Below are 57,671 nucleotides of genomic sequence, written 5' to 3' on the forward strand. Positions count from 1 at the left end.
TCTGAATTTTCTCATTCAAAGCCATCAAACAATGGCTTGTTTTATTAGAATTTTCAGGGTTTTACATACTGTTCAATCTTCTGTTTTCAAAGTGCGTTTGCTGTCGATCTGTGTCAGCAGCAACTTTTATATCTTATCACAGTGGTTTGTTTTTGTCAACCACTTTTTTCATTTTCTTCAAAACTTTCTCAGCGGTTCAGCTGGAAGATTTTTGGAAAAGTTTGCCGCCGTTTTCAGCGGCGAGGTATATCATATCAAAGCAGCCGACAAAAGTCAACATGTTTTTTGAATTTTTTTGATATTTTTTATTATACCCTCAATTTTATGTTTTAATACACAATATATGGTATTTATTTCTCAGTGACACACAATACAATCATCTTAATCGCAGCAAAGGCCCGGGCAAAGCAGTAAATCTGCTGCTTTGCCCGGGCCCCTGTTTGTTATTCTCTATCGGCGTACTGATGCCACCACCATTTTAATCTCTCCGTCTTCCGGAACAATCCGGTAGCACTTTGCGGCAGCCGGCACAATGGCAGTCTCCGCATAATGAATCTCAAATGGCTCAAAACTGCCGTCCATGCTTTCAATGCGGGCGCATCTGCCGTCTACCAGATTCATCACATGAACGGAATCGTCCGTCTCAACTGACGCAGCCTCGGTCAGCGTATAACGGCAGGTATCGATGAATTCCCGGTTGTGAAGTCCGGTGCGCTCCACCATTTTCCCCGGTTCATCGGACAGTACGGTTTCCTGGTGTACAATGTTATCGTATATCCAGTCCATGTCACGGTCCCACTGAATATTTTTTAGACCGTGCTCCACGTGAATCGGACGCGGAATGCCGTCAAGTCCCACCCGGCCCCAGTCCCACAGCTTAAAGGTAAAGATATAGGGGGTGGCGCTGATCTCCAGCACCATGGTATTTTTGCCGGAGCAGTGGATGGTTCCCGCCGGGATCAGAATATGATCGTGTTTCTTTACCGGTACCCGGTTCACATACTCTTCCGCCGGAAATGGAATTTCCCCCTTTTCCGCCCGTTTCAGATCACGGGCCATGGCGTCGCGGTCTACCCCATTTTTCACGCCTAAATAGACGTAAGTCTCTTCGTCTTCCGCCGCATCAAGAAGGTAATAGCTCTCGTCCTGTGTGTAGTGCATTCCAAAGGAATCCTGAATATACTCCGTCAGCGGATGGACCTGAAGTGACAGATTGCCGCCTCCCATGGTATCCAGCAGGTCAAAGCGAATGGGGAACTCCGCGCCAAAACGGCCGTGAACCCGTTCTCCCAAAAGCTCATGAGGGCGATACAATACCAGATCGATGGCTGGTATTTTTACGGTTACGCCACCATATGTAAGATTCAGGCAGTTTTCCTCAGGTACTCCGTCGAAACTCCACGCGAAATTCTCCTTCTCCGGATCCAGTCCGAAATTCTCCTGCATCCAGTGACCGCCCCATACGCCTGGATCGAAATACGGTTCCATTCTAAACGGCTCTGCGCTGACTTTTTTTAAGCCGCCGCGAAAAGCCTGGCCTGTTATCAGCTTGGGATTACCGGTTTCTTCGCTCTCCAGCACATAATCAAACTGATCATACCGCTCCTTCTTGTAACGGTCCGCCAGCCTCCACTCGATAAAAAAGGCCCGCTTATATTTTGTTAAAATAGGAGCGTCACTGTTGGTGCAGTGCCAGTTGGGCATTCCCTTCCGGTAGCGCAGCTGGATTTCCCATCTCGTTATGCCACAGTAAACGTAAATATCGCCTCTGCTTATGAGACCGGCTCCTACGCCGGCGATCACCACCAGCCCTTCCTTCTGCGCTTCCAGCTCTGCTACCGCCGCTTCCAGCTTGGCCGCGTCAAAGAAATCGGCCAGCTTCTTGTGGCAGATCACTCCGAATACGCGGTCTTCCGTGATGAAGTCATGAAACTCGCGGTTCAGTACTTCCTCTGATTTCGCATAGTCTTCCATATCCATGATTTTTGCGGGATTTAAGGAGAGCGCCAGCTCCATCAGTTCCTCTTTGGCGACACCGGGATAGAAATCCAGACAGAGAACCGCTCTTTTTTTCCTGCTCAGGATGTCCTCTGCCTTGCGGGTCAGCTCCGCCTTGACAGCTGGGACGCCTTCCCACGCCTGATCCTCGAATCCTGGAATCACCTTTTTCGGATGCGGATCGTAATTGTTATATTTACCTGCGATATTCATGATATTGCCTCCCTGTTATTCATGGAGTACTCTCTGAAACTCCTTGTGCTCAGATTTGTGAGATGATTTTTCGTCAGATGGGCGCAAGGGAGTTTCCGAGAGTGCTCTCATGGTAATTTCGTAACGATTCAGCCGTGCGGCAGCAAGATGATGCACGGCTGAATCGTTACTATAGATCGACTGTATATTTGTAACGGTTTCCCGGATAGTAGCAGACGGAGTATTCGAAGACCAGCCCATCCTTTCCGCCGTTATGCAGCTCGGGAAAGTCTTCTCCCGGCAGAAATGTCTGACGGATCCGCTTAAATACCGGCATCTGAGCCTCTATTTCCAGGAATTTCTGAACCTCCGGAGAGGGCAGCGCCGCTTCCAGTGTGTCCCTTCCTTTTACAATTCTTATTTCATGGACTTCACTTAAATATTTGTACAGAGACTCCATATAATACTGGCTGTCCATAGGAAGCTCCACGATATCTCTCAGATATGTAATGGTATACACTAACGGTTTCCCCTGGACACTGCGAACTCTGGTCAGGCAGTAGCACATCTCCGTTTTGGGAATCTGAAGCGCCGATGCCACGGTTGTACCCGGCATGATTTTCTCCATGCGGCAATAGGTGGTTTCCATAGTGATATTGTGCTGTTTCATCTCATCCGTAAAGCTGATGACGCTCTTCATATGTTCATCGATTTTCTCATAGATCACCTCTGTGCCGATTCCTCTGGAGCATTTGATATATCCGGCCTGTGACAGGGCCGCCATGGCCTGTCTGACCGTCACTCTTGAGACCTCATACTGATCCATCAGCATCTTTTCCGTCGGCAGAAAATCCCCCCGGTTATACTCTCCCCGCTCGATCTGCATCTTGATTATGGATTCCAGCTGCGAATAAAGCGGCGGCGCTCCCTTTTCATGATTTAACATATTCTGTCCCTCCTCATCTTCCGTTATCCTAATGGCTCATGGCAACAAACAGTCCCTGCATGGCTCTGGCCGAGGTCTCCGGTTCCAGGCAGACCCTCGTGTTCCGTTTTTCACATTCTTTTTTAAAGACTTCCCCGAAATAGGGAAAGCTTTTTGAGATCTGCCCTCCGAGCACGACACAGTCCGGATGGAACGCATCCAGAAATGGACACATGCAGCGGTTTAATTCCTCACCAAATCTGTGATATACCAGGAGCGCTTTCTCCTCCTGTTCCAGACACCGCTCATACAGCTCTTTTCCATTCAGCTCGGTTCCCGTAATCTCCCTGCTGATTTTTAAAAGTCCCCGGACAGAGAGATAATCATCAATGATGGAATCCCGGTAGGGCAGGTTATAGATCCAGCCGTGATCAGGCACCCCCTCCGTCTTCTCTTTTATCACCTTTTTATTCTCTATAAATGCGGACCCGGTGCCCGTTCCAATGCAGAGGCACAGAAGCCGCCCCGCCTCCCTGCCTTCTCCGAACCAGCTTTCCCCCAGCGCAAACGCCTCCACATCGTGGAGAAAACAAAAAATTGTATCCTGAAGAAAGTCTGTCCGCTTTTTCATCTCTTCTTCTATAGAAATACCATAAATAGAATCATATTTATCCAGCCCCTGCATCAGGCTGATTCCCCGTTCATAATCGAACGGACCCGGAAACGCCATGCCGATCCCATCGATGGAGGCACCTTTCCATCGGCCCGCCATCTCCTTTATGATCATGGAAAAATGATCCAGGACCGCCTCTTGATCCGCCTTCGCATTGGAAGAAAAATGGCGGATTCCGCCCTGAATGGAGCCGTGTTCATCGAGTACGCCGGCCTTAATCTCTGTCCCGCCAACATCTAACATCAAATACATTTTTCCTGCTGCCGCCTTTCTAAAAGTCATAACATTATAATATTATAATTCAAGCGCAAAAACAAGTCTTTTCCCGGCGTCTCTGTATTTTTGTTAATACTGATCAAAAGGTATTGTGCACATGTTACAAGAACGAAGTCAGACTACTCGTATCAGTGCGAAGTGCGCATCCCCGATAAAGGCGGCTGTCCTGCAATCATTTTCCCGTTTGCAGGACAGCCGCCTTTACGGTGCGTCCAATATGAAGTTAAATTCCTAATGTATTATTACGTTCCCATCAGTTCTCTGAGCTGCTGAATCAGAGTTCCGCTGCCTGCCACGGATATATTTCCAACCTGGGTACAGATTCTCTCCAGGCATTCCAATTCCTTTAACTTGTAAAGCGTCTTGTTCTCATCCATCAGCTTCGCGGTGTTTAACAGCGACCGTGTGGAGGCAACCTCCTCGCGTCGCGTGATGACATTGGCCTGCGCCCTCTTTTCCGCGATCAGTACCGTGTTCATGATGTCCCGAATCTCCCCTGGAAGGATGATATCCTTGATTCCGATGGTCTGAACCTCCACGCAGTACTGCTCCTGCTCTTCCCTCATCCGCTGAGCCAGAAAACCGGAGATGGCCTCCTTCTGTTCCAGTATCTCATCCAGGCGGTAACGGCCCACATACTCCCGTACAATCAGTTGGATACGGGTATAAAGCTGATTTTCCACACCCTTGATGGTCTCCACCAGCCGCTTCGGATCTGCGATCCTGTATGTAGCAGTTAAATTCAGCCGGATTCCCACACGGTCAGCCGTCAGGATCTCCTGGCCGCTGATCTCCAGTTCCTTCATCTTTAAATCCACAATACGGCATAAGACATCCCGGGCGTACAGCCAGTAATAATACGTTCCGGGTCCCAGCTCATCCGTCAGAATATTATCCTGGTACAACAGTCCCATCTCTCCAGGAAGAATCTCAATCTTCTTATAATACTGCTGGGCGATCAGACGCAGAAGGTTCTTTTCCACGTTCCGGTCCATGACCGGCTCCCTCATGTCGATGAAACGCAGCTCACACGGTTCCCATACATTCCAGTAAGCGGCCTCGCGGTCTGTTACAACAGCGCTCGCCGCATGGTTGATATACAGGATTCCCAGCTGCCCCTCCGGTACCTCCACCATCGTGACACGGCTCATAAACGCGGCATCTTCTTTTAAAACCTTTAAGGGGACTTCCTTAAATCCCACTCTCCCACGCATCTCTTCTATAGTCACCTTATATCCCATGCAGGCCGGATAGTGGTACGTTCCGGCAAATATCATTTTCTCATAACAGCCATTTTTCATAACGAAACCGCACTGGGTCTGATTTACATTAATACGCATATACCTTCCCTCTTTTCTATTATTTTCAATCCACTTTACGCTGGTGAACCTTTTCATTTCGCGCTGGCGGACTTTTTTCACATGGGTTGAAACACCGGACCACCGCACAAAAAAGCGGGATGGGCTTTGGCAGATTCTTCATTCGCCGTGACCGGGCCGGCAGCGGATTGCGGCATATGACTCACCACTTCCGCCTGTTCGGCCGATCAGGGCATAACTTGAAACCTGCGGTAGCCGCCTCATCGCATGGCTCTTTTCATGCTGGCCACAGAACCAAAATACGATCCGCAGTCTGGCAGTCCGGCCTTCTCCCCATCTTTTAGGGGACACTAAAAAGGTGTCTAATGATTGCTATACCAACTTAGCTACTGCCTGAGTCAGGCAGACGGGATTCGAACCCGCGACACATCATCCTCCGATGGCAGTTGCCTGCCGTTTCGGCGCTATCATATATAATTCCCCGCCCTTACGGCCGATGGAATTCACTGCGGCATACCGTACTGCAGAGCAGCCGGCACCATCTGGCTTTTACGCCATGATTTCTGCAGCTATGATTAATTTCTTTCCGGCGTGAGGAAGGGTTACCCTTTCACCACGCCGACCGTCTTCAGCTTTTTGACCGGGACGACCAGATCTTTCTGCTGATCCATCACATGGTCAATGTCTTTGTAGGCGAAGCGGCTTTCCTCCGCCACATCGGATTTCTTCATTTTCCCCAGGACGACGCCCTGGGCCTTTAAATCATTTATGACTTCCTCGCAGGAGAATTTCTCCATTGCGGCCTTTCTGGAATAGGCCCTCCCTGCTCCGTGGGACGAGCTCTCGAAGCTCTCCGGATTCCCTTTTCCCATGACGACATAGCTGTAGGAACCCATGGCTCCCGGAATCACGGCCATCTCACCGTTACCGGCTCTGGTCGCGCCCTTCCGGTGCACCCATACTTCTTTTCCGTAATGCGTCTCCAGGGAGGCGTAATTATGATGGCAGTTGATATGCTCGGTAAATTCCATGGTTGTATCCAGATACTTTTCCACCTTCTGAGCCACGATTTCCAGAGTTTTCTCCATCATACGCTTTCTGTTTTCAAACGCGTATTCCAGCGCCAGATTCATCCACAGGATATAGTCCTGTCCCTCCGCGCTGTCTACAGGAAGGAACGCCAAACGATACGAATCCGGGACAGCGCTGTGCCATGCGGCGTTCAGCACTCTTGCTTTGTTGTGAAAGTAATCGCAGATTTCCTTTCCAAAATGGCGGCTTCCGGAGTGAATCATAATCCCCAGATATCCATCCTGATCCTCCTGAAGCTCAATAAAATGGTTGCCGCCGCCCAGCGTACCGATCTGGTAAAAGGCATCCTCAATTAACGGAAACAGCATCTCATTCTTTTCATAATCGGCTGCATGCGCCAGGCACCGGTCCAATACCTCCGATTCCTGTCTCTTCTTATAAGAATTATAGCCGACAGGGATATTTCTCATAATCTCCCCGGTAATGGCCTGGAACATGGTTCCATTGCCAGTCATGACCGGTTTTAAGTCTTCTGCTTTTATATTGGTAGAGACAAAATTCATCCCGCAGCCGATATCGACGCCCACCGCGTTTGGAATGATGACGCCGTCCGCAGCAATGACTCCGCCGATCGGCATTCCTTTTCCCTGATGGGTATCTGGCATCAGGCACGCCCATTTATGGATAAATGGAAGCTGCGCTAAGTGGCGCGCCTGTTCCAGACAGCCCTCTTCAACCTCTTCTATATTTTCCAGCCAGATTCTCACCGGCTTATTCATCTGCTCTTCTTTCCACGTAAACATAATTTCACTCCCCTTTTCAGATATGTACCAGGCTCCTGCCTGTTTTTAAGTTTTTGTTCTCTGTTGTGACTTTATCTTACCAGTATTTACCGGAGGAATCATTTAAAAAAGGGTGCGAACCTGGTGACAGCAGGAAAAAATGGAAGTATAATCAAATTTAACAGATGTTACAAGGGATACCGGGCGGGGCCTGGCGGATTCCTTAGGGCAGATGGCAGGAGTGAATTTTCAAACAGGCCCAGGGCCTAACAGAGCAGCGGAAGAAGTCCAGAAGGAAGTGAAGATACCATGAAAGAATTTTCAGAGCTTGTAAAACGGTTCGACCGGATCCGCACCTACGTGCGGGATTTTTACGTATATGGTTTTAAGACCCGCGAGGACTACAGCGAGGGCAGCGGCCGGACCTACGACAACGAGCGCCGCAGGATCGAAAGCTGGTTTTCTCCCTACATTCACAGCGAGTACAACGAGGAACGGAAGAAAACCGTAGCCATCATCGCACACAGCAACCGGATCGCCGTCAACCCGCTGTTTTCTGCCTGGAAATCGAAGAGCTTTACCTCCAATGACATCATGCTGCATTTCTTTATTCTGGATTTTCTCGCAGATGGCGGATTTTACACGGCAGATGAGACGGCAGACGAGCTCCAGTGCCGGTACGGAGTCCTCTTTGACTCCCAGACTGTGCGAAAAAAGCTGGTGGAGTACGAGTCTTTGGGAATTTTTACTGCGAAGAAGGAAGGGCGAAGGCTGCTTTACGGAAAGCGTGAGAATAGTTGTGAGGAAAATACCTCGAATCTGTGTTCCATGGATTGGCTGGAAAAGATGACCGATTCCCCCAGATTCCTTGACATGGTCAGTTTCTATCAGGGAAGCGCCGCCTTCGGATTTGTCGGCAGCACCATACTGGATAATCTTCAAAAGGAAAATACCGTATTCCGGCTCAAACACGACTTCCTGGTTCATACACTGGAGGACGAGATTCTTCTGGAGCTCCTGCGCGCCATGAGGGAACGAAAAGAAATCCAGCTGGAAAATAAGAGCGCAAAGACAGGCCGGACCGAACAGGTGGAAGGGACTCCTTTAAAGATTCTGGTGAGTACCCAGACAGGCCGCCGCTACGTCATCGTTCATCAGACAAAATCAAAACGTTTCTCCAGCTTCAGGCTGGACTATCTCCTGTCGGTGGTGCGCTTAGAGTCAGAGGGGGAGGACGGGGAAGCCCGTTACGAACAGCATAAAAAGGATCTGGAAAAAAATCTTACTAAGACATGGGGCGTTTCCTTTGGCGACGGCCGGAAAAAGGAAAGCCCTCCTCTCCGGCGTCCATCGGAACGAACGGCACGGATGGAGTCGATTTCCTTTACCCTGTCGCTGGATGAAGAGCGGGAGGCTCACATTATCGGCCGTCTGGAACGGGAGGGCCGCGGCGGTACCATAACGCGGCTGGATCACGGCGTCTGGAGCTACACGCGGGAGTGTTTTGACTGCAACGAAATGATGCCGTGGGTCAAAACATTTACAGGACGGATTCTCTCCTTCTCCTGCTCCAATTCCATGATTGAAAAGAAATTCTTCCGGGATATGGAACGCATGGCAAAGATGTATGCGGAAAGTCCCCCTCACTTACGTTCAGCGGAATGTGCGGAAAGTCCCCCTCACTTTTCCTCGGTAGAATCGGAGGTGAACAAGGATGGAATCTGAACTGTTTTCTGAAATCTATAACTGTTACTTTCTGGTCGTCCGGCGGATTCTGGACGAGGCCGCGGAACACGGGCTGTCAGAAAGCGACTTAAACCGTATCGCGGATACATACGGCTATGAGGAAAGTGCCCTCGCCATCGTTCCGAAGCTGGTGAGCGGGGAATGGAATTTACTCGTCAAATCGCCGGAGGGGCCGTCCGGCAAGCCGCTCTTTTTCTCCCGGGTAAAGGCACCGGAGCCGCTGCCGCTGACCGGGCTCCAGCTTTCCTGGCTGAAAGCAGTCTCCGCTGATCCCAGATTTCGCCTGTTTTTTACTGACGAGGAGTACAGGAAGCTGGATCTTGCATTAAGAAATGTTAAGCCGTTGTTTTATACGGAGGACTTTTCTTATTTTGACCAGTATTCCGACGGGGACGGGTACGAACTCGATTCATACCGGGAACATTTTCAAGCGATTCTGGAAGGGATCCGAGAGAACCGGATCCTGGCCATCGATTACTTTTCGGCAAAAAACCACTTAACTACATTCCGATACCTTCCCTGCCGGCTCGAATACTCTGCCAAGGACGACAAATTCCGTCTCATGGCAGTCCGGGTTCGGAAGGATGACAGCTTAAGCCGTCTGACTATCCTGAATCTGTCGCGGATCATGCGGATTAAAGACACGGGAAAATCCCTGGAGATCCGGCCCGATATTGATGCCTGCTTAGAACACTCCCTCTGCCGGGAACCTGTGGTCCTGGAAATATCCAATGAGCGCAATGCGCTGGAACGGACCATGCTTCATTTCGCCTGTTACAAGAAACGGACGGAAAAGCTGGGTGACTCCGGTAAGTACCTCTGCCGGATCTATTACAGCAGAGATGTGGAAACGGAGCTGTTGATACAGATTCTCTCCTTCGGACCGGTGGTAAAGGTGCTGGGGCCGGAAAGCTTTCTGAAACAGGTGAAGGAGCGGGTGGAGAGGCAGCAGCGGCTGTTTGTGAAAGACTGCAGTAACCCGTAATGAAATTTTACGCGTTGCGGACAAGATGACCGCACTTACTTTATCTTGTCAGGACAGGAAGATCATTTCAGGACAGAACGATCGCTTCAGGACAGGAAGATCACTCCCAGCTAAGCGGTCGCAGCCAGCGAAGCTTGTGTTTCGGAAACTTCAACCAGAAACATAATCGAAAGCTAAATTTAAAAAGGGGCTTGAAAAAAACAAGCCCCCAGTGTATAATTTACTTAGAAGTAATCAAAGAGACTGTGATTCGTCTGATGATGTCGCTTCAGATATCTAGTGTAATTTTTAGTTACATAGCTATCCTCTATTGCCCTAGAGGATAGCTATTTTCTATTCTGATGAAGCTCTATGTAAGTCAGCGCTGCAAATATCACCAGCACTAATGTCAACACTTCAAGTGTATTCATATTACATTTCCCCCTTCGCTCATACTCGCGAAAGCAGCAAACCGGATTTTCATAACAGCATTGCCATCCGGCCGCTGTCCGTGGCATATCCAGCTTCTGAAGGGAATCATCAGGCTATCCTCTGACCTCTATTCAATTATACAGATTTATTTTATCATATCTCGGAACGCATTACAATAAATAGTTGTGCATAAAACTATTTTATAATGTAACCAAATAAGGGCGCAGGTGGGAAGACAGCTGCTACTGTTTTTCAATCCACGCCCGGTGATTTCGCATAATGCGGCTGAATCTTATAGACGTGTGACTTGATTGCATGTCAGCAGAGAATTCTCGTTAGTTTAAAAAAAGGGGCTTGAAAAAAACAAGCCCCCAGTGTATAATTTACTTAGAAGTAATCAAAAAGACAGTCGTTCGTCTGATGATTACGCTTCAGATATCTGGTGAAATTTTTAGTTACACAGCTATCCTCTACTGCAATAGAGGATAGCTATTTTCTATTCTGATGAATCTCTATGTAAGTCAGCGCTGCAAATATCACCAGCACTAATGTCAACACTTCAAGTGTATTCATATTACATTTCCCCCTTCGCTCATTCTCGCGAAAGCAGCAAACCGGATTTTCATAACAGCATTGCCATCCGGCCGCTGTCCGTGGTATATCCAGCTTCTGAGGGGAATCATCAGGCTATCCTCTGACTTCTATGTTAATTTATACAAATTTATTTTATCATATCACGGATCATTTTACAACCATCATGCGTATTTATAACTCGCATTATATGTCAGGCGATGCCGCCATTCTTCACCGCCTGACACTAGCATAACGTATCATAAGCCCTTGTGCATAGAGTGCCTGATGCAAATATCAGGCACTCTATGCACAAGGACTTATGATACATTATACCAGATCTATCCCTGTTCCCTATAACAATCCAGCGTAAACCAGAACTCCACTCCGCCTTCCACATTTCTCACTCCACAGGCCTTTCTGTGTGAGTCCATGATCGCCTTCACGATCGACAGCCCGATTCCGCTACCGCCGTATTCCCTCGTATGAGACTTATCCACCTTATAGAACTTCGTCCACAGATTGGGGATATCCTCATCCGGGATATTATTTCCTGTGTTAAATACGGTGACGAGAGCTTCCTCCCCGTTGTCTTCCACAGTGATGACGATCTTTTTCTCGCCGGCCAGATGGTTCAGCGCATTATTCAAATAGTTTGTCACTACCTCTTCGATCTTAAACTCATCCGCGCATACGTAAACCGGACCGCAGTCCTCTAAGTGCACCTCCGCTTCCTTCTGCTGAATCAGAATACCTGCGGACGTGATTACTCCGCGGACTAAGTCAGTTAAGTCAAACCGGTCCATGACCGGGGCGTCGTTGCCAGCCTCCAGCGCTGACAGGGTCAGGAGCTGGCGCACCATCTTATTCATCTTATTGGCCTCATCCATGATGACTTCGCAGTAATAATCCCTGCTCTCCGGGTCCTCTGCCATCCCTTCTGTCAAACCTTCCGCGTATCCCTGGATCAGAGCGATCGGCGTCTTCAGCTCATGGGACACGTTGGCTATGAAATCCTTACGCATCTCATCGACCTTGATCTTTTCCTCAATGTCCTGCTGCAGCTCCGTGTTGGCCGTTCTCAGCTGACCGATGGTCTCCTTCAGCGTATCGGACAGACGGTTCATGCTGTTCCCCAGCACGCCGATCTCATCCTCCGCCTGGCCTGTGTATTTGGCGTCGAAATCCAGATTGGACATCTTCTCCGACAGATTCGCAAGCTGGAGAATCGGGGAGGTGATCTTTTTCGTGGTAAAGTAAATAAACACACTTCCCACAAACAGCGCCGCGATTCCCACGTATGCCAGGAAACGGTTGGCCAGATCCACACTCTCCCGGATACTGGCCAGCGGCGTGGACATCAGAAAGATGGTCGCATTATCCGAAAAATACCCCCAGCTCTCCAGATAATAAGAATCGGAGCGCTTGTCATACGTCTTCTGGATAAAATAATTGTCGTGGGTCTTTAAAATACTGACCTTGGGCATGTCCTTGCCAAAGATATACCCCTGAACCCGGCTGGACAAGTAGTCGCGCTCCCCCGTATTGGAGATCAGAACCTGATCGGTGGCGCTGTCCATCAGCACGATGTTCATATTATATTTTTCACCGAGGACCCGGAACATCTGCTGGACCGGCCCTTCATTTTCACGGTTCGGATCATAGGTGCTCTTAAAATACTCGAATATATCGGTGCCCTTTTTTTCGGTTTCCGTAACGATCCGGTCGATTCCGTTGTATGCCTTTTCCAGTGTGGCTACCTTGTCCATGGTATAAAAGCTTTCCAGAAACCAGTTGTTCACACACCAGGTAGCAATCAGCACGAATGCCATCAGCCCTACGAATACCATGGCAAACCGGGCTTTTATGGAATGTCTCATTCAGTCACCTCGAATTTATAGCCCATTCCCCAGATGGTCCTTATATAGTCCCCTTTCTCTCCCATCTTGCTCCGGAGCTTCTTTACATGGGTATCGATCGTCCTCGCATCTCCGAAGTAATCGTAATTCCACACATTATTAAGAATCTTCTCTCTCGAAAGGGCAATTCCCTGGTTCTCTACAAAATACGTCAGAAGCTCAAATTCCTTATAACTCAAATCAATGTTCTGACCGTCGATCGTAACCTGATGCGCCGCCTTATCAATGCGGATTCCTCCGATCTCGATTAAGTCGGAAGAGACGGCGTTGCTTCTTCGTAAGATCGCTTCCACGCGCGCCACCAGAATCTTCGGGCTGAACGGCTTGGAAATGTATTCGTCCACACCCAGGTTGAAGCCCTGCAGCTCGTCGCGCTCCTCGCTTCTGGCCGTCAGCATAATGATCGGCACCTGGGAATATTTTCTGATCGTTCTGCATGTCTCCCAGCCATCCATCTTCGGCATCATCACATCCAGAATAATCAGTGCAATATCCTTCTGCTCGAAAAACAGATCCACCGCCTCTTCACCGTTGGAAGCCTCGAGCACTGTAAATCCCTTAACACTCAAGAAATCCTTTACCAGCTTTCTCATTCTGGCCTCGTCATCTACTACTAATATCTTCAACTGTTCCATGATAACCTCCTGAACTGTAAGCCATTTTCTGATTATTATTGTAACAAAACGGCCGGATAAATTCTACATTTTCACAGAGATTTCACATAAAACAGCGGTATTTACGCCTCTGCGTTCCGTAATGTCCTCTTGGCCGCGTACGCCAGCATCATGCTGATCACGGTTCCAACCAAAACCACCACCCATGGACTGCCGGAAAACAGTTCAAAGAGTCCGCCGTACATCGCCTGGCCGATGGGCAGCGCACAGACGCAGATGGTGGATACGAATGCGCCGACTTTCCCCAGCATATGAACCGGCGTGCTCTTCTGAATAAAGGTCTGCGCCGCAATGGTAAATAACGCAGCAAAGCCCATTCCGATCATAACAGAAAAAAGAAGAACTGCATAAATCATCTTCCCCGGAGCCTGAAACAGCAGAATCAGAATCACCGGTATCAAAAGCAGCGGCGTCCCCAGCAGGAAATAGTGGGAATGCTTAAATGGAATCTTCTTCCCTGCCAAACCGGATACCAGCCCGCCGAGAATCGAGCCCATCCCCATGGCCGCCTCGGCAAATCCATAGGCCTGTGCAGACATTCCTAAATATATTTTAACCAGATACGGCAGACCTATGATAAAAAGAGCGGATAAGAAGAGATTGATTCCTGCAACCACGATGAGCAGCTTAAAAAGACAGGTATTTTCCCGGATTAAGTAAATGACGGCTCCCTTTATATCGAGAAGCGCCATACGCACCGGTGATCCATCGGCCTCTCTCTTCTCGTGAGGAATGCGCAGAAACAGCTCCATCACCGCCGATAAGAAAAAGCAGACCGCGCTGGCCGCGAGTATGGGCTTCACGCCCCCAATCCCGTACAGAATTCCGGCCAGAATCGGCCCCAGAAGGCCTGCAAGCGCCTGGACCTGCATCACAATTCCGTTAGCCGCCATCAATTGCTCCTTAGAAGCCAGAAGCGGGATGCTGGCCTGAACAGACGGCTGGTAAAATGCCTGGATCAGAGTCAGCAGAATCATAAAGATCGTGACAGCGGCCAGATTCCCCGCACTCCCATAAACCGCATCATAAAACACAATCAGACCGGCCGTTACAAAATCCAGAATCGTCATGATCTTCTGCTTCGGAAGACGGTCCGCCAAAACACCGCCGAACGGTGACAGCAGAACCGTAGGAATCATGGATACAGCCAGAATCGTACCAAACACCGCAGCCGATCCCGTAACCTCCAGGACATGCAGTGACAGTGAAAAACGCAGAATCGCATTGCCGAACAGTGAAATAATCTGTCCCAGAATCATAATTGTAAAGTCTCGTTGAAACAGGCGTGAATTCATATTTTTGTATTCTCCTTATTTTTAATACCGACGGTTGGTATGTATAATTGTAAAAAAGAAGGGCGGGATTACGCCCACCCTGGCTGTTCTTTTATTACCTCATCAAAATAGCAGATGAAAGCTTCTTTTATGCGGTCATCGATAACAGGAAGGCCCATCTTCTCACAGAATTCCTGGTAATAATCGACCTTTACAAGAAAATCCTCTCTGTTTTCCGCATACATACCCACCCACACATTCATCAGAATCATCATCATCTCAGACAATTCCTTGGGCCGTGTGACATGAATGGAGCCATCCCGGATTCCCTCCTCGATCAGATCTGCGATAAACGGCGCAGAATCATGTATGGTAGAATCCAGAATCAGGGTACGGAGCCTCGGATTATCCCTGTTGGTATACGGCATCAGCTTATCCAGCTCAAATTTTTTCTTATCCGTAAACAGATAATAAAAGATCTCCTTCAGCTTTTCCAGGCCATTTAAGGCTGGGTCCAGCCGAATATCCATAAACCACCCGGCCTCGTCGTAGTAGACATCGGTCAGCCGGTCCATAATCTCTTCCTTTGACTTAAAGTGGTGGTAGACCGCTCCCTTCGACATTCCCAGTGCACTTACAATATCCTGGATCGTCGTATGCTCATACCCCTTCTCCCGGAACAATGTGCGGGACACATCCAGGATTTTCTGAACGGTCTCCTCCGGATACTTATTACGCGCCATAATCTCCCCTCCTTTTACATACATACCGTCGGTATGTTTATAATAGCAGAAGCAGATTTAAATGTCAAGTCCAGCTTTCTGGCAGTATGCCGCTCTCAATCTTCCCAATCACAGTTCACTCCCCACCAGGGGCACCACAGTCCGGTTCGGCCGATGTATCCTCAGCAGCTCCCCCATCTCCTTCAGGGAAAGATACACGCCATCCGGGACGACCTCCGCCCCCTCCAGATCCTCCCTCTTCGTTTCCCCGGTCAGCACCAGCATTCCCATGGCGCCATTGTTCACACCGGTGGCCACGTCTGTGTACAGGCGGTCGCCCACGAAGGCGATACGCTCCCTGTCCACGCCTGTTTTCTTCAGGATCATTTCCAAGGTCTCGGGGAAAGGCTTACCGACGTATCTCGGCTGCTTCCCCGTAGACAGGGCGATGGCCGCGCAGAATGCGCCGCAGTCCGGGATAAAGCCCTCTTCCGTGGGGCAGTTGATATCCAGATGGGTTGCAAGGAATTCGGCTCCGTTCCTGATATAGGTACACGCCCGCTCCAGCTTTTCGTAGGTCAGAGTCAGATCGAAACCGATCACCACCACATCCGGCATTTCCTGCGTCAGATGGATTCCCTCCTCCCGAAAGCTCTCCTCCAGAGCCGGTGTGCCGACCAGATACACGGAGCAGCCCGCATAGCAGCTCTTTAAGTACTGGATCATTACATCTCCGGAGGTCATAATCTGCTCCCGGCTGATTATACAGTTCATCCCCTTCAGTTTTTCAAGATAGACCTTCGGCGATTTAGAAGAATTGTTCGTAAAAAACAGGTATCTGCGCCCCGTTTCCTCCACGGTCTTTAAAAAGTCCAGCGCTCCATCCAGAATCCGGTCACCCAGATAAAAGGTTCCATCCATGTCCAGGACAAATAATTCTGTTTTATTAAGCAATTCAGTTTTATTAAGCAATTCAGTTTTTTCAAGCAGTGCAGTTCTCAGTTCCTTCAACGACTTATTTCCGCCTTCCCTGTATGTAAAGTAATCTTCCCTATTCCTGCATTGCCTGCTGCCAGGCACGGCAGATACCCGGAAAATTCGTAATCGCCCCGCTGCAGTTTAAGTCGCCCAGCCTTTCCAGCAGGGCCATATCATTGATGGTCCAGGCATTGATTTTGATCCCATGGCGGGCGCAGTTCTCCGCTACCGCGCCGGTCAGCTTGGCTCCGTTGGGATGGTAACACTCAAAGCCGTACTGGCTGCAGTAATATCCAGCGTTGCCCAGTTCGTCGTCCACCAGTATTCCGCACGCTATATCCGGTTCCAGCTTCTTAGCTTTTATCAGGGACACGTGGTTGAAGGAAGAGAACATCGCCTTCTCTTCCAGATGATACTTTCTCAAAAGTTCTATCGTCTTTTCTTCCAGCCCCTCATAATAGTAAATGCTGGTTTTAAACTCGATATTAGTGGTCACAGGCTCATCCTTCACCCAGAGGCAGTACTCCTCAAACGTGGGAATCGCCATCCTGTCGTACTTTCCGTCCCAGCATTTGGCCGCGTTAAACTGCTTTAATTCTTCGTATGTATAATCACGGACATAACCAGCGCCGTCCGTGGTCCGGTCGATCCGCTCATCGTGAAGGATCACCACCACATCATCCTTTGTCAGCTGGACATCCAGCTCAATCTCATCACATCCGGTCTCCACCGCCTTCTGAAATGCCAGCATCGTATTCTCGGGATACCTTCCGCTGTATCCCCTGTGTGCAACTACTTTCATCAGGTACGCCTCCTGTCATTGATTTCCTTAATTTTTTCCGGGTCAAATTTATACTGATGGGTGCTTGTCAGAAGGCCGTTGGTCTCCTGTTCCACATCAGTCAGCTGCGTATAACAGTATCCGCAGATCAAGTCTGAATCGTAGACCGCGTCAAGAATCCTGCTGTATTCCTTTAAGAATTCCGACCGTCCGATCGCCGTATAGCCCCAGCCGCTCTCGTCCTCCGAGACTGCGATTCCGCCGAACTCAGTCAGCACCACCGGCTGCTTCTGATAGGAATGGCCCTTTGCAAACAACCGTTTTTCCACAATCTCAGGCAGCTCGTCGATCTCTTTTAAACAATTTTTATATAATTCCTGCTGCTTCTGGTCGTCCTCTCTTCCGTGCTGGTAGGAGTGAACCGCACAGATATCTGTGTCCGTCATCTCCCAGCCGTCGTTGGATATCACCAGGCGGGTGGAATCCAGGCTGCGGGCCATATAATAGAGGGATTTTGAAAAGCTCTGCTGCTCCTGATTCTCGTAGATGCCGGGGACGCCCCAGCTCTCATTCAGCATCCCCCACACAATGATGCTGGGATGATTGTAATCCCTGCGGATCACATCCATCCATTCTCTCATAAAGGCGCAGGCCCCCTCCGGCGTATAGACCCAGAAGCTGGCCATCGCCTCCCACACCAGAAATCCCAGATGGTCCGCCCAGTATAAGAATCTGGGATCTTCCACCTTTTCATGCTTCCTGCACCCGTTAAAACCCATGGCCTTGGACATCAGGATATCATTTTTGTAATCCTCATCGGACGGCGCCGTGATCAGGCTCTCCTCCCAGTACCCCTGGTCTAAGAGAAGCTTCTGATAATAGGGCTGGTTGTTTAGATAGATTTTTCCGCCTTCGATCCGGACCTTCCGCATGCCGAAATAGCTTTCCACCCGGTCGGTCACCTCCGTGCCGTTTTTAAGCGTCATGGTGACCTCATAGAGATTGGGATTTTCCGGCGACCAGTAAGCTCCCACAAAATGAAAGGAACCGTTTAACGCCTTCTTCTGAAATACATCCACCGTGATGGTGTTGCACAGCTCCCGGCACCACACAGTACCTTTAAATACGGGCTTTTCCTCCCGGCAGATGGTGATCATCGCCTCGCACGGAAGCGCAGTCCCCTGCTCCAGCCGGTAGTCAATCTTTACCGTACCTTCATCGATGTCCGGTGTGAAGCGAATCCAGGAAAACCGCGACGCGGACACCGGCTCCAGCCATACCGTCTGCCAGATTCCAGTGCTGGGCGTATACCAGATAAAGCTGGATTCATCCTCCCAGTACTGTTTTCCCCTGGCGATCTGCTCATTCTTCAGCCAGTCTTCCACCTCCACGCGGATGCACTCTTCCCCCCAGTTCAGGCAGTGGGTCACATCAAAGCTGAAAGGCGTCTGGCCTCCGGAATGGGTCCCGACACACTGCCCGTTGACCCACACCCGGCAGAAGTAATCGACCGCACCGAAATTCAGCAGCACCGACCGCCCTTTCCAGGTATCCGGCACGAAAAAGGTCCGTTCATACACGACGGCATCCTCACAAATCCGCTCACCGATCCCGCTCTTTCTGCACTGGCATACGTATGGCACCTCGATCGATCTCTTGTCTCCGCCCAGATAAAAATCCCAGGCCCCATTTAAATTTACCCATTCACTCCTCACAAAATCAGGACGCGGATACTCATCTCTCATACTTCATCCTCCAGGTTTATTTGATACCCGACTGTGTAAATCCTTTAACCACATACTTATTAGCAAACATGAAAATAATCAGGACCGGCACAACCGATACCAGGGTCGATGCCATCATAAGGCCGGGGTTCGTATAATTTTCCCCCAGGACCAGCGCGGCGATTCCCAGTGTCACAGTCCGGTTCTCCTGCTTGTTGACCACCAGCGACGGCCAGAGGTAGCTGTTATAGAGTCCGAGAAATGTGATAAAGGCCTGTGTGATCACCACCGGCTTTACCGATGGAAGAACGATGTGCCACAGCACCTGGAAGACATTGGCGCCTTCCACCAGACCGGCCTCCTCCAGCTCCTTCGGAAACGCCAGCAGGAAGTTATAGATCAGATAGATACACATAACGCCGGAGCCGGACGGTAAGATCAGCGGCAGCAGCGAATTGAGCATATTAATCTGTTTGAAGATATAAAACAATGGGAAAAATGTCACGATCTCCGGAATTGCCATCGCCCATACCAGCCCCACCACGATGAACCGCTTTCCGGGAACCGGAAGACGCGCCAGCGCGTAAGCCGCGAGAACGCTGGTCGTAATTCTCAATATCGTACCGCTGACCGTCACCACCGCCGTATTCATCAGCCATTTAAAGATCGGCGCCGTGGAGGTGCTGGCAAACAAATCCCTGTAATTCTGCAGCGTCCACGTATGGGGCAGCAGTGTGGAAGAGGTCATCGCCTCCGCCAGGCCCTTAAAGCTGGTAAACAGCATGAAGAGCAGCGGCAGCAGAAACGCGTATGCGATCACGCAGGCACACATGACCAGCAAAATCCGGTTAAAATATTTCTTTTTCATCTTGCCGCCCTCCTATTTTAATTTATCTTTCTCTTTGGTCAGGTAATACTGTCCGACGGAGCAGAGGATGATGACCACTCCCATGAGAATCGTCATCGCACTTCCCACTCCCAGATCGTTGCGGTCCATGATCGTAGAGGTGATCATCATGATCAGGGGCTTCGTAGTCTCTCCCGGCCCGCCCTTCGTCATCAGCCTTGGCTGGCCGTAGACGTTGAAGGAAGCGATGATCGTCGTCATCAGGACAAAGAAAAACACGTTTTTGATATTTGGCAGAATGATGTATCGGAGCTGTACCCAGAATCCTGCGCCATCCATGGCGGAGGCCTCGTACAGATTGGTATCAATTTCATTGAGTGCGTTGACAAACAGCATCATATTGTAGCCGATCGTCCACCAGACCGTGGCTACCGTCAGCGCCACCCATACAAATGGCTGCTGCTCCATCCAGGGAATCGGTGATTTAATGATTCCCATGCTGAGCAGCATGTTGTTAAAATAACCGCCGTTTCCCTTCATCAGCCATACGAACACCGCCGCCACTGCGGTTACGGAAACGGAATAGGATGCAAAATAAATCGTCCGGAAAATCCCCTTCAGCCGTTCCGGCAGCCGGTCCAGCAGAAGCGCCAGAAACAGGCTCCCAAACACCAGAAACGGAGTGGTGAGCACGACGAATATTACAGTATTGCTCAATCCCTGTATAAATGATTTGTGGTACATGGATGAGGAAAATAAAATCTTGATGTAGTTCGCAAATCCCACGAACCCTTTGTTTCCCTGAATCAGACTGTATTTTGTTACGCTCATCACGATACCGTATACAAATGGGATCAGCCAGAACAGTAGAAAAAACAGTAGAAAGGGAATGATAAACAGCACTGCCGCGCCTTTTCTTTTCTTCATGATAACCTCCCGTCTGCTGCCCTGCAGCTTGCGTCAGAAATATTGCTGCTCCCCATAGGAACAGTGACTCAGAAAGGGCTGCCGCACTCATATTCTTAAAAAGCGGCAGCCCCTCATGGTTTAACGATTATAATTCAGATAATTCTGTCGCAATCTCCGTTGCGTTCTTCAGCTCCTCCATTAAATCCTCTTTCTTTAAATCAGGAGTCTGGATTACCATGGACCATACAGTTGTATTGACGTATTTCACCTGCTCCCTGATGTTATAGATGGCCGGAAGAATCATGGCGTAATCAAAGATCTGGTAGTTTACGTTGGCAACCGGATACTTCTCAGGAGACTGTTTTACCAGTTCCATGGTCTTTAAATGAATCGGAGCCTGACCGGAATCTGCCCAGTTTAACATGATCTCCGGCTGGTATGCGAATTTCATAAATGCTGCGATTCCGTCAATCTTCTTCTCGTCTGTCACCTTTGCAGATACGCCGAAGGTATGGCCGCCGGCCGGTACCACTTTCGTGTCACCGTACAGCTGCGGAAGTGTGCCGATTCCCAGGTTGTCGCCCAGAACTTCTTTGGCAGCCGTGTAATTCCACGGTCCCGTCAGAGCTGTAGCTGCGCTGACATTGGTGTTGTCCTTGGATTCTTTGATAAAGGTATTGAAATGGTCGTTGTCGCCTAAGCCGGCCGCGCTGATATGATCCTTATAGATCAGGTCATGAATCTTCATAAATGCGTCTGCGATCTCATCCGTGTCCATCTTGATATGCTCGCCTTCCACCCAGTTGCATCCGGACTGGCCGAGAGCCGTCATCCATGCCCACTGATGGTCGCCGGTAAGCGGGATCGACATCGGATAGATTCCTGAATTTTCAGAATCCAGCTGATCGCGCAGCGCCTTCATATCATCGTACGTCTTCGGTGTTTCTTTTACGTACTCTTTATTGTAATAGAAGGTCTCTGCGTATAAGTCTAACGGGAAGGCAAAAATTCCGTCGTCGTACTTGGCATACGTCTGGGTAATCGGATGCCAGTCATTCTCAAAGGACAGCCCCGCCTTCTCATAGATGTCGGATACTTCTCTTAAGAGGCCCAGCGCGTGATACGTGGAAATCCAGTCCGCATGGATAATCAGCATGTCGAAATCATCCGATTTGAACTTCGTGTAATGGTCTGCATCCTGAAGCTGCTCGATAAAGTACTGATCCTGGGACTCGTTAAACGCATCCACAATCTTGGTCATAAACGGACCGTCGCCGCCGGTAAAGCCATTGATAAACGTAATCGTCGTCTTTTCCCCCGCCGGCTGTGCCGCAGTCGTCTCCTCCGCTTTGGCCTCGGCCGTTGTCTCCGCCTTGGTCTCCGCAGGTTCCGCCGCTTTCGTCGTCGGCGCTGTTCCTCCTCCGCCGCATCCTGCTAACGACAGAGTCATAACCGCCGCCATTGTCAGTGACATCATTTTCTTCATTTTTCTCATTTCTCCCTCTCCTTTTCTTTTTTATTCCTACTTGATTTTTAACCCAACTTTAATTACAATAAATATGTATTAAACAGAGAAATTTCGCCCCAATCCATGTAGTCCCCTCTCTGTAATTCCACATTTATTACATAATTCATCTTACCATATTTTGTATATTATATCAAGTACGTTTTATATTTCGTCTATATTTTTTATGTATTTTTACTAAATAGTACACCGTATTTTTATTACAGTTGATATTTTATTACATTTTTTATATAATAAATATATGGTTTTAAATTACAGTAATCAAAAAATAATGTAAGAAAAGGAGGAACCGTTCATGTCACGAAAACAGAAAGCCCCGGTTAAGATCATCGGTGAGCGTGATATCCAGCTTCACTTAAGCAATCCGGCCCATCACGACCAGATTGTCAGGATCGGAAAAGCCCTGTCCTCTCCAATCCGTCTCAATATTTTAAACCTGTTGAAAAATACGCCCCTCTCTTTACAGGAGATCGCGGACATTCTCTCCATCCCCGTGTCCTCCACGGCGCTGCACATCAAGATCCTGGAAGAGGCGAAGCTGATCGTCACGGAAACCCAGCCCGGCCTGCACGGCTCCATGCGTGTCTGTATCTGCAGCATGCAGACTTTTCACTTAGAGACCTTTGACGCGGACGCAGATCTGGCTGATAATACGATCACCCTGGATATGCCTGTGGGCAATTACTATCAGATCGAGGTGGAACCTACCTGCGGTCTGGCGGATGAGAACGGCGTCATGGACGCATACGACAGCGCCCGCACCTTCTACTCCCCGCTGCGCGGAAATGCACAGCTGATCTGGTTTCAGCAGGGCTTCGTGGAATACCGCTTCCCCAACCTGACCAATCCCTTATTGGAGCTCCACGAAATTTCTTTCTGCATGGAGCTCTGTTCCGAAGCCCCCGGCTTCCTGGAGGACTGGCCGTCCGACATCACCGTCTCCATCAATGGGCACGAGGTCGCCACCTACTGTTCCCCCGGAGATTACGGCGCCCGCCGCGGCCGCCTGACTCCCCCCGCCTGGCCCAACGGCCGCACGCAGTATGGGCTGTTAAAAAATTTCTCCGTCCGGGAAAGCGGCAGCTACTTAGACGGGCGCCTGATCGATCCGCAGCTGTCGCTCAAAGACTTAAAGATCCAGGATCACCCCTACATCTCGCTGTTAATCCAGATAAAAAAAGATGCCAGGCATATCGGAGGCATCAATTTATTCGGGGAAAAGTACGGAGATTTCCCGCAGGGGATTGTGATGAGTCTTATCTATTAGGAACTGGCGTGAAATAACTCTGCGGCAGTTCCTGACAAGAGGCCGAGTCAAAAAGCCCGGGAAAGTGTTGGAATCCAACGCCTTCCCGGGCTTTACTTTTCTAAAAAATTATCTAAGTTCCGTCGTAGAGATTACATCCATATCATCAAACGCCTGATTCTCACCGCCCATAGCCCAGATAAATGTATAGTTGCTGGTGCCTGCGCCTGCGTGAATGCTCCAGGATGGGCTGATAACAGCCTGCTCGTTCTGCATTACGATGTGTCTTGTCTCGTTTCCTTCGCCCATCATGTGGAATACCACATTGTTCTCCGGAATCTCGAAGTACATGTAAACTTCCATACGTCTCTCATGAGTATGAGCCGGCATGGTGTTCCATACGCTGCCCGGATCAAGCACGGTCATGCCCATGGAAAGCTGGCAGGTCTCAAGAACGTCCGGATGGATGAACTGATTGATTACGCGCTTATTGGAAGTCTCCATAGCGCCCAGCGGCTTCTTTGCTGCCTTCTCAATCGGAATAAAGGTTGTCTTGCAGGCCTTGTGAGCCGGTGCACTCACCATGTAGAACTTTGCAGGATTCGCTGCATCGTTGCTGGAGAAGAGCACTTCCTTTGTTCCCTTTGTGATGTATAAGCAGTCTTTATAGTTCATATCGAAAACTTCGCCGTCAGCTGTGATCCTGCCGGCTCCGCCGATGTTGAAAATACCGATCTCACGTCTCTCCAGGAAATAGCCTGTCCCGAAGTTTTTCCAGATGTCGATTCCCTTGTCGATGGAAACAGTCTCCGTAGTCGGCATGCATCCCAGTGTAACCATACGGTCTACGTGGGAGTATACGGCTACAACTTCATTAGCAGCATATAAATTCTCGATTAAAAATTCATTTCTCGTCTCTTCTGTTGTGTAACGTTTAAAATCCTTCTGATTGGCTGAATAACGGATATCCATTTATTAAGAACCCTCCTTGTAATATGTATTAATTTGTAGAAATAACTGACCAATCTCATGGTAACACAAGGAAGTTTTTAATTCAATCCTTTCTTTAAGATATCATAAAAAAGAACATCTTTTCCTGAAAATTGTGTATCTTTTCTACGTGTCTCAAGCCTTTCTTTCTCTCCTCCGTCCGCCTTTTGCCGTCACGAAATGACCTTCAGAATGTGGTCCACATAATTTTGCACCGCTGTTTTTGTCTCTTCCGTCACAGCCCGGTCAGCCATCTCGCCAGACACGTGTTTGATTCCATACGCCGGCTGAACCGCTCCTTTGATGTTGCACGGAACAGAGATCGGAACCATGCCCATATGCTGGGCAAAGGTATTCATCACCTGCAGGCAGAGCTCCGGCCCGCCGCATCCGTCTCCCGCTGATGTGAAGCACCCGAAATACATCCCGGCCGTAGGCGCTTCCACCCACAATTTTTCGAAGGAATCCATAAATGCCTTCATCTGCGCCGAAACGCATCCGTAATACGTCGGAGAACCGAGAAGCAGCACATCACTTCCCAGAACCTGCGCCGCTTCCTCTATGACCGGCACCGCCTCTATTGCATCCTGAAGACGCTTGAAATCCTCTATCCTCTTTTCCCCTGACTCGAAGGAGGCATCCGCGGTTCTGTAAAGAGCCGCCTCCTGCCCTCTCTCCTGAAGCGCTCTGTAAAAACAGTCTGCGATCTGATACGTGTTTCCGCAGACACTGTGAAATACAATTGTAAATTTTGCCATGATTTTTGTCTCTCCTTTTAATACCGTTGTGGTTTTGTAGTTTTGCTGCATTATAGATTTGTGATATTGCGGTTTTGTAGCTTTTGGGCTTTGTGACTTTGCAACTTTGAGACTTTGCAACTTTATTCCTCTATCACTTAACTGCGTTATAATTTTATAACCTTATGATTGCCGCCTATAGCAATATGTTTTATTATATCAGATGATTAGCGAAAGAAAAGTGCGTTGATAAAACTTAAAAGGAATGATTGCCGCAGAGCCATCAATTATGTACAATATAATTAGTTATTACTAACTACATTTCAAATAAAACAACTCTATTTCAAAAGGATGTCCTACACATAAGAAAAGAAATGGATATCAGGCTGTATAAGTATGAGAGCATTAAAGGGAAAGAGGAAACCTCGGAAGAATGGCTGAATTTCTTAAATATTACACCGAAAGGCGGGAGAGGCCTTATTAAAAGATGGGCACGCTTATCTGATGGCGTATTTTAAGACAATGGAAGGCGGCAATATGTATGTCTACATGTTTTTCGCCTGTGAAGATGTGAATTTTTCTAACGATAAGGCGATCAATCAAGGCAGTGGGCTGGATGAACAGCATTTCGCCTATATGAGGGAATGCATAGATCTTTCCAGGGGGGGATATCATGGATTGCCTTCTTTACCTTGACAACATGGAAGACGCTGTCAGGTAAACCAATCCTGTTCCCCCCCGACCCCATTGACCGGACTGTGAAAAACAATTATCAGACGCTTTCTAAGTCCCACAGTCTGATTCTGCTCTTCTCACAATCGATCATGACACGAGATTCTCCGGATGCCGGATAGTATCTGGAAGTGAATACCGTGCTGCCTTGGTTTACATAAACTTCAATTGCAGAGGTATCCATGATGATGCGGATATCCTCCAGACTGCCGATTTCGGCGCGCCTCACAGTACGCCCGGCACCCGTCCTGTTTAAAAATTTCATGGAGAAAACTCCGTCCTGATAATCCAGAACCAGGTCCTGATTAAAACAGATACGGCAGGAAACCGGTTCCAATCCATTGATATCTTTTTGATCGATATCTTTTTGATCGATATCTTTCTGATTTATTTCTATTTTATCTATCTCTACCTCATATATCCCCTCGGAAAGGACGGAGGTTTCTCCTGTTTTTACTTCTCTCTCATTTCTGCGCAGCCGCTTTAATTCTTCCACCGGCCTCTGGTACAGCCGGCCCGCCTCATACGTGATTTCCCGGGGAAGCGTCAGGGCATGCTGCCAGCCATCGCCCACCGTCGGATTGCTGTACTCTCCCTCGATATCAGGGAGCCCCATCCAGCCAATTAAGATTCTTCTTCCCTGCTCATCGGTAAATGTCTGCGGTGCATAGAAATCAAAGCCCTTGTCCCACTCTGTAAATGCCTCCGCTTCCACCATCTGAGGTCTGGCGATTCCCGCCTTAAGGCGGACATAACCGGACTGGTAGATATTCTGGTTTTGAAATTCGCCCCGGGGCAGCCCCTGGGGGCAGATGGATAAAAATGCGGCATCCTCCATCTCAAAACAGTCCGGACATTCCCACATATAGCCAAAGGGATTTTTTGTCGTCATCTCACCGACATACTTCCAGGTCACCATATCGGCCGATTCATAGAGAAGCACCGCGCCCTGGCCGCTGTTCTTCCGGGCACCCAGCACCATATGATACCTGCCGTTTTCCTTCCAGACCTTGGGGTCTCTGACGTGAAGCGTACAGTCCTTTGGATAGTCGTCATTGGTGAGAAGCAGCCTCTTCTCCCCCGCCCTGCTTCCGTCTTTTGTCTCCACCAATACCTGGGCGGCCTGCCTGCCCTCGTGGATATAATCATAATCTCCCTCTTCCTTCACATTTCCGGTGTAAAAGAGATGGATTCCATTTTCATCTGTCCAGGCGCATCCGGAATAGACGCCATCCCGGTCGAAGGGACGGTCGGGTTCCAGGAAGATACCCTCGTCTTTCCAGTGGATCAGATCGCTGCTGACCGCGTGGCCCCAGCATTTTCTCCCCTTTCCCAGGGCGTTCTCCGGCACATACTGGTAAAATGCATGGTATGTGCCGTGATACTGACATAAGCCGTTGGGATCGTTGAGCCAGCCCGCGGGGGGCGTCAAATGAAGTTTTAAACGATAGGGGTCCTTTGTTTCATTTCCGGTGGTTCGGTTCATGGCCGGCTCCTTTCAAATCTGGCGCCGCATCGGTTCTATTCTGCGAAATCCCGGTGCGGTCATCCTTCGGTTACTGTAATCAAAACATCTCCTGCTCTGACGGTTCCCTCCGCGCTCATTGCCACAGAAGGATACGCATAACTGTTGGAGATAATCACTGGTGTCGTAATATCGTATCCGGCCGCCTGAATGGCCTCCGCATCGAATTCCAGCATTAAATCGCCCTTTTTCACGGTGTCTCCGCTCTTCACATGAGGAGTAAAATGCTTTCCTCCCAGCTGTACGGTGTCGAGCCCCACATGAATCAGAATCTCCGTTCCATCTCCGGACATCAGTCCAATCGCATGGCAGGTTTCAAAAATCGTGACTACGGTACCGTCACACGGGGAAAAGACTTTTCCTTCAGATGGTACCACCGCCGCTCCCTTACCGAGAACTTCAGCAGCAAACGTAGGATCCTTTACTTCTGTCATAGGGATGACCGTTCCGCTCAGAGGGCTGTAAACGGTATGAGACTTGTTGTCTGCATCTTTTTTATCGTTTGCTTCCTTCTCTTCTTTTTCTTCCTTCTCCTCTTTTTCTTCCTTCTCGTCATGGAAAAGCGACCAGGAAAGGAAGAACGCCACTGCTGCTGCCACGAGAATGACCAGCGCATACTGCCATACATAATCGGTTGTGATGAGGAATCCGAACAGTCCTGTGATTCCGTAAGCAGAAGCGCCGACACCGAGAATACCGGATACCATGGCTCCGCAGGCACCGCCGATACAGCCGGCGATAAAGGATTTCATAAATCTTAAGTTCACACCGAAGATAACGGGTTCCGTAATTCCCAGAAATGCAGAGAGGGAGGCGGGAAGTGCCAGCTCTTTCACTTTTTTATTCTTCGTCTTCATGGCTATAGCGAGAGCCGCGCCGCCCTGGGCCACATTAGCCGCCGTGGCAATCGGCATCCAGGTGTTGATTCCGGCAGAGCTTAACAGACCGGCTTCCAGCGCATTATACATATGATGAACTCCGGCCACAACCGTAGGGGCGTAGACCGCGCCGGCAAAGAACGAACCGATGCCGAATGGAATGGTGATCAGGAACTTCACGCCTTCCAGGACTCCATTTTCCAGCAGCGAGAAGACCGGGCCAAAAACAGTCAGAGTTACGTATCCTGTCACAAGGACCGTCACAAGCGGAGTTACAAATAAGTCAAACATCTCAGGAACGATCTTATGCAGCTTCTTCTCCAGCTTCGACATGAAGAACACTGCGATGACGACCGGAATCACATGGCCCTGGTAACCGGTGAGATTAATGTTATAGAGACCAAACCACACGGAAGCAGTTGGAATCGACTCGGCTCCCGCCACGGACCATGCGTTTAACAGATCCGGATGGATCATGACCATACCGATAACGGCTCCCAGAAATGGATTGCCGCCGAAAACCTTTGCCGCGCTGAACGCAATTAAGACAGGAAGGAAGGTGAAGGCCGCGCTGCTCATCAGGTGAAGAATCGTATAGGTTCCCGATCCGGCAAGCGACGGGTATACCTTGCAGATACCTTCTAAAAGTCCCATCAGGAGGCCGCTGGCAACGATGGCCGGAATAATGGGGACGAACACATCACCGAGCGCTTTGATCGCCCTCTGGAAAGGATTTCCCTTCTTCGCGGCGGCCTGCTTTACCTCATCCTTCGATGCGGCTGTAATCCCGGCCACAGCGATAAACTCCTCATAGACTTTATTCACCGTGCCCGTACCGAAAATGATCTGAAGCTGGCCGGAGGCACTGAACACTCCCTTCACCCCATCTACATTCTCTATGGCTCCCTTTTTGCAGACCGACTCATCTGCCACCACAAGGCGCAGTCTGGTGGCACAGTGGGCTGCCGATATCAGATTGGATTTTCCGCCGATCAATTCAAAAACCTGCTTTGCTGATTCCCTGTAATCCATAATTACCCTCCTATACATCCTATGAAATTGTTCCCATTCTTTTTCCCTTTTATTATTCTGCCTTTTTTATGTCTTTTTTAAATTTTATATGAGATCGATCTCATATCTTGTTTTTATTATATACCCTCCATTCTTTACTGTAAACCGTCCAATATAACAAACAAAAACTATTTTTTTGTATAAAATGCACAAAATCCGCTGGTCTTCCTATTTGAAGGTATTTCCCATTAAAATTTCTTATTAAAATTTTCCATTAAAAGAAGCCGGGCCGGACAACATTCATATCCTGTGTCCGATCCGGCTTTCCCCTACCCAGTACAGCATTACTCTCCCTGAACTATCGTACTCTTCCCATAAACAATCTCATATCCCATCTTCACCTCCCGGCGAATCTGATCTCCTGCGCTCAGCATGTTGACCAGCATGCGCGCGGCCTCTTCCCCGCTCGTCTTATAATAGTAGTGAACGGTGGTCAGCCTCGGCACGCATACCCGGGCTGTCTCCGAATCTCCGATCCCGGCAATCTGAATCTCCTCCGGAACCCGCCTTCCGGTCTCCCGCAGATACGTCACACCGCCTGTGGCGATACTGTCCGTGGCGCAGAAAATGGAATCGATCTCAGGATTTTCACACAATAGACGCTTCGTCTGCTCATATCCGGAATCCATGCTGAATTTGCCTTCCGCATAGGGTACCCGGTCCGCGCCGATTCCGGCGTCTCTCACTGCATCCAGAAAGCCTTCCTTTCTTCGCTTACCAGCCGCCTCGTCGCGTTCCAGCACGCCTATACAGGCCGGGTGCTTTCCATGGGCGAGCAGCAGAGAAGTCAGGTCGTATGCTGCGTGATAGTCATCGTGATAGACGCAGGAATACCCTGCAAGGCTCTGGCCCAGGATCACCACCGGAACGGCAAGCTCCTTCAGGACCTTTTTATGAGCCGCCGTAAACACGGTTCCGATCAGGATAATCCCATCGACCTGGTTCTCGGCCAGCACACGCAGATACTTGACCTCTTCCTTCTCATCATTATCCGTATTGGCAAGAAGGAGCTGGTAGCCTGCTTTGGACAGCACTGCACTGATCCCCGCCACCATACGGCTGATAGATGCGGAATTGATCTTCGGGATAATCACCCCGATCAGATTCGTCTTTTTCGTCCTCAGCGTCTGGGCCTGGGCGGAAGGCTTATACCCGGTCTCCTCGATCACTTTTCTTATTTTCTCTTTTTTATCCTCACTGACGTAGCCATCATTTAAAAACCGTGAGACCGTCGCCCTGGACACTCCCGCCAGCTTCGCTATTTCATTAATATTCATCGGCTTCCTCTGATTCACTGCAGCACCGGTTCGCTGTCATTTTCTCTATTCCTTCCGGAAACGGTCAGAAGCCGTTCCATAGGCAATCTCGTGTATTTCATTCTTATAAGGTTCAAACTCTTCTTTTGTCACAGGTTTTCCATAACTCATCACCCACAGCGGAATGGGATGGTCCTCCTCCTTCAGCGGAAGCTGCATATAGGGGAACGTATTGATGGAAAAGCCCAGTCGTTCATAAAAGCCGGCCCGCCTTCCCGTCATGGGGTCTTTCTCCGTCACGGGTTCGATCTCCAGAAACACGGGTTTGTCCGTCTCGGCAAGGCATTCCTCCACCAGCTGCTTTCCATACCCTTTTCCCCTGCACCGCTCCGTGGTGGCCAGATGTTCCAAAAACAGACAGCCGGGCAGTTCCCAATAGCTCACAAACGCCAGCATGCTGCCGTCTTCCTCCTTAATCCTGACACGGTGGCACGGATGATTTAAAATGTCTCTCTGCTGCTCCCTAGTCCGCCGCTCCTTGCTGGGGAAGGACTCTTCATAGATACGGTAGTACTCCTCGAAGCGGGACTGTGGTTCTTTCAATAGCATGATATCTCTCCTGTTCCTGTTTTGTAACTAACAGTGTACCATTTTTCCTGAAAGTTTTCAACGGGGGGCTTCTGGCAGAAGATGAAAGACGCTGTGAAATGTAGTGTACTCTCTACCTTTCCCAGCGTCTTTACAGTAATCGCTTCCGAATTTACGTATCCAGAAATTCTTTCATAATCTCCCCGCGGATTTCCAGGAATGTGGAATCGGTACGATCCCTTGGAAATGGCAGGTTTACAGGTACTATCTTCTTTACAACACCCGGATTCTTTCCCATAATCACAACCCGGTTGCTTAGGTAAATCGCCTCGTCGATATCGTGCGTGACGATCATCATCGTCGTCTTGTCCTGCTCCCATATGCGCAGCACTTCCTGCTGCATGGCCATACGGGTAAATGCATCCAGCGCGCCGAATGGTTCATCCAAAAGAAGCAGCTGAGGCCTTGTGGCGAGTGCGCGGGCGATGCTGACACGCTGCTGCATGCCGCCGGAAAGCTGGTTCGGTACGGCGTTTGTAAACTCAGTCAGCCCTACCAGTTTAATGTAATAGTCCACCATTTTCTTTTTCTCGGCCCTCGGCACAGCATCGGATATTACAAACTCGATGTTCTGCTCTACGGTCAGCCAGGGAAAAAGCCTTGCCTCCTGGAATATCATGCTGCATTTGGGGGATGGCCCGTTTACCGGCTCCCCATCCAGTAAAATCTCGCCGGAGCTGATCGTCTCCAGAGTGGTGATCAGCTTTAACAGCGTGCTTTTCCCACATCCGCTGGCTCCGACTATGGCCAGCAGCTCCCCTTTTTTAACCGTTAAATCGACGCCTGCGAGCACTTCGAATTTCTGCCCCCTGATAAAGAAATTCTTATGCAGGCCATTGATCTCAAGAATATTTGTGTTCTCTGCCATGGTATATCCGCCCTCCTTATTTGCTGTCGATAATGCCGCGGGTCTTTGCCAGATAATAGTGTTCCAGCCGGGTCAGGCCCTTGTCGATAATCAGGCCGATCACGCCGATGACCAGCACGCACATGTACATGACGCGGGCATTTGCCGTCTCGCGGGACAGGGTGATTAAATAACCGATGCCGGTAGAGGAAGCGATCATTTCTGCGGCAACCACACTCATCCACGCATTGCTCATTCCAAGTCGGAGGCCTGTGAGAATGGCGGGAATGGAGGAGGGAACGATGATCCTTAAAATAGTTTTTGAGGTCCGTATCCGGTATGTGTAGGCCACTTCCAGCAGCTTGTTGTCCACGGTCTGAATTCCGTGCATGGTATTGAGCAGCACTGGCCAGAAGGAGCCGAAGGCGATAATTGCAACCTTAGAAGAGAATCCGATACCAGCCAACAGAATCACAATCGGCACCAGCGCAATGGTCGGAATCGGGCGGAGTACGCTGACGATACCGTTTAAAGCTGCGCTCACCGGCTTAAACAGCCCCATCAGAAATCCCACTGCCACGCCGCACATCGCGCCGATCACATAACCGCACGCCACACGGCCGAAGCTGACGCTTAAGTTTTTCCAGAGCTTTCCAGATTCGATATAGGACAGAAATGTCTTTGCAATCGTCAGGGGAGCCGGTACAAGAGAAGCCTTCACCAGTCCGTGAGTTGACGCATACTGCCAGATAAGAATCACCAGGACGGGAAATACAATGGCGATTACCGGCAGTATTTTATTTTGTCTGGCGTTGTTTTGGGTTTTGAGATTGAACATTCGTAAACTTCCTTTCCATATATTTGTAACTGTTCAGCCGTGCATCTTCTTGTTTTCGAAAAGCACGAAAACAAGAAGCCCGGGCGTTCCGCCCTATGTCAGTTTACACAGAAAAGTACTTATACAAGCAAGCTTGTAACATACTTTTCCGCGCAAACCGCCGCACGGCTGAACAGTTACATATACTCCGATGTACGGCAAAACCGGCGTACCATCCAGTCAGACGGACAGCCGCCGGTTTTAACGCCATTTACCGGTAACCGGCCATTTCCAGATATTTCAGTTCCAGAATATCGTCCATGGTGATATCCGGATTGGATAACAGATCATTGCTCTTCATGAATTCCAGTACCTCGCCCAACACGCGCAGATCCTGTTCCGTCAAATTGATGCCGAAATTAGAACCGCTGTACATGGTGGAAAACCAGGTTTCCTCCCGCTGGGTGATTTCCGCCAGTGTGGTAAATGCTTTTTTCTGATTATCTTCACTCTCCGCCATCCAGTCATCCACGCGCTGAACCACCTTCAGGACCTTGGCCGTGATTTCCGGGTATTTCTCACAGAATTCCGTACGTCCCACAAACGCGCTGATCTGGCAGGTCTCGCTGACAGCGCCGTCAGCCAGTACATGTACGTCACCGGCATCGATCATAGAACTGAATTTTGCCAGCTGGTCGGCCGCCCCCTGCACTTCACCGGAAGCTAGAAGCGTCACCGTATCGTTCGTGTTGACCAGTTCGATGTCATCCTCGGAAAGTCCGAGAGAATGTAAGTATGTCAAAAGCAGGTAGTGGGCGCTGGTACCGACGGATACGGCGACCTTAGCCCCCTTGAGTCCCTCCGCGTCCGTAATATCTTTGCCCACCACCAGCGGATACATCGTTTCCGTATCGCAGTTGCGGCCGATAATCTTATAACCGTAGTCTGCGGAGATACCCGCGATCGCCGCCTGTTCACCGAACTCTGCGAAATCCAGATCACCGGAAGCGAACGCCTCGGAGATGGCCGGACCGTTCTGGAAATAGTCCATCGTAAAGGTTACGTTGCTTCCCTCAAATTCTTCCTGCAGATATCCCAGATTGTAAGCCAGATTTAATGGAAACTGGCTGTTGATGTCCCCCAGATGAATCTCAATCGGATCGCCGTCGTATACGTAGTCATCGATGGATGCCTCCGCCTTCGTCTCCGCGGCCGTCGTATCCCCCGATGCGGATTCTGCGTTCTCTGCCTCTTCCCCTGCCGCCTTCGTTGTGTCTGCTTCTGCGGAAGCCGTCGTCTGCGGAGCCGTGTCCCTGCCAGCTCCGGACGAGCACCCGAACAGGGCTGCTGCCATACAGATTGACAGTCCGATAGATAATACTTTTTTCATGTTGCGTTCCTCCTCTTTTTGTGTGTTTGGTGGTGGCTGTACAGCCAGGTATGTTACAGTTTGAGCAGCTTTGCTGCATTATTGTAAAAGAAATCCGGCTTTACGGATTCTTTTAAGCCGCAGTTTTCGTAAAACCTGGCTGTATCCATGATGTTGAGGATGGGATAGGCCGTGCCGAACAGCATCTGGTGCTTCATCAGCGTATTGGCCGCTTTAATATAATCCCCGCTTCCCGCTCCTGTTAATCCGTACATATCCGGAACTATGTAAATATTAGGTGAGTTAAATGCCATGGCCATCACCTCTAAGTGCCATGGCCAGCCTCCATGGCCCACGATGATCTTTAAATCCGGAAAATGGTGCAGCACACTCCCCAGCTGGCGCACCGTGTCCGGGTCAACCACTGGCAGAAGCTTGGCACTGTAGCTCACAAACAGGGCCAGATCCTCTTTTTCGAGTTTCTCATACATGGGAAATGCGATCGGGTCATCGAAAGCATAGGGTTTCGGCTGATAGGTCGGCTCTACGCTCACTCCCCGGATATCCCACCGGTCCCTGCATCGGTCGATCTCGTAAAGAGCCTCATCCCCGTCGGTCGGATCGATGTAGGGAAAGATCATAAAACGGCCGGGATATTTCGCTGTAAGCGGAAACATCCCCTCGCTGTCCACTCCCAGATTCTTTCTTCCGGGAACGACTGAGATCTCAATGTCTGCCAGATCCATTTCTTTTACAAACTGCTCCAGATTTCCCGTGCGCTGTGATTCGGAGACGGTCATATCAAATGCGTCTGCGAGCCGTGCGAAATGCGCCTGTTCGTTCTGGAACATGGTCAGATAATTTCCGTAGGGCGGGCGTACCCTGAAATCAATTTTCTTATACACGTTTGTACTCCTATACAAATATTCATATTAATTTTGCTTTACTTAGTATATAATAAAGGAAATGAAAAGAATATGAGATTTCTCACATTTTGGTGAATTTTAGGAGGTGTGAAATGAAGAGTGCAGAGAGCACGGCCGTGACGGACAGGGTATTGAAGGAGCATGAGTTCGAGAGCCATTTTTCCTTTGATATCCGTCCTCATATCCGTGTCACAGAGTATGAAAAGGGCGAATATATTATCCGCAACACCGATCAGCTGACGAGGATTCTCTACCTGGTTTCTGGGACGGCGAAGCTGTATGGCTTCCATAAAAATGGCCGGCAGTCGCTGATTAATTTTTTTACGCCGTTCAGCCTCTTTGGCGTACCGGAGCTGTTTGAGGAGAACAAACGCCCCTATCCCCTGGTGGCACAGACGAGATGCCGCTTTATCGAGATCGACACAAAGGGCTGCCGCGCCGGACTTCTGCAGGATGCACAGTTTCTGAGGTTCTGCTGCAGCATGGCCTTAAAACAGAATGTGGCCCAGAACCGCAAGTACATGAGCCTGACCGCCTATCCCAGCCGCAATAATTTTGCCGCCTGTCTGCTGCTGCTCCAGAACGGCGGACTGCTGTCTGTGAAATACACAGAGATTGCGGAGTACTTAACGATCTCCTACCGCCACCTGATGCATCTAATCTCCACCATGTGTGAGGAACAGATTCTGGAACGTGTACCAAAGGGCGTCCGAATCCTGGACTGGGATAAGGTGCGGGAGCTGGCGGAGGAGATACGGGAGGAGGAATAGATGGGGAGGAAGACAAAGGCTTGAAGACGATTGATATATATTAAAAAGGCGGCTCACGAATTATAGATCGTGAGACCGCTCTTTTTAAATAAGTGTTTATGAAGTCGCTAATGCATCATTTTATGGTATTGATTTTATAACATTTATTTTATGTCATTCATTCACTGATACTATTTTACCGTAATTCTTCCCTGGCCGCGCGGGTCGCCGTAATCAGCGCCTACATTGCCGCCTAAGTTGGTATTGATATATGCGGAAAGAATGTCCACATCCGTCATGACCTCGTCCCTTGTGATATTCGCACCTGCGAACATGGTCATTCCGTCACCGCCGGATTTCAGCATGTAGTTATGGGAAGCGACCGTATATGTCCTGTTTACATCCAGAGCTTCCGCCCCTACCTTGATATCGGTCACGCGGTAAGCGCCGCCAACTTTTATAAAGTTCCCCTTTTCATCGGTCTGAACCGTAGTCGGAACAGACGTATCGATGGTATAGGATAGTCCTGATACCTGCAGGAAGCCGCCGTTTTCATCCGGGCAGTTTCTGGAAGCCATCTCCAGAGCGTCCTTAATCTGCTGGCCCTTCACTTCCACTACGCATCCCATGTTGCCGTATGGAAATACTGCCAGTGTATCATTATAAGTGATATTGCCTGCCGCTATGTTGGCACGGATGCCTCCGCCGTTGGATAATCCGATATCTGCTCCCAGTACGTAACGGTATGCATCAGCAGTCAGATCGCCCAGGTTCGTCTCGGCACTTCTCACGGCGCGTTCTCCCGTCCCAGGATCGTTGACGGTCAAGTCCACATCACTGTGCCCCAGAACTGCTTTTAACGTCTCATTGTACTGCGCCTGAATTCCTTTGATGAACTGATCGGTGTCATAGTCTACATTTTTCCCATCCTCCGTGACGGCACTTCCTCCAGGAAGAGTGAGCTGCATGCCGATAGTCAGCATATCAGGATTTTTAATCTTATCTCTGTTGGCATCGTAAATCTCTGTCCAGCGGTTATAGGATCCCAGTTCTCTCTTTGCAATTCTGCTTAAGGAGTCCCCGGATTTCACCGTATACGCCCTGGAAGCGCCTCCGGCCTCTACCTTGGAGATCAGTTCTGTCGTGATTGTTCCATCTTTTTTGATCGTCATCTTTCCGATATCCTGAAGCTTCGTACCGGTCTGCGTAAGCGTGATGTCTTTTCCGTCCTTGTTTTTTACAACCTTGGAGGGTACCGTCTCATGAGAGTGGCCGTCGATTACAGCATCAATTCCGTTGGTATTCTTAATGACGCTGTCAGATGACCAGCGCTCCGTGGTTCCGTTTTCTCCCAGATGGCCGACGAGAATGACGTAATTGGCTCCATCCGCTCTGGCCGCGTCCACGCTGGACTGAATCCGGTCATAGAGCTTCTGTCCGCTCTCGTCCTCGCAGAAACTGTAAATATAGTTTCCGTTTGCATCCTGGAAATACGCCGGAGTGGATTTTGTAAAGCTTTCCGGTGTACTGGCGCCCACGAGGGCAACCTTCGTATCTCCGTATGTCATCATCTTGTACGGGGCGAATACGGTCTGTCCTGTGCGCAGATCCAGGAAGTTACAGGAATAGTAGCCGCAGCTCAGTTTCCCCGCCAGTTCCAGGAAACGGGGCATGCCATAATCGAATTCATGGTTTCCAGGTATGGCGAAGTCATAGCCAACCTTATTCATGATATCGATTAAGTAGCCTCCATCGGAAAGCGTTCCGATGGGCGCGCCCTGAATGGCATCGCCGGCGTCCACGAGAACAACGTACGGTGTCTGCTCAAGCATCTGCTTCTTATAAAGCGCCAGCCCTGCATATCCGATGTTGTCATCAACGCCGCAGTGGACATCGTTGGTATACAGCACAACGATATCGTGGTCAGCCGCCGCCGCGGTAAACGACATGCCGGTGGTCAGGGACAGCACCATCAGCAGCGTGAGCCACAGAGACAGAAACCTTCTTTTTCCGCTTCTTTTCATTTTTTAAAGCCTCCTTTTTTTACATTTTTTACCTTTAAGTTTATTATAACAGATAAATGTAAAATAAGGGTATTGTTTTCCTGTTTTTTTCTGTACAGCTACTTCTTTTTTATGCAATTGCATTGGCTGCTGTCATAATCCAAGCAGACCACATAACCGCTGAGAAAAGACCTGTATAAATACTGTTGGTTTTATTGGTTATGTAACAGTTAATGGTATTGCTGACCGCAAATGCAGGTATCATTGAAAAAATTGCACCGGCATAGATATAGCCTCTGTTCTTTGGAAACAGTACGCTTCCTGTCGTACGGAATACAATATTAAATATAAGGAACAGCAGACCAAGTCCGAGAACTCCGAACAAAAGGCTTAATATCATAGAATTGCGCATACCGGAACCTTTTGTTCTTTCTCCGTTATTTAAACTGATGCTTCTTCCTGCCAGCGTTGAAAACAGGAAGAATGGAATCTGCAGGAAGAAGTAGACCGGATAATACGGCATTCTGATATAAGTAACCGGTCGAATAGACGCCAGCCATATATGAATATCTCCTCCTGTAATATAATACATTAACAGATACGCCGCATAAGTAATTCCGATTATACAGCAGGCAAACAAAAGTGCTTTTAAAATATAGGCAATATGTACTCTATTTTCGTTTTCTGCCGTAGAGAGGCCATAAGTCATTAAATTGCCTCCGACTTTCTTTCCGTACAGATAATGGTAAAGCAAAAAAAGGAGCAAAACGATACAGGCAGTTACCAGACTCCATAGAGCAAAACCATTTGCCGTATTATCCAGCTTTAATATGCTCGTCACATCAAATTTTTGTGCCAGTGTAGTACCTGGTATAAACAATACTGCAGGCAAAAACAGTAAAAGAAGAATAGAAATCCACCACATCAAACTGTTTCTCTGAAATCCTACCGGTCTGCGAGCCGGCAGAATCAGTGCTGAAAACAGTTTCGTACACAGGAGCAGAGAAGCTGACGCAAACAGCAGCAGAATCAGCCCCGAAAATTGAATCATCATTCCCATATCCTTGAACATCCATACCTGATCAGAGGCCGATATCGGATTAGGCGCTGTCGTTGCTGTCATTACAGTTTCCAGGTATTGCGTAAGCAGCTCATGATTGACCATAGCACCAGCATGAGAGCTGTTTGGCATGTAAAAAATTCTTGCGGTACCTTCCTCAAAACTTCCGTACAGTGTTCCTACTTCCAAAGTTTCATCATCGGAAAGGCCAAAAAAGTTGTGGTACAGTTCGTTATGCGCCATATTCAAAATATTTCCGTCACTTCGAACCAGATTGCTTTCATCATGTTTTCCAATTATGCAGACATAATTTGTATGAAAATTTTCCGTGTCATTCATACCTGGATTCATCCCAACTGCTATCTCAGCCTTTACATGATCCGGATGATTTCCCGCAACCATAAAAGAATAGACGCCGCCCATGGAATGGCCTGATGTAATCAGCTGATCCTTCTGTACATAATCTACAGATTGTAAAAATGCGTAGGAAGCCTCTCCACCGTGTGTTTCATCCGGACTTGCCTCTGAACTTCCCGAATTCGATGCATCCCACGACAGTACTACATATCCTCGTCTTGCGAGTTCTACATTATAAGAACTCTGTGCTTCAGCAGATGCACCACCCCCATGGTTTGTGAGTACTGCGGGTGCCGGCGCTTCTTTGGTTGCAGTACGTGGAATATAGAGAATACCACTTACCATATTTCCGCAGCTATCGGAATAAGTAACTCTGCGTACCTTGACATTTCCCCCATTGGTACTGATGGCCACGTTTAAGAGCGTTCCCGCTGTCATAAGCAGAATTGCCGCTGCCAGCATAACCATCCTTTTGTTCCACCGTTTCATAGTGAACCTCCTCTTAAATGAATAATTTTTGCAGGCCGGTGTAAATGTCGAACCTGATGTATTCAGTCAACCACAATCAAATGCCGATGTACATTCCACATATCTGATCTACTTAACCAAATTTCTTTTTATCGATTGTACAAATTTAGTTTTATTATCTTTTTTTCTCTTCTTTGCCATCACCACTTGTCTAAAATACCATTATTGATTACACTATACTGGAGATCTTATGGAGGGGGGGATGTATTTGAAACGGAGAAAAAAGCACCATCATGCCTATTTAAAAGTCTTTCTTCCATTTGCTCTTTTCTCATCTCTCTGCATCCTGATTTTTGCTGTCGTAATCAGCCTCATTCTAAGTGCCAATATGAAGGAAGCATACTTTGATTCAGAGTTCTACCGTTTTGTGGCCAATGCCGTTTCCATCGCTTTGATTATCTTTTCAGTCAGCTTCTTTTTCAGCTGTGTTCTGGCTTATCGGCCCGTAAAAATGATCATGGTTGAAAATGAAGATTTATCGGCAGCTGAAAAGGCGGCCAAAACAGAATTAATCAAAAAATTTCTATATGAACTCTGTGTATACGGCAAATCAGAATGCGAGCTGTCACACTTACCGTTGAAGGAATATCTGCCTCTGGATCTATTATCTCCTTTGGGACTGTGTTTGGTCTTTATTGACCGTTACAGAATTTTCTTTCAGAAAACACCATCTCAACAGCTCGAAATTCTGAGCACTGTAGAGGCCATTATTACTGATGAGATGCAAGAACTTTACCGGGAGATTACGATCATAAGTCCTGACCGAAAATATCTTATCGTCACCTATAACGCAAAACCTGAACCCAGTAAAGAGATTCTCCAAAGACTTTTTATATCAGCGCAATCAAAAATCCTTCAGACTACGGGATTTACAGTAACAATTGTCTCTCAACCAGAATCTGTAACGATTGAGCATCTGGATATTATTTACAAAGAATGCATGCAGGGTATACACCAACGCCTTTTTACTGGCTGGAACAGTCTGATTCAAATTCAGGCGGAATCTGACGCCGTGTTATTTTCTCAAACAGAGTTTACTGAAGAACTAAAAAAGCTGAATGACCACTTAATTCACGGAAAGTTAGAGCAGCCAGATGCATTTTCCAATCTCCTCAAGCGGTATACTGGAGACTGGCTCGCCTACCAAACTGCACTGCTTTCCGTAAGAAGTCAGCTGGAACAGGATCTTCTGGTTCTGGAAAACAGTAAAAAAATAGCATACCACGAAACCATGCGTGAGCATCTGATATTTGATAATTGTGAAACTACAGAGGAAATCGATGCGCTGCTTCTTCAGACCGTGCAGTTTATTAAAAAGGAGTATGAACATGCAGATCAGCAGAGACAACAGGGCTACATTGATGAGGTAGAACGGCTGATCGAAAAGAATTACCAGAATTGTGATTACGGTGTTCTGCAGATTGCCATGGATCTAAATTTATCCAATACCTATATCAGTAAGCTTTATAAAGATTTGACGGGAACCAATATCATAGAAAGACTGACACAGTACCGGATGAAAGCAGCCGTTTCTCTGCTTCTTGAGACAGACATACCGGTTACTGACATTTACAGCCTTGCCGATTATACCAGTGTAAACTACTTTTACAGGGTTTTCAAAAAATATTACGGTGTTACTCCTGGACAATACCGGGATATGAAAGGAGATTCGCAATGAGAAACCATATCTGCCCTAAACTTATATTCGCGCTGGTTCTCGTATTTATAGGAATGCTGTTTGCCCATGCAGTGAGTACTTCCTGGTTCCAGATAAAAATTCAGAATTTCCAGTACATAACCAAAGACGGAATGAAGATAAACGGAACTATGTACATCCCTAAAGATGCCACCACCACCACTCCCGCACCTGCAGTAATCACATGCTCAGGAGGAAACAATGAATATATCATGCATGAGGCAGTCAATACAGAGCTGGCGAGAAATGGATACGTTGTCGTAACATTTAATCCATATAAACATGGAACCTCTGATATTGCCGCGACAGATACGATGGGGGCGGATTCCATTCTCACATATACGGCGGCACTGAGTTTCGTAGACAGCAGCCGAATCGGCATGGAAGGACATACGCTTGGAGGTTCCTATCTATGCCAGGCTGCTGCAGTACACCCTGAACTTGTTCGTTCTCTTATCTGCGGCGATTTTATTGATTTGAACGGTTCCGGAGAGCTCATGACAGGTGACAAAGATTTTCACTGTACCTGGATTTTCGCCAAATATGGAGAATATACGATTAATCCCAGTAAGGATCTGGAATCCCCTATGCTTCAGGCTATTTTCTCCCTTGAAGGTCCTGTTGAAAATGGCATCACTTACAAAAACCAGCAGAATTCCTACACGAAAACAGCATATCTGGCCAGTACTACCAATTTCGGATATCATTTCAGCTTCGAAGTCATAGACCGGATCATGGATACCTTCGGGAGAACTATGGGAACTCCAGCAGCCAGACCGCTTCCTCAGATTTGGCCTGCTGCTATGCTTGGTAAGGCAATAAGCTTATTCGGGCTGTTTTATCTTTTGTTTGCAGTATTATCAGCGCTCCTGCACACGAGCCAGATCAATTCCTATTTTCCGGAATCCGATGCTGCATCGGAAAAAGGCAGTTTTTTTTCAGTATCTTTGCTGTGGTTAAGCCCGCTTCTGGGCGCTGCCGCTTATATCCCCCTCTATGTGCTCGGGAAAAAGATTCTGGAACCTACCATGCTTTTTCCACAGTCTGATTCCAATGGACTGGCCATTTGGGCCGCCTTTATTTCATGCCTCTGTCTCCTCTTTATTCGTTTACTGGATCGGAGAGTTCAGCCGGCGGTAGCCTTATCTGTACTTTTGAACGAACGCTTTGAAGGAATTTTAAAGGCCTTTTTGCAGGCTGCCTGCGCATTTGCCTGCTGCTATGCCTGCAACTTAACTGTAAAATGGCTGTTTGGAACAAATATAAACCTGTTTTGCACAAATTTTTCGATTTTCAATCCGCGTAAAGCATTAGCCGCCTGCTCCTATTTTCCTGTATTTATGATTTATTTTTTCTGCACTGGGATGTTCCAGATAAAATATCTGTATTTTAAGGCAGGGCACTTAAATCCTTTATTTAACTGCGTTTTCTTCAATACCGCAGGCTTCGCTGCCCTTCTGCTTCTGAATTTTTCAAGCTTTCCCTTAACAGGAAATGCCATGTTTCACTGGGGGCGCTTTGCATTTGCGCCAATCCTTTATATGCTTCCTGTCCTCCCTGTTTTTGGTATCGTTACTCATTGGTGTTACGTCAGAACAGGGAAGATTTATCTCAGCACTTTCGTCAATACATTCCTGTTCACATGGCTTTTCATCGCTACCAACGCAATGTATCTCGTATAAAAAACTGGGTTGACAAACAACAGCCCGCTTCTCAGCGCCATATAAGGCGCGAGATGTGGGCTGTCTGTATCTGTCTCTATTAATCCTTATTCTTCTGTCTCCGAAACCTCAATCCCCAATTCCTCCAGCTGCTTTTCATCAACCGGTGCCGGTGCTTCTGTCATCATATCAGAGGCATCCTTCACCTTCGGGAATGCAATGACGTCACGAATGCTGTCCGCACCCACCATAAGCATGATCATGCGGTCGAGGCCGTAAGCCAAACCTGCGTGAGGCGGTACCCCGTATTTAAATGCGTCAAGCAGGAATCCGAACTGCTCCTGTGCCTGTTCCGGGGTGAAGCCCAGTACTTCGAACATCTTGGACTGGATGTCTCCCTGATGGATACGGACAGAGCCGCCGCCCATCTCGGTACCATTTAACACGATATCGTAGGCTTTTGCACGCACTGCGCCCGGATCGCTGTCGATTAAATGCCAGTCCTCATCCATCGGCATGGTAAATGGATGGTGCATGGCAACGAAACGTCCCTGTTCCTCGGAATACTCAAGGAGTGGGAATTCAGTTACCCATAAGAACTTGAAGTCATCCTTTTTCAGTAAATCCTGCTGCTTTGCCAGCTCAAGTCTTAAGTTTCCTAATACATCGAATACCACTTTATCTCTGTCGGCCGCGAAGAGGAGCAAGTCTCCCGGCTTTCCTTCCATGGCTTCCACTAATGCGTGAAGCTCATCCTCTGTCATGAATTTTGCAAAGGAGGACTTGTAAGTTCCATCCTCAGCTATGGCAATGTAAGCCAGTCCCTTTGCACCGAAGCCCTTTGCAAACTCCACCAGCGCATCGATCTTTTTACGCGGCATGGCTCCTTGTCCATTGGCATTAATACCGCGAACGGAACCGCCTGCCTCCAGAGCATTTTTAAATACGGCAAATTCTGAGCCGCCAACCACATTAGAAACGTTCTTTAACTCCATCCCGAAACGCATATCAGGCTTATCGGAACCGAAGCGATCCATCGCCTCACGCCATGTCATTCTCGGAATCGGAAGTTCCAGATCAAAATTACAGATTTCCTTAAATAATCTCTTTAACAGTCTCTCATTTACATCAAGGACGTCTTCCACATCCACGAAGGACAGCTCCATATCGATCTGTGTAAACTCAGGCTGTCTGTCGGCACGCAAATCTTCATCACGGTAGCATCTGGCCAGCTGGAAATACCGGTCGTAGCCGGAGCACATGAGCAGCTGCTTAAATAACTGTGGAGACTGCGGAAGCGCATAGAAGGAACCCGGATGGACACGGCTCGGTACAAGATAGTCTCGTGCGCCTTCCGGCGTACTCTTGATTAAAGTCGGAGTCTCAATCTCGAAAAAGCCTTCCTCTGCCAGAAATGCTCTCGTGATGATGGCAGCCTGGCTTCTGACCATGATATTTCTCTGAATATCAGGTCTTCTCAAATCAAGATAACGGTATTTTAAACGAAGTTCTTCCTTTGTCTTGCTGTTCTCCTCAATCGGGAATGGCGGTGTCTCAGACTCGGAAAGAATGCGGAGACTCTCTGCTCTTACCTCAATGTCGCCTGTAGCAAGATTCTCGTTCACTCCGCCGGCCCGCTTCTCCACATGTCCTGTCACAGCGATTACGAATTCGCTTCTCAGCTTCTCAGCCTTTGCAAAGCTTTCTGCGCCGCAGTCACTCTCCTCGAAGATAATCTGCAGAATACCGGAACGGTCTCTTAAATCCACGAAAATAATTCCGCCTTTGTTTCTGCTCTTCTGCACCCAGCCCATAACGGTGACGGTCTCACCGGCATTGCTGCTCGTTACCTCTGTACATCTATGGGATCTTTTCAGTCCCAGCATTGATTCTGCCATAATGTTCCTCCAACTTAATCGTAATATTATTTCAAAGCTTCCCTGTAAAATTCCTTAAACTCGGTATAGCCTTCCTTCTGTAAATTCTCCTTCTGAAACTTCTTATTCTTGTTCATCTGAGAAACGAGAACACAGACCCCTTTTGCCCGCTCGTTCATGGCCTCCTGAATGGCCGCGGTCATCACATCGGCACTGACGCCCTTCTCGATCAGAAATGCCTTCTTCTCCGTACTTCCCGGAATGGTAAAGCCCTCTTCCATCAGGATCGTAATGATTCTCTCGAAACCGATGGAGAAGCCGCAGGCCGGTGTCTCCATGCCGGTAAATTTGCCGATCATCTTATCATAGCGACCGCCGCCGCCAACAGATCCCGGGAACCCATCCACCTGGATCTCATAGATTGTACCGGTGTAGTAGGACATTCCGCGCACCAGGGTCGGATCGAAGATAATATCGAACTGACTGGTAGCGATACTGTTTACACTGTCCATAATGGCTGCCAGATTTTCTGCCATCTCCGGATCCATTACATCTTTTAATGTCTCGCCGAGAGAACGGACCCCCGCCGCATCCGGGGTCACCGAACCGAACAGGGCTAAATACTGATCGATCTTCTCTTTCTCATAACCGGCTTCTAAAAGCTCGGCTGCAACGCCTTCCATGCCGATCTTATCCATCTTATCCAGAATGATAAACACCTGGTCAAAGGATTCCTCCTGAAAACCGCAGTAAGATGCCATTCCCTTTAAGATGTTTCTGTCATTGATACGGACATGGTAACCCTTAAAACCAACTTTGCCAAGAAGCGTGGTAGTTGCCAGGATCAGTTCGATTTCAGCCAGTCTGGTTGGATCGCCTAAAATATCAATGTCACACTGAACAAACTGGCGGAATCTGCCTCTCTGAGGCTTGTCCGCCCTCCATACGCTGCCCATCTGCAGTGCCTTGAACGGCGCTGGAAGCGCTGCCGCATTATTGGAGTAATAACGGCATAACGGTACGGTTAAATCATAGCGAAGACCGCTGTCTGCCAGATCGTTCTCCGTCTCTGCGGTGTCGAGGTGCAGCTTGTCTCCGCGCTTCATAATCTTGAAGATCAGTTTTTCATTATCGCCGCCCTGCTTGCTGGTCAGGTTTTCAATATGTTCCACACACGGGGTCTCGATGGATTTAAATCCAAATCCACCGTATGTCTCACGAATCTGATTCATTACATATTCCCGTACCGCCATCTCTGCGGGCAGGATATCTTTCATGCCGGTAACCGGTTTCTTTTTCAGTGCCATACGTCTCACTCCGTTATCATTTTATTCATTTCTTCCCTGTATTTCGCCGCTTTCGCGGGAATAACACGTCTTCTCTCTATTTTACTGGTCTTTTTTAGTTTTGCAAGCGATTTTTGAAATTTTTCTTCTTATATTCATAGATACGCTGCTGCAAACCAGTATTTTGAACACAGAACTGCCACTTATGCGCCGGATAAGGCATTTTCCCGTTGATTTTTGTGCGGAAGCTGACTGGTTCTTCCATTTTTCTATCTCATATACAAAAATATGCCCCTAAGACGATCATTTTATTTGAATCATCATCTTTAGGGGCATATTATTAGGATTTATGGTAGTTCTGCAGCCGCTCCGTCTCTATTTCCAGCTTCCGGTGTTTCTATTTTCTCACCTTTTCCATCTTCCGTATCCGGTGTTTCTATTTTCTCTCCATCGACCTCTCCGGTATCCGGTGTTTCTGCTTTCTCACCTTCTCCATCTCCGGCTTCCGGCGTCTCTACTTTCTCGCCTTCTCCATCTCCGGCTTCCGGTATTTCCACCTTTTCACCTTCTTCATCTCCGGCTTCCGGCGTTTCCACCTTCTCTCCTTCGCCCTCTCCGTTATCCTTTCCATTCTCAGGTAGCTGGGCGCCGGTATTTTCTTCCTCTGCCGGATTATCCTTCGGCACCGTGACTGCTAAATCAGCCGAGTCAACCGCTGCGGACTTTTCTTTCACAGTGATGATAAATTCCTGCACCTCATAGCCATCCGCTTCGAGGGTCACAGTATTATCTCCTTCGCTGAAACCATCTGCGGACAGATCCAGATACTTCACTACACCATTTTCTCTGGTTGCTTTGAACGAGGTTTCAGAGTCATCATATATACCCATGGAAATTCTCGTATATGGCGCGCCGTTAACCGATACTGTTAAAGCTTCATTTTCCAGATATTCCTTTGCCGCTTTTTCGTCTGTTGTATCAAAGACGACTCTGTAGTAATCCGCATATAAAAAGGATTTTTCAACGTATTTATAAGACTTCATCTGCGGGGTCTGTTTCTCTGCTGTATTTTCATCTGAATCAATCGTGAACTCCAGCGTCTCATAGCCCTCGTTCTCGACTGTCACCTTATTTTCCGCCTCAGTAAAGCAGTCTGAGGTCAGATCCAGATACTTCATCACTCCATTTTCCCCGGATACTTTGAATAACTGCTTATCACTGTCGGAGAAACTCATCGAGGTTCTCTGATACGTTTTACCATTGACCGTTACCTTTAAATCCCTGCTCTCCAGATATTCTTTCAATGAGTCTTCATCCTCTGCGAGGAAGCTCACCCGATAGTAACCTGAGGATACAAAAATGTCTTTCACAAGTTCAAAGGTTTCTATCTTCGGTGTCTCTTTTCTGCCTTCGGCGCTATCCTTTGCGTTGATGACAAATTCCAGCTTTTCAAATCCCTTCGCTTCCATAACTACGCGGTTCTCTTTTTCCGTAAATCCATCCGTCGACAAATCTAAATACTTTTCCACCGCGCTGCTGTCCTTCGACAGTTTATACGATTTGGTCTGATCGTCGTAAAGCCCCGATAATACCTTTGCATATGGAGTTCCATTGACAGTCACCTTAAGATCTTCACTATTTAAAAATGCTTTCAGCAATGTCTCATCGGTGGCATCAAATGTAACCCTGTAGTAGCTGCCCGACAGGAAACCGGCTTCCACGTACTCCTGCGCCTCCACTCCCGGTACCTTTTTGATTTCCTCTTCCTGACCGCCCTGATCCGCTTTCTTTTCAATGGTAAATTCCAGCACCTTTGGCGTATATCCTTCTGCCCTGGCTGTTACGGTATATTTTCCGGCTTCTTCAAACAGTCCTTTCTGAAGGATAAATCCATAGTCGCTGCGGATGTAATTATCATCTCCTCCTATGGTGCCTTCTGTCTCCGAAGTTACCATAGAACTGTTTCCATCCGGTCTCTTCAGCGTTATCCCCGTCAGATGCTTCATGAAATCACCGCGGATTTCTTTCTGCTCCTCATCGGATTCGCCGCAGGCTGCAATAACAGGAACGTCCTGGCCGGTATAATAAACAGATGCATCCTCCGACTCTTCTCCTGCCGCCGGATTGGGATTTGCAAGAGATAATTCAAATATTTCCAGGGAACCGTCTACCTTTAATACCACGTTTGCCGTCTGGTAGCCCTCTGCCGTCAAACGGAGAGTATGAGTTCCTTTGGTCAGCTGAAGCGTTCCTCCTGCGGTTCCTTTTGTTGTCGCGTAAATAGTAAGCGTACCTTCCGCCTCATCGTAAGAATACTGACTGATATAATCATCGTTTCGCAGCTGAACCGCATTGTCATCCAGATACAAAGCGGTCACAGCGGAAAGGTAAGCCGGATCTACACTGCACCTGATTACTATATCATTTCCGAGAGCGCCCTCTAACCCTTCCAGCTGAGGGGCTTTCTTCCCAACGACATCGTTAAAACGGAATGTAGAACCGAGAAGGCCATCCTCAAGCACACGTTTGACCTGATATGGACGGTTTTTCGTCAATCCCGCTCCCATTTCCGCATATTCGCTGAAGGAAAGTGATTTTCCGTCTTCCAGCTTCGCATCCTTCACTGCGTTCAGATAGGAGATAAAATCGTACAACTCCTCTGCTTCTCCATCCATCACGGAAACCGGTGTCATATCGGCCCAGCGTGAGAGAACCGTCTCGGAAGCCTGATTATCGATCCCAATCTCATTAAGAATCATGGCATTGGCGAGAAGATCCTGATCGAAGATCAGAAATGCATTGATATTGATGCTTCCAGACGAACCGGAGTCTCCTGAAGAACCGGAACCGCCTCCAAGGGAAGCGCTGGAAATCGCGTCAATTCCATAGCTTCTCACCGATGCAAGCGTATTAAAGCCTGATCTTGATTCTCCGTCACGTATTTCCACAGACTTTGTCATGGTCTGATAGCCATCTGCGTAAACCTTTACTTTATAAATTCCGCTTTCTTTTGTGACTTTTTCGTCCTCGGTGTTAGTGCCGCATATATGAAGCATATCACCAATTTCATACCATTCCGAGATTTCCTTCAGAGTCTTTACTTCTCCGGACGGAGTCGTTAATTCCACCCGGTATATGGGGGAAAGAATCTCTGTGCCGAATGTCTCGCCCTCCGGTCCTTTGATCACAAACGCAAAGCACTCCCCCGGCTTCGGACTCGTATTTAAAGTATTTAACTGCATGGTAAAAAGTCTGTTATCTACAAGATGCGCCGGTACCGTCATGGCAGCGCTGCTGTAATTGGAAGACAGATGAATCTGAACGCGTCCTCTCGAAAATAAATTCGACTGCGGCAGCTGGATCCGGATTATTCCTGTCTTGCCGTATGTACCTGATTCTGTCTGCTTTATATAGGACAGATTGCCGTTCAGTACGCTGTTTTCCGTATCAAGCGCCCGGACCGTTCCGAGGCCATTAAACCAGGCCGCCTGCGCCTCTGTCTTTAAGGACAGCTTCACAGTGATCTCTCCATCGCCTGACTCGTTATCAATCAGTGCATCCGGGACGTAATAATCGGCCGGTATCTCAGCTGGTTTTTCGTCCCGCTTTCCTGTCAGGTCAAAGGTGGTACGCTTTGGTTCTGTGCGGACGTTACCATTGGCATCATACACGTCGAGATAATAGTCAAAACCGGAAACCGGACCATTGGCTAGAATCGCTGCAGGGGCGGAATCTGCACTGCCGGCTTCAGGGGCCGCTGTCGCTGCTTTATTTCCGATTCTTACCTTCTGCTCCTTATGGTCGCTCTTTCTTGCCACCGTAATCATCTCCGGATTTACTACGGTGCTTTCCCATTTAACAACAGTTCCATCGTCGTCCACTCTGGTCAGTGACGCCGTAATATCCGTTCCATCAACAGAAACAGTATAGTCGTCAAGGGTTCCGTTTTCAAAGGTAACCACAACGTACTGTATCCAGCCCAGATCCAGAAGTTTCGTCTTCTGACTGTTTACCAGAGCGGCTTCCGGTGTTGTCTGTCCCTCGCCGCCGCTGCCGGATCCCGAACCGGAATCGGTACCGCCGTTGTCGCTACCGCCGCTGTTTCCACTATCGCTTCCGCCGCTGTTCCCACTTCCGCTTCCGCCACTATTCCCACTTCCGCTTCCGCCACTGTTCCCACTTCCGCTTCCGCCACTGTTCCCACTGTCGCTTCCGCCACTACTTCCACTTCCACCGCTACTACTGCCACTTCCCCCCGCAGTCCTCGCGTCCGCCGCCTTCTGCTCCGTCGAAGGAATCCCCCGGCCAGCCTCATAATGGACGGTGCCGTCTTTTTCGGTCCATCGGCCATCGGCATTGGTCAGGAAACCGTCAGGCGTCATCTCACCCGCATACATTCTTCCCGTACTTCCGCCGCTTGTTTCCTCAAAATAGTAACAGTGCCCGTCTATCCACTGCCAGCCGGTCACTGCGCAGCCGAAGCTCCCGTCGTGAACTGTATTCATGAAAAACCAGTTCCGGTTCTCATCCTGAAACCACCCGGTACGCATCTGTCCGGCTGTCCCGTCCTTTTCCTGATTAAAATAGTAGCTTTTTCCATCAATCTGCTGCCAGCCGGTACACATCTTCCCATCTGCCGGATTTAGATAATACCAGCCGGATTCGGTTTCAATCCATCCAGACACGGCATTCCCCGATGACTCATAATATTTCCAGTCCCCGCTCTCATACTGCCATGTGCCCTTTTTTATCTCTCCGGGTCCCGCCGCCCAGGCCGCCCCGGTCTGTGATATCATGCAGACCGCTGCCAGTACAGATATTGCTGATTTTCGAACCAGTTTCTTTTTTAGCATCATACTTCCTCCTGTCTCTGTGATTAGTTATAGCTAACCGCATGAAACAGTATATCATTCTGCCTTTCTGGCTGTCAACGGATATAGTTAGTTGATACTAACCTATTTTTATCAGTAACGTTCTGCGCTGTTCCTTAACCGGATCCGTCAGAGGATGAAAACAGGGCCATGTCTGCAGCTTTACACCACTCAGACACAGCCCTGCGGCCTGCCGTCTCATATGCCCCTGTCTCCCCCGACACGGCTGCAATTAAAACGGCCCAGCCCGCGATCTATCTCATCAATCTCTCCCCGAACTGTAAACAAATGCTCCCGGCACCGCCTTCGACGGGTCATAATTCTCCAGGATCTTTCTGTAACGCTCCTTATATCCGTTATCCACGTCAAGCTGTGGAATCACCTTTGCCCCTTCCTCAAAGAAATGGATCGAACCGCGCCCCATCTCCTGGCCGCGCCTTGTGTGCTTGTCCAGCGCCACATCCAGGATCTCCGGTACTTTGCCCATGGCCGCCTCTTTAATGATGATATTCTTTAAATAATCACTGGAGCGGTCCTTCGTGCATGCGCAGAGAATTCTGATCGCATGGATAAAGAACATGGGCTGGTCGCCGTCGTCATAAGCGAACTTCTTTCTCATTTCATCTAAGGTATTGATCTTTCCTGCCGCGTCCAGATCGCCGAATCCGATGTCTTCCACAGAGATCGACAGCAGGCGGTGCCATACCTTTTCCAGTAAGGCCGGGCCTGAGGTGTACAGCTCATACGCGTACTGACACGCTTCCTCCACCATTCCGCGGCGGATTGACTTCTGCAGACAGGAGATGATCTCATCTGCTGCAAAACCATTCTTTGTCGTGGCATTTGCCCATATCGTGTAATTTGCCATCATCATGCTCCCTTCTGATTCGTATAGATTTCTATCAATTCTTCTACCAAAACGCGCACCAGCTCCGCCGACATGATCTGATCCTCTGCGTGAGACATTAGCAGGGTGATCTGCGGCTCCAGGGTGTTGACCTCTTTTAACAGGATCTCGCCGTGCTGCTCGTGAGCCTGGCGGTAGAACTGCTCGCCTTCCCTGATTCTCGGCTCCACAAGCTCCCAGTTTCCTTTTTTCGCCTCCTGCAGCGCCTGCATATAACAGGACTTGGCACAGCCGGCATAGGTCACGATCTGCATTGCACATTCCGATAATTTCGTAACATCAGCCATTTTTTAAGCCTTTCTTATGATTTTTTCAAAAGTCCCATCGCAAAATCCAGGGCTTTGTCGCCATCGGCCAGTGCATAGACCCTTGGTTCAATGCTTGCAACCGGTATGTTTAAGATACTCTTTATGTTGTTTACCGCGTAAACCAGCTGTGGTCCGACCAGACACACGTCCCACTTACCAATTTCATCACTGATTCCCGCATTTGGCACCGCCTCACAGGTAAGCTCCATATTCCGCTTCTCAGCCGCTTCTCTCATTTTCTTCATAATGATAGAACTGCTCATTCCGGCGTTACAGCAAATTAATATTCTCATATTGCCTCCTCCTACTTTAATTCCGGCCAGTATTCCTTATTGGCCTCGATATAATCATCAAGGATCTTCTTAGCCACATTGGCGCTCGGTACTGTCTTTGATAAAGTCAGCGCCTGCCATAACTTATGGTAGCTTCCCTGCTCATAGGCATCCACGGTCAGCTTCTCTACCGCAACCTGTTCCTCCATAAGTCCCTTCTGGAAGGTCGGAATGGTTCCGATGGTGATTGGCTCGTATCCGTCTTTTCCAACGATACACGGAATCTCTACCATGGCATCCTTGTCGAAGTTCTCGATAGCGCCGTTGTTTCTTACGATAAGCAGCATTCTTTCATGGGTATTGAAGGCCAGAGCCGTCGCCAGATCCACGATAAAGGACGCGTGGATTCCGATCTCCAAAGAAGTTCCCTCTGCGGTTCCCGCCTCCGCAATCCTTGCGCACTCGCCGAAGACACGTTTCTCTCTTCCATCCATAACCTGGTTCGCTCTGGTGTACTCAGGATTTGTGTGGGCTACCATGTCGTCACCGAATAAGTAGTACTGGAAATAGGAATTCGGGGCCATTGTCGGATCAAGCGCGGTTAAATCTTTCACCTTCTTTGCAGTCTCATACCAGGAATTGTCTGTATAATCTCCATTGTTTCCTTCATCAGGAAGCGTATTGCCGTATTTTAACTGATGCTCAAGAAGCTTGTCAATGTATTCGTTGCCGTCCTTATCCTTGATGGAGGTCCACCAGCCGAAATGATTGAGGCCGAAGTAACGCACCGTCATTTCCTTGCGGTCGTTAAAGCCCAGGATCTTTGCAATGTTGTTCTCCATACCAATCGGCATATCGCAGATGTTGATAACTCTGGCGTTGGGTTTAAAGCGTCTGCACGCCTCCGCTACAATAGCAGCCGGGTTGGAGTAGTTAAGCATCCAGCAGTTCGGAGAGTATTTCTCCATGTATTCGATATTTTCAAGCACTCCCGGAATCGAACGCATGCCATATGCGATTCCGCCGGGTCCACAGGTCTCCTGGCCAACTACGCCGTACTTTAACGGGATCTTCTCATCTTTTTCTCTCATTGGAAGCTGTCCCACGCGGATATGAGCCAGACAGAAATCAACGTCTGTATAAGCCGTCTCCGGATCTGTTGTCGCCGTAAATTCGATGTTTGGATCTTTCTCCTTTACGATAATCCCGCATGCTTCTGCCAGTCTTCCCTGGCGCTCTTCATCATTGTCATACAGCTTGATTGCGCGAAGCGGAAGTCTGTCTAAATTATCCAACAGCATAAGAATAATCTCAGGCGTATAGGTACTGCCGCCTCCTGCGATTACTACAGAAAATTTTTTCTCACTCATTTTGTCTCTTTCTCCTTCTACCAGATATATTGTCAGTTACTTATTGTCTTGAAAATGCCTCTAAAAAAGCTCAATGGAAGTGGATATTCTGATCAAGCGGTTCAAAAAGTCTTTTTCATCCGCTGCTTCATACAGTGTGTGGACCAGATTATCATTCATGGCCACCTGCTTGAAGAACTCAAACAGAATGCTGACATCGTCATTGGGTCTTCCCTCGATAGCCAGAAGGAAGATGACCTTCACCGCTTTCTTACAGACTGTAATCGGCGGTTTCAAAATAGCAGCCGCAACCGCGGTCTCCTTTGCAAATGTCATAAGCGGATGCGGAATCATCACGGATTCCCCGATAACGGTGGGGTAATTAATCTCCCGTGACAATACGTCTTCCACGTATTCTTCTACCGTCCCGATCTTATCCTGCTCTTTAAAACGCACGGAAAGCGTCTGTATAACCGTCTCAAACGAGACCGTTCCATTCCATTCCGCCGAAGTGCTTTCTTTTGCAAAAATCTTTACGCACTGGGGATTAAAGTATTTATTTACGATAATACTGAAGCGCCTGCTCACCCGCATGCGCCTGATAAAGCCATTCAGTGCGGAAAAATCCTGCTGGTTCGGTATTCCACTCACCCAGAACACGGGAATCTCCGTATTCACTCTCTGTCCCTCCGTGGATATAACGAGGTCCACCGGCTGTTCCTTGGCGTACTGCTCCAGCTGGTGCTTCGGAAGGACCTTTACGATTTCAATCTGATTCTGGAAATGGTCGTTTAACCAGCTGCATACCATGGCGCAGACGCTCTGCCTGGGAGCGTTGATGATCACGGTCTTTAGCCGCCGGTTCACCTTTTCCAGGAAATAGGCCACATAAAGGGCCATATAGGCGATCTCTTCATCGCGGATCGGGATGTTCTTATATTTAAACATGATCGGGACGAGGAGAATCGCAATTTCATAGGCATACGGATACTGTGTCTTGATATCCTGCAGAATGGGGTTGTCAATCCGGTAACCGGTATCGATCCTGCGGATTAAATACTCCAGATGAAGCGCCATATTGTCAAACAGCTCATCGGACTGGTGTAAGTCAAAGCTGTATTTATTCAGCACTTCCTGACAGAACTCATTTAAAATGACACTGCTCAAGGCGCTGGCCCTCGTATTCTCCTGGCTCTGAACGAGTCTTACGGAGTACAGGAATATCTTAAGGAGTGCTTCGTCACTCTCCGTCACTTCCAGTTTCAGCGCCTTCAAATGATACAGAAGATTGGTCAGAACCTCTACCGTAAATTCATCTGCCTTCACACCGGTGAGCTCGTGGCCCTGCCTTTTCCTCATAATAGTCGCATAAACTGCATTTGCCACCATATAAAGACTGGCATCCGAAACCAATATCTCATGGCTGCCGAAATAATTTTTAACTGCATTTACAAAGTTTTCATACTCGCCGCGGTTATAAGCACCGCGAAACAGAAGTCCCAGATAATCACTGCCAAAATCCGTATGTGTCTGGACTTCGTATTTGATAATATTAAAAATGGATAATCGTATCTTTTCTTCATTTTCCACGATCCGAAGCTGATTTCCCTCCAGATGCAGGGGACTGAAATCCATCTTATCCTCCAGCATCTTGCAAAGCTTCAGCACTTCTTCCCGCAGCGCCGTCTGGGATAAGAACAGTTCCTCCTCCAGATCGTATAAATTGCAGCTTTCCTCCTCCAGGACATGGCCCAGAATCGCGTAGCCACGGTTGTGGGGGGCGATGACATTAATCCTGTCATCGCCGCCTCTTAACACTGCCCGAAATTCCTCCATATCCCCCTGTGTGATATAGTATCCGATTCGTTTCGAGGCTTTAATGGAAGGGTAAGTCTTCCTTCCCTCCGTCTGGCAGAGTAGTTGATCGCCACTTAAGGCCGAATTTATCTGAAGAATATCGTTCCTGATGGTACGGGAAGACACTCCAAAATATTTTGCCAGTTTATCACCTGTGATTCCTGACACATTATTCATGATATACTCTATGATCTCTATCTGCCTTTTTGTAAATATCATGTTCTGCTTACTCCGCTTCGCTCTGAGCTTCTCTCTTCAATTCGTCTTTTTCCATCATCTTGAAGAATGGGTAATAAATCAGTGCCATGAGAACCAATGATACAAATACAAGAACTACACTTCTCCAGTCGTACGTCGTGAGGAATGCACCGACACCCGGAGGCAAAAATCCTGGAGGCGCTGCCACCGGATAGCCTACCAGTCCCATCTTCATACTAAAGTATGTAAGAACGGTAATGAGCAGCGGTCCGAACACAAACGGTATAAACATATACGGGTTAAGCAGAATCGGAAGTCCGAAGATAACCGGCTCATTGATGCCAAAAATAGATGGGACGAGTGATGCCACACCGATGGATTTAAATGACTTGGCCTTTGATCTCATCATAAAGAGGACGAGCCCTAATGTCAATCCTGAACCTGCTACCTGAAGGAAATTATAGTACAGTCCATAGGTAAAAATGTGAGTGACCGGAGCACCCGACGCGTAGTTGGCCATGTTCTCTGCCTGGTAAGCAATTGCGAAAGCCGCCCACACCGCTGAGGTGATGGAAGGTCCGTGAAGGCCGAAGAACCATAAAAACTGTGTCAGGAAAATGACGATCAACAGTGCAGGAAGTGTATCCATGGTGCTGATAGCCGGCGCTAAAAGCTTCATAATGGCTGCCGGGAACGCCAGGCCTGAAACTGCAATCGAAATATTGGCGATTGCAACCGCCACAATAACATTGACTACCAGAGGGATCAGGGAGGCGAAGCTCTCTCCTACCATCGGAGGTACAGAAGACGGAAGCTTGATAATTACATTGCGCTTAATCAGGAACCGCGTGATCTCCACACTCATAATACCGGAAATAATACTGGTAAAGAGCCCCGACGCACCTAAGAATTCGGTGCTGATTCCGCCTTCGATGGAAACTGCGGAAAGGATTAAGTGAACGATGATGGCCGTAATACCGGTCTGTGTGTTATGGGTTCCGTATCTCTTTGCCAGTGCCGTGGCGATGAAAAACGCCGCGAAGATTGACAGTAAGTCATTGGTAAAGCCTGCCGCGTACGTCAGCACACCCATGTGGGCAGAGATAAAATCGTGAATAGGTCCTGAAGCGATTAAGTTGTTCAGTGCGATCGGCAGAAGACAGATCGATCCAATAATGATGACCGGAATGTCCGCGATCATACCGTCTTTGATTGCCTGAAGCCAGTTGTTTTTCTCTACCCAGTTGGCGACAGGCATCATGTACTTCATAAGCTTGTCCTGAAAACCTGAAGTTTTCTCGTTCATAAAGAAATTTCCCCCTTTGTGGTTTGTTCTTAAGGCCTTAATATTGTAACTAGAGTGTACATGATTTTGTCTGCTGCTGCAA

At 48.5% G+C, this 57,671-nt stretch carries 45 protein-coding genes; 8 read left to right on the forward strand and 37 right to left on the reverse strand.

What is annotated here, in order from left to right; genetic code table 11:
- Positions 1-289, forward strand: a 289-nt coding sequence (locus DFR60_RS30690; protein WP_207659561.1) for a hypothetical protein, incomplete at its 5' end; no start/stop codon positions are given.
- A gap of 161 nt (positions 290-450) precedes the next feature.
- Here DFR60_RS30690 and DFR60_RS20375 read toward each other — a convergent pair.
- From DFR60_RS20375 to DFR60_RS20395, 5 genes are all read right to left on the reverse strand, one after another.
- The gene (locus tag DFR60_RS20375; RefSeq protein ID WP_110324536.1) at positions 451-2,211 is read right to left on the reverse strand and encodes a class I mannose-6-phosphate isomerase; all 1,761 of its coding nucleotides are present in this window, start codon (positions 2,209-2,211) and stop codon (positions 451-453) included.
- Positions 2,212-2,380: 169 nt separating this feature from the next.
- Positions 2,381-3,136 (reverse strand): GntR family transcriptional regulator, encoded by a 756-nt coding sequence (locus DFR60_RS20380; RefSeq protein ID WP_110324537.1) that lies wholly within the window; start codon positions 3,134-3,136, stop codon positions 2,381-2,383.
- A 28-nt stretch (positions 3,137-3,164) separates the two neighbouring features.
- Positions 3,165-4,031: an ROK family protein gene (locus DFR60_RS20385; RefSeq protein ID WP_243005139.1), complete on the reverse strand. Its 867-nt coding sequence runs from the start codon at positions 4,029-4,031 to the stop codon at positions 3,165-3,167.
- Positions 4,032-4,306: 275 nt separating this feature from the next.
- Entirely contained in the window at positions 4,307-5,404 is a 1,098-nt protein-coding gene (locus tag DFR60_RS20390) for a slipin family protein (RefSeq protein WP_110324539.1), read from the reverse strand.
- 581 nt (positions 5,405-5,985) lie between these two features.
- A complete protein-coding gene (locus DFR60_RS20395; protein ID WP_110324540.1) occupies positions 5,986-7,218 on the reverse strand; it encodes an RtcB family protein in 1,233 nt (410 codons plus the stop codon).
- A gap of 288 nt (positions 7,219-7,506) precedes the next feature.
- On the opposite strand from DFR60_RS20395, the gene DFR60_RS20400 reads away from it, so the two are divergent.
- Both DFR60_RS20400 and DFR60_RS20405 read left to right on the forward strand, forming a co-directional pair.
- Positions 7,507-8,922, forward strand: coding sequence for a WYL domain-containing protein (locus tag DFR60_RS20400; RefSeq protein WP_110324541.1), 1,416 nt, complete (start codon positions 7,507-7,509; stop codon positions 8,920-8,922).
- A complete protein-coding gene (locus tag DFR60_RS20405) occupies positions 8,912-9,928 on the forward strand; it encodes a WYL domain-containing protein (RefSeq protein WP_110324542.1) in 1,017 nt (338 codons plus the stop codon). The genes DFR60_RS20400 and DFR60_RS20405 overlap by 11 nt, the downstream gene beginning before the upstream one ends.
- Positions 9,929-11,250: 1,322 nt before the next feature.
- On the opposite strand, the gene DFR60_RS20410 is transcribed toward DFR60_RS20405, so the two are convergent.
- The 10 genes from DFR60_RS20410 to DFR60_RS20455 form a co-directional block, all read right to left on the reverse strand.
- On the reverse strand, positions 11,251-12,789 hold the full coding sequence (locus tag DFR60_RS20410; RefSeq protein ID WP_002602207.1) for a sensor histidine kinase: 1,539 nt from the start codon (positions 12,787-12,789) through the stop codon (positions 11,251-11,253).
- The gene (locus tag DFR60_RS20415; protein ID WP_002602206.1) at positions 12,786-13,463 is read right to left on the reverse strand and encodes a response regulator transcription factor; all 678 of its coding nucleotides are present in this window, start codon (positions 13,461-13,463) and stop codon (positions 12,786-12,788) included. The genes DFR60_RS20410 and DFR60_RS20415 overlap by 4 nt, the downstream gene beginning before the upstream one ends.
- Before the next feature lie 101 nt (positions 13,464-13,564).
- Positions 13,565-14,797 carry an MFS transporter gene (locus DFR60_RS20420; protein WP_110324543.1) on the reverse strand — a complete coding sequence of 411 codons (1,233 nt, stop codon included), beginning with the start codon at positions 14,795-14,797 and terminating at the stop codon, positions 13,565-13,567.
- 68 nt (positions 14,798-14,865) lie between these two features.
- Complete coding sequence (locus tag DFR60_RS20425) at positions 14,866-15,519, reverse strand: TetR/AcrR family transcriptional regulator (protein ID WP_110324544.1); 654 nt, start codon at positions 15,517-15,519, stop codon at positions 14,866-14,868.
- 108 nt (positions 15,520-15,627) lie between these two features.
- Positions 15,628-16,509, reverse strand: a complete 882-nt coding sequence (locus DFR60_RS20430; RefSeq protein ID WP_278321394.1) for an HAD-IIA family hydrolase — start codon at positions 16,507-16,509, stop codon at positions 15,628-15,630.
- A gap of 40 nt (positions 16,510-16,549) precedes the next feature.
- Positions 16,550-17,278 carry a glycerophosphodiester phosphodiesterase gene (locus tag DFR60_RS20435; protein ID WP_110324545.1) on the reverse strand — a complete coding sequence of 243 codons (729 nt, stop codon included), beginning with the start codon at positions 17,276-17,278 and terminating at the stop codon, positions 16,550-16,552.
- Positions 17,278-19,002 (reverse strand): glycoside hydrolase family 2 protein, encoded by a 1,725-nt coding sequence (locus DFR60_RS20440; RefSeq protein WP_110324546.1) that lies wholly within the window; start codon positions 19,000-19,002, stop codon positions 17,278-17,280. Before DFR60_RS20440 ends, DFR60_RS20435 begins: the two co-directional genes overlap by 1 nt.
- Before the next feature lie 16 nt (positions 19,003-19,018).
- Positions 19,019-19,849, reverse strand: coding sequence for a carbohydrate ABC transporter permease (locus tag DFR60_RS20445; RefSeq protein ID WP_025531175.1), 831 nt, complete (start codon positions 19,847-19,849; stop codon positions 19,019-19,021).
- A gap of 12 nt (positions 19,850-19,861) precedes the next feature.
- The gene (locus DFR60_RS20450; RefSeq protein WP_110324547.1) at positions 19,862-20,755 is read right to left on the reverse strand and encodes a carbohydrate ABC transporter permease; all 894 of its coding nucleotides are present in this window, start codon (positions 20,753-20,755) and stop codon (positions 19,862-19,864) included.
- Between the two features lie 127 nt (positions 20,756-20,882).
- The gene (locus tag DFR60_RS20455) at positions 20,883-22,232 is read right to left on the reverse strand and encodes an ABC transporter substrate-binding protein (RefSeq protein ID WP_110324548.1); all 1,350 of its coding nucleotides are present in this window, start codon (positions 22,230-22,232) and stop codon (positions 20,883-20,885) included.
- A gap of 325 nt (positions 22,233-22,557) precedes the next feature.
- On the opposite strand from DFR60_RS20455, the gene DFR60_RS20460 reads away from it, so the two are divergent.
- Complete coding sequence (locus tag DFR60_RS20460) at positions 22,558-23,529, forward strand: ArsR/SmtB family transcription factor (protein WP_110324549.1); 972 nt, start codon at positions 22,558-22,560, stop codon at positions 23,527-23,529.
- A 108-nt stretch (positions 23,530-23,637) separates the two neighbouring features.
- Here the strand turns inward: DFR60_RS20460 and kduI are convergent, their stop codons facing one another.
- Both kduI and DFR60_RS20470 read right to left on the reverse strand, forming a co-directional pair.
- On the reverse strand, positions 23,638-24,480 hold the full coding sequence (gene kduI / locus DFR60_RS20465) for a 5-dehydro-4-deoxy-D-glucuronate isomerase (protein WP_110324550.1): 843 nt from the start codon (positions 24,478-24,480) through the stop codon (positions 23,638-23,640).
- A 191-nt stretch (positions 24,481-24,671) separates the two neighbouring features.
- Positions 24,672-25,256, reverse strand: a complete 585-nt coding sequence (locus DFR60_RS20470; RefSeq protein ID WP_167437660.1) for a flavodoxin family protein — start codon at positions 25,254-25,256, stop codon at positions 24,672-24,674.
- Positions 25,257-25,739: 483 nt separating this feature from the next.
- On the opposite strand from DFR60_RS20470, the gene DFR60_RS31500 reads away from it, so the two are divergent.
- On the forward strand, positions 25,740-25,931 hold the full coding sequence (locus DFR60_RS31500; RefSeq protein WP_432764124.1) for a DUF6176 family protein: 192 nt from the start codon (positions 25,740-25,742) through the stop codon (positions 25,929-25,931).
- A 76-nt stretch (positions 25,932-26,007) separates the two neighbouring features.
- On the opposite strand, the gene DFR60_RS20480 is transcribed toward DFR60_RS31500, so the two are convergent.
- From DFR60_RS20480 to DFR60_RS20515, 8 genes are all read right to left on the reverse strand, one after another.
- The gene (locus DFR60_RS20480; protein WP_110324552.1) at positions 26,008-27,453 is read right to left on the reverse strand and encodes a glycoside hydrolase family 32 protein; all 1,446 of its coding nucleotides are present in this window, start codon (positions 27,451-27,453) and stop codon (positions 26,008-26,010) included.
- A 59-nt stretch (positions 27,454-27,512) separates the two neighbouring features.
- The gene (locus DFR60_RS20485) at positions 27,513-29,402 is read right to left on the reverse strand and encodes a PTS sucrose transporter subunit IIABC (RefSeq protein WP_110324553.1); all 1,890 of its coding nucleotides are present in this window, start codon (positions 29,400-29,402) and stop codon (positions 27,513-27,515) included.
- Between the two features lie 323 nt (positions 29,403-29,725).
- Positions 29,726-30,718, reverse strand: a complete 993-nt coding sequence (locus DFR60_RS20490; protein ID WP_110324554.1) for a LacI family DNA-binding transcriptional regulator — start codon at positions 30,716-30,718, stop codon at positions 29,726-29,728.
- Positions 30,719-30,763: 45 nt separating this feature from the next.
- Positions 30,764-31,306 (reverse strand): GNAT family N-acetyltransferase, encoded by a 543-nt coding sequence (locus DFR60_RS20495; protein WP_110324555.1) that lies wholly within the window; start codon positions 31,304-31,306, stop codon positions 30,764-30,766.
- Between the two features lie 151 nt (positions 31,307-31,457).
- Positions 31,458-32,213: an ABC transporter ATP-binding protein gene (locus DFR60_RS20500; RefSeq protein ID WP_110324556.1), complete on the reverse strand. Its 756-nt coding sequence runs from the start codon at positions 32,211-32,213 to the stop codon at positions 31,458-31,460.
- A gap of 16 nt (positions 32,214-32,229) precedes the next feature.
- Positions 32,230-33,030, reverse strand: coding sequence for an ABC transporter permease (locus DFR60_RS20505; RefSeq protein WP_110324557.1), 801 nt, complete (start codon positions 33,028-33,030; stop codon positions 32,230-32,232).
- A gap of 250 nt (positions 33,031-33,280) precedes the next feature.
- Positions 33,281-34,399 carry an ABC transporter substrate-binding protein gene (locus DFR60_RS20510; protein ID WP_110324558.1) on the reverse strand — a complete coding sequence of 373 codons (1,119 nt, stop codon included), beginning with the start codon at positions 34,397-34,399 and terminating at the stop codon, positions 33,281-33,283.
- Positions 34,400-34,452: 53 nt separating this feature from the next.
- Entirely contained in the window at positions 34,453-35,283 is an 831-nt protein-coding gene (locus tag DFR60_RS20515; RefSeq protein WP_110324559.1) for an amidohydrolase family protein, read from the reverse strand.
- Positions 35,284-35,396: 113 nt separating this feature from the next.
- Between DFR60_RS20515 and DFR60_RS20520 the strand changes: the two genes are divergently transcribed.
- Positions 35,397-36,074, forward strand: coding sequence for a cyclic nucleotide-binding domain-containing protein (locus tag DFR60_RS20520; RefSeq protein WP_110324560.1), 678 nt, complete (start codon positions 35,397-35,399; stop codon positions 36,072-36,074).
- 170 nt (positions 36,075-36,244) lie between these two features.
- On the opposite strand, the gene DFR60_RS20525 is transcribed toward DFR60_RS20520, so the two are convergent.
- Both DFR60_RS20525 and DFR60_RS20530 read right to left on the reverse strand, forming a co-directional pair.
- Entirely contained in the window at positions 36,245-38,077 is a 1,833-nt protein-coding gene (locus DFR60_RS20525) for a bifunctional metallophosphatase/5'-nucleotidase (RefSeq protein ID WP_110324561.1), read from the reverse strand.
- Positions 38,078-38,186: 109 nt separating this feature from the next.
- Positions 38,187-39,962 carry an alpha/beta hydrolase gene (locus DFR60_RS20530; RefSeq protein ID WP_110324562.1) on the reverse strand — a complete coding sequence of 592 codons (1,776 nt, stop codon included), beginning with the start codon at positions 39,960-39,962 and terminating at the stop codon, positions 38,187-38,189.
- 247 nt (positions 39,963-40,209) lie between these two features.
- On the opposite strand from DFR60_RS20530, the gene DFR60_RS20535 reads away from it, so the two are divergent.
- Positions 40,210-41,679, forward strand: a complete 1,470-nt coding sequence (locus tag DFR60_RS20535) for a helix-turn-helix transcriptional regulator (RefSeq protein WP_167437661.1) — start codon at positions 40,210-40,212, stop codon at positions 41,677-41,679.
- The gene (locus tag DFR60_RS20540; protein WP_110324564.1) at positions 41,676-43,379 is read left to right on the forward strand and encodes an alpha/beta hydrolase family protein; all 1,704 of its coding nucleotides are present in this window, start codon (positions 41,676-41,678) and stop codon (positions 43,377-43,379) included. The genes DFR60_RS20535 and DFR60_RS20540 overlap by 4 nt, the downstream gene beginning before the upstream one ends.
- Before the next feature lie 86 nt (positions 43,380-43,465).
- Here the strand turns inward: DFR60_RS20540 and aspS are convergent, their stop codons facing one another.
- The 10 genes from aspS to DFR60_RS20585 all read right to left on the reverse strand — a co-directional run bounded on the left by aspS (position 43,466) and on the right by DFR60_RS20585 (position 57,589).
- Positions 43,466-45,256 carry an aspartate--tRNA ligase gene (gene aspS, locus DFR60_RS20545; protein WP_110324565.1) on the reverse strand — a complete coding sequence of 597 codons (1,791 nt, stop codon included), beginning with the start codon at positions 45,254-45,256 and terminating at the stop codon, positions 43,466-43,468.
- Between the two features lie 26 nt (positions 45,257-45,282).
- Complete coding sequence (hisS, locus tag DFR60_RS20550; protein WP_110324566.1) at positions 45,283-46,542, reverse strand: histidine--tRNA ligase; 1,260 nt, start codon at positions 46,540-46,542, stop codon at positions 45,283-45,285.
- A 94-nt stretch (positions 46,543-46,636) separates the two neighbouring features.
- Entirely contained in the window at positions 46,637-46,786 is a 150-nt protein-coding gene (locus tag DFR60_RS30470; protein ID WP_167437662.1) for a hypothetical protein, read from the reverse strand.
- An 82-nt stretch (positions 46,787-46,868) separates the two neighbouring features.
- Positions 46,869-51,377, reverse strand: a complete 4,509-nt coding sequence (locus tag DFR60_RS20555; RefSeq protein ID WP_243005134.1) for a hemoblobin-interacting domain-containing protein — start codon at positions 51,375-51,377, stop codon at positions 46,869-46,871.
- Between the two features lie 277 nt (positions 51,378-51,654).
- Positions 51,655-52,266 carry a hypothetical protein gene (locus DFR60_RS20560; protein WP_029467659.1) on the reverse strand — a complete coding sequence of 204 codons (612 nt, stop codon included), beginning with the start codon at positions 52,264-52,266 and terminating at the stop codon, positions 51,655-51,657.
- Entirely contained in the window at positions 52,263-52,586 is a 324-nt protein-coding gene (locus tag DFR60_RS20565; protein WP_110324567.1) for a PTS sugar transporter subunit IIA, read from the reverse strand. The genes DFR60_RS20560 and DFR60_RS20565 overlap by 4 nt, the downstream gene beginning before the upstream one ends.
- Before the next feature lie 14 nt (positions 52,587-52,600).
- Complete coding sequence (locus DFR60_RS20570; protein WP_110324568.1) at positions 52,601-52,900, reverse strand: PTS sugar transporter subunit IIB; 300 nt, start codon at positions 52,898-52,900, stop codon at positions 52,601-52,603.
- A gap of 11 nt (positions 52,901-52,911) precedes the next feature.
- Complete coding sequence (locus DFR60_RS20575) at positions 52,912-54,249, reverse strand: 6-phospho-alpha-glucosidase (protein ID WP_110324569.1); 1,338 nt, start codon at positions 54,247-54,249, stop codon at positions 52,912-52,914.
- A 60-nt stretch (positions 54,250-54,309) separates the two neighbouring features.
- Entirely contained in the window at positions 54,310-56,304 is a 1,995-nt protein-coding gene (locus DFR60_RS20580) for a BglG family transcription antiterminator (RefSeq protein WP_110324570.1), read from the reverse strand.
- A gap of 7 nt (positions 56,305-56,311) precedes the next feature.
- Entirely contained in the window at positions 56,312-57,589 is a 1,278-nt protein-coding gene (locus tag DFR60_RS20585) for a PTS sugar transporter subunit IIC (protein ID WP_110324571.1), read from the reverse strand.
- Between the last annotated feature and the right edge of the window lie 82 nt (positions 57,590-57,671).

It is taken from the genome of Hungatella effluvii (assembly GCF_003201875.1).
GTDB classification, from domain to species: Bacteria; Bacillota; Clostridia; order Lachnospirales; family Lachnospiraceae; genus Hungatella; species Hungatella effluvii.

Excerpts from the sequence above, each read along its gene's own strand:
- DFR60_RS20375 (WP_110324536.1), bottom strand. The coding sequence starts at position 2,211 with ATGAATATCGCAGGTAAATATAACAATTACGATCCGCATCCGAAAAAG.
- DFR60_RS20380 (WP_110324537.1), bottom strand. The coding sequence starts at position 3,136 with ATGTTAAATCATGAAAAGGGAGCGCCGCCGCTTTATTCGCAGCTGGAA.
- DFR60_RS20385 (WP_243005139.1), bottom strand. The coding sequence starts at position 4,031 with ATGTTAGATGTTGGCGGGACAGAGATTAAGGCCGGCGTACTCGATGAA.
- DFR60_RS20390 (WP_110324539.1), bottom strand. The coding sequence starts at position 5,404 with ATGCGTATTAATGTAAATCAGACCCAGTGCGGTTTCGTTATGAAAAAT.
- DFR60_RS20395 (WP_110324540.1), bottom strand. The coding sequence starts at position 7,218 with ATGTTTACGTGGAAAGAAGAGCAGATGAATAAGCCGGTGAGAATCTGG.
- DFR60_RS20400 (WP_110324541.1), top strand. The coding sequence starts at position 7,507 with ATGAAAGAATTTTCAGAGCTTGTAAAACGGTTCGACCGGATCCGCACC.
- DFR60_RS20405 (WP_110324542.1), top strand. The coding sequence starts at position 8,912 with ATGGAATCTGAACTGTTTTCTGAAATCTATAACTGTTACTTTCTGGTC.
- DFR60_RS20410 (WP_002602207.1), bottom strand. The coding sequence starts at position 12,789 with ATGAGACATTCCATAAAAGCCCGGTTTGCCATGGTATTCGTAGGGCTG.
- DFR60_RS20415 (WP_002602206.1), bottom strand. The coding sequence starts at position 13,463 with ATGGAACAGTTGAAGATATTAGTAGTAGATGACGAGGCCAGAATGAGA.
- DFR60_RS20420 (WP_110324543.1), bottom strand. The coding sequence starts at position 14,797 with ATGAATTCACGCCTGTTTCAACGAGACTTTACAATTATGATTCTGGGA.
- DFR60_RS20425 (WP_110324544.1), bottom strand. The coding sequence starts at position 15,519 with ATGGCGCGTAATAAGTATCCGGAGGAGACCGTTCAGAAAATCCTGGAT.
- DFR60_RS20435 (WP_110324545.1), bottom strand. The coding sequence starts at position 17,278 with ATGAAAGTAGTTGCACACAGGGGATACAGCGGAAGGTATCCCGAGAAT.
- DFR60_RS20440 (WP_110324546.1), bottom strand. The coding sequence starts at position 19,002 with ATGAGAGATGAGTATCCGCGTCCTGATTTTGTGAGGAGTGAATGGGTA.
- DFR60_RS20445 (WP_025531175.1), bottom strand. The coding sequence starts at position 19,849 with ATGAAAAAGAAATATTTTAACCGGATTTTGCTGGTCATGTGTGCCTGC.
- DFR60_RS20450 (WP_110324547.1), bottom strand. The coding sequence starts at position 20,755 with ATGAAGAAAAGAAAAGGCGCGGCAGTGCTGTTTATCATTCCCTTTCTA.
- DFR60_RS20455 (WP_110324548.1), bottom strand. The coding sequence starts at position 22,232 with ATGAGAAAAATGAAGAAAATGATGTCACTGACAATGGCGGCGGTTATG.
- DFR60_RS20460 (WP_110324549.1), top strand. The coding sequence starts at position 22,558 with ATGTCACGAAAACAGAAAGCCCCGGTTAAGATCATCGGTGAGCGTGAT.
- kduI (WP_110324550.1), bottom strand. The coding sequence starts at position 24,480 with ATGGATATCCGTTATTCAGCCAATCAGAAGGATTTTAAACGTTACACA.
- DFR60_RS20470 (WP_167437660.1), bottom strand. The coding sequence starts at position 25,256 with ATGGCAAAATTTACAATTGTATTTCACAGTGTCTGCGGAAACACGTAT.
- DFR60_RS31500 (WP_432764124.1), top strand. The coding sequence starts at position 25,740 with ATGGCGTATTTTAAGACAATGGAAGGCGGCAATATGTATGTCTACATG.
- DFR60_RS20480 (WP_110324552.1), bottom strand. The coding sequence starts at position 27,453 with ATGAACCGAACCACCGGAAATGAAACAAAGGACCCCTATCGTTTAAAA.
- DFR60_RS20485 (WP_110324553.1), bottom strand. The coding sequence starts at position 29,402 with ATGGATTACAGGGAATCAGCAAAGCAGGTTTTTGAATTGATCGGCGGA.
- DFR60_RS20490 (WP_110324554.1), bottom strand. The coding sequence starts at position 30,718 with ATGAATATTAATGAAATAGCGAAGCTGGCGGGAGTGTCCAGGGCGACG.
- DFR60_RS20495 (WP_110324555.1), bottom strand. The coding sequence starts at position 31,306 with ATGCTATTGAAAGAACCACAGTCCCGCTTCGAGGAGTACTACCGTATC.
- DFR60_RS20500 (WP_110324556.1), bottom strand. The coding sequence starts at position 32,213 with ATGGCAGAGAACACAAATATTCTTGAGATCAATGGCCTGCATAAGAAT.
- DFR60_RS20505 (WP_110324557.1), bottom strand. The coding sequence starts at position 33,030 with ATGTTCAATCTCAAAACCCAAAACAACGCCAGACAAAATAAAATACTG.
- DFR60_RS20510 (WP_110324558.1), bottom strand. The coding sequence starts at position 34,399 with ATGAAAAAAGTATTATCTATCGGACTGTCAATCTGTATGGCAGCAGCC.
- DFR60_RS20520 (WP_110324560.1), top strand. The coding sequence starts at position 35,397 with ATGAAGAGTGCAGAGAGCACGGCCGTGACGGACAGGGTATTGAAGGAG.
- DFR60_RS20525 (WP_110324561.1), bottom strand. The coding sequence starts at position 38,077 with ATGAAAAGAAGCGGAAAAAGAAGGTTTCTGTCTCTGTGGCTCACGCTG.
- DFR60_RS20530 (WP_110324562.1), bottom strand. The coding sequence starts at position 39,962 with ATGAAACGGTGGAACAAAAGGATGGTTATGCTGGCAGCGGCAATTCTG.
- DFR60_RS20540 (WP_110324564.1), top strand. The coding sequence starts at position 41,676 with ATGAGAAACCATATCTGCCCTAAACTTATATTCGCGCTGGTTCTCGTA.
- aspS (WP_110324565.1), bottom strand. The coding sequence starts at position 45,256 with ATGGCAGAATCAATGCTGGGACTGAAAAGATCCCATAGATGTACAGAG.
- hisS (WP_110324566.1), bottom strand. The coding sequence starts at position 46,542 with ATGGCACTGAAAAAGAAACCGGTTACCGGCATGAAAGATATCCTGCCC.
- DFR60_RS30470 (WP_167437662.1), bottom strand. The coding sequence starts at position 46,786 with ATGGAAGAACCAGTCAGCTTCCGCACAAAAATCAACGGGAAAATGCCT.
- DFR60_RS20555 (WP_243005134.1), bottom strand. The coding sequence starts at position 51,377 with ATGATGCTAAAAAAGAAACTGGTTCGAAAATCAGCAATATCTGTACTG.
- DFR60_RS20560 (WP_029467659.1), bottom strand. The coding sequence starts at position 52,266 with ATGATGATGGCAAATTACACGATATGGGCAAATGCCACGACAAAGAAT.
- DFR60_RS20565 (WP_110324567.1), bottom strand. The coding sequence starts at position 52,586 with ATGGCTGATGTTACGAAATTATCGGAATGTGCAATGCAGATCGTGACC.
- DFR60_RS20570 (WP_110324568.1), bottom strand. The coding sequence starts at position 52,900 with ATGAGAATATTAATTTGCTGTAACGCCGGAATGAGCAGTTCTATCATT.
- DFR60_RS20575 (WP_110324569.1), bottom strand. The coding sequence starts at position 54,249 with ATGAGTGAGAAAAAATTTTCTGTAGTAATCGCAGGAGGCGGCAGTACC.
- DFR60_RS20580 (WP_110324570.1), bottom strand. The coding sequence starts at position 56,304 with ATGATATTTACAAAAAGGCAGATAGAGATCATAGAGTATATCATGAAT.
- DFR60_RS20585 (WP_110324571.1), bottom strand. The coding sequence starts at position 57,589 with ATGAACGAGAAAACTTCAGGTTTTCAGGACAAGCTTATGAAGTACATG.